The 57,671-nt window shown below is 43.2% G+C and carries 48 protein-coding genes and 1 pseudogene (1 of these 49 running past the window's edge); 30 read left to right on the forward strand and 19 right to left on the reverse strand.

Features of this window, described 5'->3' with window-relative positions; all coding sequences use genetic code 11:
• Positions 1-242: 242 nt before the first annotated feature.
• The 3 genes from AB6E30_RS11725 to AB6E30_RS11735 all read left to right on the forward strand — a co-directional run bounded on the left by AB6E30_RS11725 (position 243) and on the right by AB6E30_RS11735 (position 4,055).
• A complete protein-coding gene (locus AB6E30_RS11725; RefSeq protein ID WP_017064572.1) occupies positions 243-1,427 on the forward strand; it encodes an amino acid aminotransferase in 1,185 nt (394 codons plus the stop codon).
• 11 nt (positions 1,428-1,438) lie between these two features.
• Positions 1,439-2,125, forward strand: coding sequence for an ATP-dependent zinc protease (locus tag AB6E30_RS11730; protein WP_017069095.1), 687 nt, complete (start codon positions 1,439-1,441; stop codon positions 2,123-2,125).
• A gap of 322 nt (positions 2,126-2,447) precedes the next feature.
• Entirely contained in the window at positions 2,448-4,055 is a 1,608-nt protein-coding gene (locus AB6E30_RS11735) for an ABC-F family ATPase (RefSeq protein WP_081325167.1), read from the forward strand.
• A gap of 137 nt (positions 4,056-4,192) precedes the next feature.
• Here AB6E30_RS11735 and AB6E30_RS11740 read toward each other — a convergent pair whose 3' ends face one another.
• Positions 4,193-4,717, reverse strand: a complete 525-nt coding sequence (locus AB6E30_RS11740) for a hypothetical protein (RefSeq protein ID WP_017069094.1) — start codon at positions 4,715-4,717, stop codon at positions 4,193-4,195.
• Positions 4,718-4,815: 98 nt separating this feature from the next.
• Positions 4,816-5,193: a YgiW/YdeI family stress tolerance OB fold protein gene (locus AB6E30_RS11745; protein WP_048608277.1), complete on the reverse strand. Its 378-nt coding sequence runs from the start codon at positions 5,191-5,193 to the stop codon at positions 4,816-4,818.
• 294 nt (positions 5,194-5,487) lie between these two features.
• Between AB6E30_RS11745 and AB6E30_RS11750 the strand changes: the two genes are divergently transcribed.
• Genes AB6E30_RS11750 through modC form a run of 4 tightly spaced genes read left to right on the forward strand, consistent with a single transcriptional unit; the run spans position 5,488 to position 9,570 of the window.
• Positions 5,488-6,954: a cobyric acid synthase gene (locus AB6E30_RS11750; protein ID WP_102394375.1), complete on the forward strand. Its 1,467-nt coding sequence runs from the start codon at positions 5,488-5,490 to the stop codon at positions 6,952-6,954.
• A gap of 55 nt (positions 6,955-7,009) precedes the next feature.
• On the forward strand, positions 7,010-7,768 hold the full coding sequence (gene modA, locus AB6E30_RS11755; RefSeq protein WP_102394376.1) for a molybdate ABC transporter substrate-binding protein: 759 nt from the start codon (positions 7,010-7,012) through the stop codon (positions 7,766-7,768).
• Positions 7,769-8,467: a molybdate ABC transporter permease subunit gene (gene modB / locus AB6E30_RS11760; RefSeq protein ID WP_017060110.1), complete on the forward strand. Its 699-nt coding sequence runs from the start codon at positions 7,769-7,771 to the stop codon at positions 8,465-8,467. It begins immediately after the preceding gene.
• Positions 8,464-9,570, forward strand: coding sequence for a molybdenum ABC transporter ATP-binding protein ModC (modC, locus tag AB6E30_RS11765; protein ID WP_017060109.1), 1,107 nt, complete (start codon positions 8,464-8,466; stop codon positions 9,568-9,570). Before modB ends, modC begins: the two co-directional genes overlap by 4 nt.
• Positions 9,571-9,881: 311 nt before the next feature.
• On the opposite strand, the gene AB6E30_RS11770 is transcribed toward modC, so the two are convergent.
• Positions 9,882-10,319: a DUF3069 domain-containing protein gene (locus AB6E30_RS11770; RefSeq protein WP_017069091.1), complete on the reverse strand. Its 438-nt coding sequence runs from the start codon at positions 10,317-10,319 to the stop codon at positions 9,882-9,884.
• Between the two features lie 131 nt (positions 10,320-10,450).
• Here AB6E30_RS11770 and AB6E30_RS11775 point away from each other — a divergent pair, with 131 nt between their 5' ends.
• Positions 10,451-11,422, forward strand: coding sequence for a diguanylate cyclase (locus AB6E30_RS11775; RefSeq protein ID WP_170791831.1), 972 nt, complete (start codon positions 10,451-10,453; stop codon positions 11,420-11,422).
• Positions 11,423-11,500: 78 nt separating this feature from the next.
• Positions 11,501-12,511 (forward strand): Solitary outer membrane autotransporter beta-barrel domain, encoded by a 1,011-nt coding sequence (locus AB6E30_RS11780; RefSeq protein ID WP_029235232.1) that lies wholly within the window; start codon positions 11,501-11,503, stop codon positions 12,509-12,511.
• A 144-nt stretch (positions 12,512-12,655) separates the two neighbouring features.
• Here the strand turns inward: AB6E30_RS11780 and AB6E30_RS11785 are convergent, their stop codons facing one another.
• Positions 12,656-13,897: a GGDEF domain-containing protein gene (locus AB6E30_RS11785; protein ID WP_032545705.1), complete on the reverse strand. Its 1,242-nt coding sequence runs from the start codon at positions 13,895-13,897 to the stop codon at positions 12,656-12,658.
• Positions 13,898-14,373: 476 nt separating this feature from the next.
• On the opposite strand from AB6E30_RS11785, the gene AB6E30_RS11790 reads away from it, so the two are divergent.
• The 9 genes from AB6E30_RS11790 to AB6E30_RS11830 all read left to right on the forward strand — a co-directional run bounded on the left by AB6E30_RS11790 (position 14,374) and on the right by AB6E30_RS11830 (position 23,002).
• The gene (locus tag AB6E30_RS11790; protein WP_017060104.1) at positions 14,374-14,742 is read left to right on the forward strand and encodes a late competence development ComFB family protein; all 369 of its coding nucleotides are present in this window, start codon (positions 14,374-14,376) and stop codon (positions 14,740-14,742) included.
• A 40-nt stretch (positions 14,743-14,782) separates the two neighbouring features.
• On the forward strand, positions 14,783-15,064 hold the full coding sequence (locus AB6E30_RS11795; protein WP_004731023.1) for an HlyU family transcriptional regulator: 282 nt from the start codon (positions 14,783-14,785) through the stop codon (positions 15,062-15,064).
• A 300-nt stretch (positions 15,065-15,364) separates the two neighbouring features.
• A complete protein-coding gene (pntA, locus tag AB6E30_RS11800) occupies positions 15,365-16,912 on the forward strand; it encodes a Re/Si-specific NAD(P)(+) transhydrogenase subunit alpha (protein WP_137001486.1) in 1,548 nt (515 codons plus the stop codon).
• A 10-nt stretch (positions 16,913-16,922) separates the two neighbouring features.
• Positions 16,923-18,320, forward strand: a complete 1,398-nt coding sequence (pntB, locus tag AB6E30_RS11805; protein WP_017069087.1) for a Re/Si-specific NAD(P)(+) transhydrogenase subunit beta — start codon at positions 16,923-16,925, stop codon at positions 18,318-18,320.
• 289 nt (positions 18,321-18,609) lie between these two features.
• Positions 18,610-20,082, forward strand: a complete 1,473-nt coding sequence (gene vxrA, locus AB6E30_RS11810) for a sensor histidine kinase VxrA (protein WP_102428373.1) — start codon at positions 18,610-18,612, stop codon at positions 20,080-20,082.
• Entirely contained in the window at positions 20,057-20,716 is a 660-nt protein-coding gene (gene vxrB, locus AB6E30_RS11815; RefSeq protein WP_017060099.1) for a response regulator transcription factor VxrB, read from the forward strand. The genes vxrA and vxrB overlap by 26 nt, the downstream gene beginning before the upstream one ends.
• Positions 20,716-21,603, forward strand: a complete 888-nt coding sequence (locus tag AB6E30_RS11820) for a DUF2861 family protein (RefSeq protein WP_372103696.1) — start codon at positions 20,716-20,718, stop codon at positions 21,601-21,603. Before vxrB ends, AB6E30_RS11820 begins: the two co-directional genes overlap by 1 nt.
• A gap of 50 nt (positions 21,604-21,653) precedes the next feature.
• Positions 21,654-22,808, forward strand: a complete 1,155-nt coding sequence (locus tag AB6E30_RS11825) for a conjugal transfer protein TraF (protein WP_372103699.1) — start codon at positions 21,654-21,656, stop codon at positions 22,806-22,808.
• Between the two features lie 41 nt (positions 22,809-22,849).
• Complete coding sequence (locus tag AB6E30_RS11830) at positions 22,850-23,002, forward strand: YoaH family protein (protein WP_004731009.1); 153 nt, start codon at positions 22,850-22,852, stop codon at positions 23,000-23,002.
• 546 nt (positions 23,003-23,548) lie between these two features.
• Here AB6E30_RS11830 and AB6E30_RS11835 read toward each other — a convergent pair.
• The 3 genes and pseudogenes from AB6E30_RS11835 to AB6E30_RS11845 form a co-directional block, all read right to left on the reverse strand.
• A pseudogene (locus AB6E30_RS11835) lies at positions 23,549-24,040 on the reverse strand (GGDEF domain-containing protein); the annotation flags it as partial.
• A gap of 1,017 nt (positions 24,041-25,057) precedes the next feature.
• On the reverse strand, positions 25,058-25,369 hold the full coding sequence (yciH, locus tag AB6E30_RS11840) for a stress response translation initiation inhibitor YciH (RefSeq protein WP_008221404.1): 312 nt from the start codon (positions 25,367-25,369) through the stop codon (positions 25,058-25,060).
• Positions 25,370-25,372: 3 nt separating this feature from the next.
• Positions 25,373-25,741 carry a DUF3319 domain-containing protein gene (locus tag AB6E30_RS11845; RefSeq protein ID WP_017060095.1) on the reverse strand — a complete coding sequence of 123 codons (369 nt, stop codon included), beginning with the start codon at positions 25,739-25,741 and terminating at the stop codon, positions 25,373-25,375.
• An 89-nt stretch (positions 25,742-25,830) separates the two neighbouring features.
• Between AB6E30_RS11845 and AB6E30_RS11850 the strand changes: the two genes are divergently transcribed.
• Entirely contained in the window at positions 25,831-26,799 is a 969-nt protein-coding gene (locus tag AB6E30_RS11850; RefSeq protein ID WP_102320805.1) for a tyrosine-type recombinase/integrase, read from the forward strand.
• 157 nt (positions 26,800-26,956) lie between these two features.
• Here AB6E30_RS11850 and AB6E30_RS11855 read toward each other — a convergent pair whose 3' ends face one another.
• Positions 26,957-27,952: a D-alanine--D-alanine ligase gene (locus AB6E30_RS11855; protein ID WP_065584955.1), complete on the reverse strand. Its 996-nt coding sequence runs from the start codon at positions 27,950-27,952 to the stop codon at positions 26,957-26,959.
• 179 nt (positions 27,953-28,131) lie between these two features.
• Positions 28,132-28,695: an SPOR domain-containing protein gene (locus AB6E30_RS11860; protein WP_017060092.1), complete on the reverse strand. Its 564-nt coding sequence runs from the start codon at positions 28,693-28,695 to the stop codon at positions 28,132-28,134.
• 216 nt (positions 28,696-28,911) lie between these two features.
• Here AB6E30_RS11860 and AB6E30_RS11865 point away from each other — a divergent pair, with 216 nt between their 5' ends.
• Entirely contained in the window at positions 28,912-31,593 is a 2,682-nt protein-coding gene (locus AB6E30_RS11865; protein ID WP_372103702.1) for a GNAT family N-acetyltransferase, read from the forward strand.
• Here AB6E30_RS11865 and AB6E30_RS11870 read toward each other — a convergent pair.
• Positions 31,585-32,472 carry a LysR family transcriptional regulator gene (locus tag AB6E30_RS11870; RefSeq protein ID WP_065584957.1) on the reverse strand — a complete coding sequence of 296 codons (888 nt, stop codon included), beginning with the start codon at positions 32,470-32,472 and terminating at the stop codon, positions 31,585-31,587. The two genes, AB6E30_RS11865 and AB6E30_RS11870, sit on opposite strands and share 9 nt — an antisense overlap.
• 224 nt (positions 32,473-32,696) lie before the next feature.
• Between AB6E30_RS11870 and AB6E30_RS11875 the strand changes: the two genes are divergently transcribed.
• A complete protein-coding gene (locus AB6E30_RS11875; RefSeq protein WP_372103705.1) occupies positions 32,697-34,844 on the forward strand; it encodes a TonB-dependent hemoglobin/transferrin/lactoferrin family receptor in 2,148 nt (715 codons plus the stop codon).
• Positions 34,845-35,202: 358 nt separating this feature from the next.
• On the opposite strand, the gene galE is transcribed toward AB6E30_RS11875, so the two are convergent.
• The 4 genes from galE to AB6E30_RS11895 form a co-directional block, all read right to left on the reverse strand.
• The gene (gene galE, locus AB6E30_RS11880) at positions 35,203-36,216 is read right to left on the reverse strand and encodes a UDP-glucose 4-epimerase GalE (RefSeq protein ID WP_017060088.1); all 1,014 of its coding nucleotides are present in this window, start codon (positions 36,214-36,216) and stop codon (positions 35,203-35,205) included.
• A gap of 82 nt (positions 36,217-36,298) precedes the next feature.
• The gene (locus tag AB6E30_RS11885) at positions 36,299-38,275 is read right to left on the reverse strand and encodes a diguanylate cyclase domain-containing protein (RefSeq protein ID WP_102394475.1); all 1,977 of its coding nucleotides are present in this window, start codon (positions 38,273-38,275) and stop codon (positions 36,299-36,301) included.
• Entirely contained in the window at positions 38,275-38,811 is a 537-nt protein-coding gene (locus tag AB6E30_RS11890; RefSeq protein ID WP_102394476.1) for a YfiR family protein, read from the reverse strand. Before AB6E30_RS11890 ends, AB6E30_RS11885 begins: the two co-directional genes overlap by 1 nt.
• Complete coding sequence (locus AB6E30_RS11895; protein WP_102394477.1) at positions 38,801-39,016, reverse strand: hypothetical protein; 216 nt, start codon at positions 39,014-39,016, stop codon at positions 38,801-38,803. The genes AB6E30_RS11890 and AB6E30_RS11895 overlap by 11 nt, the downstream gene beginning before the upstream one ends.
• 170 nt (positions 39,017-39,186) lie before the next feature.
• Between AB6E30_RS11895 and AB6E30_RS11900 the strand changes: the two genes are divergently transcribed.
• The 3 genes from AB6E30_RS11900 (at position 39,187) to AB6E30_RS11910 (ending at position 41,760) form a co-directional block, all read left to right on the forward strand.
• Positions 39,187-39,930, forward strand: coding sequence for a 5-oxoprolinase subunit PxpA (locus AB6E30_RS11900; protein WP_102320812.1), 744 nt, complete (start codon positions 39,187-39,189; stop codon positions 39,928-39,930).
• Positions 39,931-40,064: 134 nt separating this feature from the next.
• On the forward strand, positions 40,065-40,817 hold the full coding sequence (locus AB6E30_RS11905) for an allophanate hydrolase subunit 1 (RefSeq protein ID WP_372103707.1): 753 nt from the start codon (positions 40,065-40,067) through the stop codon (positions 40,815-40,817).
• A complete protein-coding gene (locus AB6E30_RS11910; protein ID WP_372103709.1) occupies positions 40,810-41,760 on the forward strand; it encodes a biotin-dependent carboxyltransferase family protein in 951 nt (316 codons plus the stop codon). Before AB6E30_RS11905 ends, AB6E30_RS11910 begins: the two co-directional genes overlap by 8 nt.
• 180 nt (positions 41,761-41,940) lie before the next feature.
• Here AB6E30_RS11910 and AB6E30_RS11915 read toward each other — a convergent pair whose 3' ends face one another.
• From AB6E30_RS11915 to AB6E30_RS11925, 3 genes are all read right to left on the reverse strand, one after another.
• Positions 41,941-43,395 carry an FAD-dependent oxidoreductase gene (locus AB6E30_RS11915; RefSeq protein WP_372103712.1) on the reverse strand — a complete coding sequence of 485 codons (1,455 nt, stop codon included), beginning with the start codon at positions 43,393-43,395 and terminating at the stop codon, positions 41,941-41,943.
• A gap of 532 nt (positions 43,396-43,927) precedes the next feature.
• Positions 43,928-46,366, reverse strand: coding sequence for an ABC transporter permease (locus AB6E30_RS11920; protein ID WP_372103714.1), 2,439 nt, complete (start codon positions 46,364-46,366; stop codon positions 43,928-43,930).
• Between the two features lies 1 nt (position 46,367).
• A complete protein-coding gene (locus AB6E30_RS11925) occupies positions 46,368-47,042 on the reverse strand; it encodes an ABC transporter ATP-binding protein (protein ID WP_372103717.1) in 675 nt (224 codons plus the stop codon).
• On the opposite strand from AB6E30_RS11925, the gene AB6E30_RS11930 reads away from it, so the two are divergent.
• The 5 genes from AB6E30_RS11930 to mrdA all read left to right on the forward strand — a co-directional run bounded on the left by AB6E30_RS11930 (position 47,041) and on the right by mrdA (position 55,077).
• Positions 47,041-47,658 (forward strand): arylesterase, encoded by a 618-nt coding sequence (locus AB6E30_RS11930; protein WP_017060079.1) that lies wholly within the window; start codon positions 47,041-47,043, stop codon positions 47,656-47,658. The genes AB6E30_RS11925 and AB6E30_RS11930 overlap by 2 nt on opposite strands.
• A gap of 81 nt (positions 47,659-47,739) precedes the next feature.
• On the forward strand, positions 47,740-48,939 hold the full coding sequence (gene fabV / locus AB6E30_RS11935) for an enoyl-ACP reductase FabV (protein WP_050653833.1): 1,200 nt from the start codon (positions 47,740-47,742) through the stop codon (positions 48,937-48,939).
• Positions 48,940-49,118: 179 nt separating this feature from the next.
• Positions 49,119-51,026 (forward strand): EAL domain-containing protein, encoded by a 1,908-nt coding sequence (locus tag AB6E30_RS11940; RefSeq protein WP_372103719.1) that lies wholly within the window; start codon positions 49,119-49,121, stop codon positions 51,024-51,026.
• A 120-nt stretch (positions 51,027-51,146) separates the two neighbouring features.
• Complete coding sequence (locus AB6E30_RS11945; RefSeq protein WP_017060076.1) at positions 51,147-52,802, forward strand: ABC-ATPase domain-containing protein; 1,656 nt, start codon at positions 51,147-51,149, stop codon at positions 52,800-52,802.
• Positions 52,803-53,178: 376 nt separating this feature from the next.
• Entirely contained in the window at positions 53,179-55,077 is a 1,899-nt protein-coding gene (gene mrdA, locus AB6E30_RS11950; RefSeq protein ID WP_102478747.1) for a penicillin-binding protein 2, read from the forward strand.
• Between the two features lie 145 nt (positions 55,078-55,222).
• On the opposite strand, the gene AB6E30_RS11955 is transcribed toward mrdA, so the two are convergent.
• Together AB6E30_RS11955 and AB6E30_RS11960 are read right to left on the reverse strand one after the other, a co-directional pair.
• Complete coding sequence (locus AB6E30_RS11955) at positions 55,223-55,843, reverse strand: DNA-J related domain-containing protein (RefSeq protein ID WP_029235437.1); 621 nt, start codon at positions 55,841-55,843, stop codon at positions 55,223-55,225.
• Between the two features lie 575 nt (positions 55,844-56,418).
• Positions 56,419-57,258, reverse strand: a complete 840-nt coding sequence (locus AB6E30_RS11960) for an isopenicillin N synthase family oxygenase (protein ID WP_136974601.1) — start codon at positions 57,256-57,258, stop codon at positions 56,419-56,421.
• Between the two features lie 201 nt (positions 57,259-57,459).
• Here AB6E30_RS11960 and AB6E30_RS11965 point away from each other — a divergent pair, with 201 nt between their 5' ends.
• Positions 57,460-57,671 carry the start of a DUF2238 domain-containing protein gene (locus AB6E30_RS11965; RefSeq protein WP_065584967.1) on the forward strand. 397 nt of this gene lie beyond the right edge of the window, so 212 of the gene's 609 nt are visible here — the first part of the coding sequence; the start codon lies at positions 57,460-57,462; its stop codon lies off the right edge, out of view.

Genomic DNA, 57,671 nt, shown 5'->3' on the forward strand with positions numbered 1-57,671 from the left:
GCTTGTACGGTGGTGTGAGAGGACGGAGGCCGTGAGGCCTCCTCCTACTCGATTTATGACGTAGTTAAATTTGTAAATTGATGGAATATTGAACTATCTGGAGTAGGGATTGCTAGGATGTACTGGATTCAACTAGAGTTATCTCCTAAAAATCAAAACTTTGATGAATTTCTGTTTCTTAAATTGTAAATAAAATGATAACTTGGAGGTCATTACTTGAATTTCAAAGGGTTGTGACTTTCATGTTTTCACATCTACCAAAACCAACTTTAGATCCAATTCTATCTCTTTCTGTTGCTTACCGCGGCGATACTCGTACTGATAAAGTCGATTTAGGCATTGGCGTTTACAAAAACGACCAAGGCGAAACTCCGATCATGAAAGCCGTTTCTAAGGCTCAAGATATCGTTGTTGAGACTCAGAAAACCAAAGCTTACGTTGGCCTAGCAGGCTGTGAAGAGTTTAACCAGAGCATGGTTGATCTGCTGCTTAAAGGGACTTCTGCAATGGATCGCGTTGCTGCGATTCAAACACCGGGTGCAAGTGGTGCACTTCGCATGTTGGGTGACTTAATGAAAGTTTCTCAACCAGACACCACGGTTTGGATTTCAAACCCAAGCTACGTTAACCACAAACCGGTGATGGAAGCGGCAGGCTTAAAAGTTCGATATTACAATTACTTCAGTCCTGAAACGAAGCAAGTTGATACTGCAAGAATGTTGGATGACCTTTCAAAAGCGGGTCCATCAGATGTGGTACTACTGCACGGTTGCTGTCATAACCCAACGGGTGCGGATATCGACTTTGAGGCGTGGCAGGAAATTACCAAACTATCGCAGAAAAATGGCTTCTTGCCGTTCGTTGATATTGCTTACCAAGGCTTTGGTGATGGCTTAGAAGAAGACGCAAAAGGTCTTCAACACATGGCTAACAACGTCGAAGAGATGTTGATTACGACATCTTGCTCGAAGAACTTCGGTTTATACCGTGAAAGAACGGGTGCCGCTATCGTGATTGGCAAAAACAGCGAACACGTTGGCAATGCTAAAGGTAAGCTTCTAACGCTTGCTCGTTCAACTTACACAATGCCGCCAGATCATGGTGCAGCTTTGGTTAAAACAATTCTTCAGAATCAAGAGCTAACCTCGATTTGGAAGCAAGAATTGAGTGAAATGCAGCAACGTTTGTTGAATCTGCGCCAAAGTTTATGTGATGAATTGCGAAATACTTATAACACGTCACAATTTGACTTCATTGAAAGCCATAAAGGCATGTTTAGTGTACTAGGCTTTAAAGAAACTCAAATGAATCAATTACGTGAAGAATATGGAGTCTATGGTGTTGGTGATGGACGCATCAATATCGCAGGCCTTTCCGAATCTCATATTCCTTATGTAGCAAAAGCGATAGCAAACGTTTCAAAATAGAAGGTGACTGAATGTATAATTGGAAAGCGATTGTAGTTTTAATGCTAAGTGGTGGCCTGTTTGCTTGTTCGGCTACAACTCAAGCTCCTGTTGAGCCAGAGCAAAAGCCTCAAATCGAACAACCTGTTGTGGATGACTCTTCAAAAACTGACGCAACAGAAGGCGAGAAAGTAACGGAACCTACTGAGAAGCCTGAAGAAGTAAAACCAACTGAGCCGGAAGTAAAACCTGCACCTGTTGAAAAACCAGTAGAGAAGGTTAGAAAAACAAGTGACGGCAAACTGATTCTTGGTGAAGAAGAGTGGGTGTTTGTTCCTGGTTTAAAAGAAGCGTTTAAAGCACGTGTCGATACCGGTGCAACAACCTCTTCAATCAGTGCAGTTGATATTGTTGATTTTGAACGTGACGGCAAAGACTGGGTTAAGTTCAAGATTGAACACGACGGAATTACAACTGAAGAGATCAGCTTACCAGTAGAACGCTGGGTTAAGATCAAGCAATCAAGCGCAGAAGGCACACAACGACGCGCTGTGGTTGTAGCTTCGATTCAAATTGGCGATCTAAAAGACAAAACTGAATTTACGCTAGCCGACCGAACGCATCTTTCTTTCCCACTTCTGTTGGGTAGAAGCTTCTTTAGAGATGTTGCGGTTGTCGACGTGAGCAAAAAATACGTTCAGAAGAAAATTACTAAATAACAAGTTCTGCTCGTCATCAAAGCTTTTCGTTTGAAGAGCTATAGTTTCAAAGGTGACGAGCTTAAAAGACTTTTAGTGTTGATAAATGAAATCCCTACCAGTTCTGCTGGTGGGGATTTTTTATTTACACCCCATAACGTATGAAAAGCATCTAAATTGTCTATGTTTACTATTCGTTTACTGTTTAGCCTCGACAACGTGATCGAGATCTCTATATAATCCGCGCTTCGATTTTTGTTTAATCCATACTTTCGTACTTCTTATTTAGGTTCTTGAAATAGCCTAATAATTATCTGTCAGTACACGCTTAGGAATTAGTTCTTTGATATCTACCGCGAACATCACAATGCAATTTGGCGCAGAGCCGCTGTTTGAAAACATCTCTGCTAAATTTGGTAACGGCAACCGTTATGGTTTGATCGGCGCTAATGGTTGCGGCAAATCAACGTTCATGAAAATCCTAAGTGGCGCATTAACGCCAAGCTCGGGCAACGTTTCTATCACTCCAGGAGAAAAGCTGGGTGTGCTAAGCCAAGATCAGTTCGCTTTCGAACAGTACAGCGTTATCGACGTTGTGATCATGGGCGACAGAAAGCTGTGGGAAGTAAAACAAGAACGTGACCGCATTTACTCTTTGCCAGAAATGAGCGAAGACGATGGCATGAAAGTCGCTGAGCTTGAAAGCGAATTCGCGGAAATGGATGGCTACACAGCAGAAAGCCGTGCTGGCGACATCCTAATTCAAGCGGGTATTGAAGAAGAGTTCCATTTCGGCTTGATGCAGCAAGTAGCTCCAGGTTGGAAACTGCGTGTGCTATTGGCACAAGCTCTGTTTGCAAACCCAGATATCCTGCTTCTTGATGAACCAACCAACAACTTGGACATTCACACGATCAACTGGCTTGCTGAAGAGCTAAACCAGCGTAAATGTACAATGATCATCATTTCGCACGATAGACACTTCCTGAACTCTGTGTGTACACACATGGCAGACATCGACTACGGTGAGCTACGTGTTTACCCTGGTAACTACGAGTACTTCCTAGAAGCATCAGGCTTGATTCGTGAGCAACTTCTAGCAAGTAATGCTAAGAAAGCGGCTGAAATCAGTGAGCTTCAAGATTTCGTAAACCGTTTTGGTGCTAACGCATCTAAAGCAAAACAAGCAAGCTCTCGCGCTAAGAAAATGGACAAAATCACGCTTGATGAAGTGAAATCATCGAGCCGTATGAGCCCATCTATTGATTTTGGTGAAGGTAAGAAACTGCACCGTCAAGCGCTTGAACTTCAAGACCTTGGTCACGGCTTCGATGGCGAAACATTGTTTGCTGGTGGTAACTTGTTGCTTGAAGCGGGTACTCGTCTTGCGGTTATCGGTGAGAACGGTGTGGGTAAAACCACGCTGCTACGCTGTCTAGTTCAAGAGCTAGAGCAAAACGAAGGTATCGTTAAATGGTCTGAAAACGCCTCGGTAGGTTACTGCCCACAAGATAGCACTAAGGATTTTGATAACGACCTGAGCATCTTCGATTGGATCTCACAATGGCGTACAGCGAAGCACGATGACCTTATGGTACGTGGCATTCTAGGTCGTCTATTGTTCACTGCTGACGATGCGAACAAAAAAGCGCGTAACTGTTCTGGTGGTGAGAAGAACCGTCTGTTATTCGGCAAGCTAATGATGCAAGACATCAACGTGCTTGTAATGGACGAACCAACGAACCACATGGACATGGAAGCAATCCAAGCCCTGAACGATGCGTTGAAGGTTTACACGGGCACGCTTATCTTCGTAAGTCATGACCGTGAGTTTGTTTCTTCATTAGCAACACACATCATTGATGTAAAAGATCAACAGCTAGTGAGCTTCCAAGGTACTTATGAAGAGTACTTAGATCACCAGAAAAAGATGCTGATGGTTAGCTTATAAAGCAAGTCGCTGGCTCAGGTCGTGAACGACTAAAAGCCAGCGAAACTAACAAACAAAAAAGCCCCGAACATTAATATGTTCGGGGCTTTTCTATGTAATACGTTTAGCTATTTATTACTCAGTAATTGAAATCTAGATTAGAATCCGAATCGAGCCGACATTAAGATTTGGTGGCCATATGTGCCGTTATTGCGCATATCAAGACCAACAGACAGTTGATCAGTTGAATGGAAACGAGCACCGATACCCAAAATTGAACGAGTGTCATCGTTGTCGATCAGTTGACCAAGGCGTGCGTTAACTTCAACGTTTGCCATTAACCAAGCTCTCAAGCCAAGGTTAATTTCTGTTTTGATGTGGTTATCGTCATTCCGTTCAATGTTGTGCAGTAACATTTGGCCAGTAACGTCAGCAAATTGACTGATTGGGCCGTTGAATCCCATACCTACCGCTGCATCCCAATCACTTTCAAATTCTGAATCGATACGAGCAACAAAATGAGAGTTCTGAGTGAACATTGTTGTGACTTCACCACCGAAAGTACTTGGGCTAGTACCCATGCGCAGCTCGAATGTGTTGTAGTTAAAGTTGTTTGCAGACGCAGAGAATGAACACAGTGCAGCGAGTCCTAAAAGGACAGTCTTATTCGTGCAACTTAGCATGGTGACTCCATATAAATTGTATTTTGCGGCAGTATAATACAAAAACGCCTGCAATATGCAGGCCAATTATTTGAAGTCGGTATTTTTATATTAATCGCTTATAGAACCTGGATGTGGTCCACTTCGATTTCAGGTGTCTTACCACCTTCATATTCACCGAAGATACGAACTTTTGTATCAGCGGTCAGTGGTTGTGCTAGGCGGATATCATCATCAAGTTCGATTTGAATTTCACTCTGGCCATCAGAGAAGACAAACGTGTCATTCTTAAGTTGACGAACGATCTTGCCATCCACAATTGCTTCTTGCTCTGCGAACATGCTTGTGTCGGCAAGTAGTGTCGCAACAGAAACGGTTTCAATTGGGCCAGTATAAGCAATAGCGCTTTCGTGCTTGTTGCTGTTGTGGTCACTAGCCATTGCGAAAGTAGGAGCAAGGATAATAGTAGATGCGATAGCTAATACAGTTTTTTTCATGGTGAATCCCTTAATGTTGTTTTTAGTAGAAACGTTTTTCTGAATTTGAAACGTTTCTTTTCGTTAGTACGTTTTTTGTTGAAGCGCCTGTTATCGTTCACAAGCTTCGTTTCGATGGAGCTATTAAACAACACTGGGGTTGAATCCAGAGTGAGTAACACATTCATTTTCCATTCATTTTATTGAGCATCTACTCGGCAATGACGTTAAGATGGTCGCAGAGAAATATTGCCCACTGCTATAAATTGAAAATTAAGAAATTAAGAAATTAAGAAATTAAGGATTTAAGTACAAATGCGAGCACCATTAAGTGCCCTTATGGTTCAAGGGACAACGTCAGATGCCGGAAAAAGTGTTTTGGTGGCAGGTTTATGCCGTGTTTTGGCAAGGAAAGGAATCAAAGTGGCACCTTTTAAGCCACAAAACATGGCGTTGAACAGTGCTGTGACAAAAGATGGTGGCGAAATTGGTCGCGCTCAAGCGGTTCAGGCGCAAGCTTGTAATATAGAGCCAACCGTTCACATGAACCCTGTATTGTTAAAGCCTAATTCAGATACCGGCGCGCAAGTGATTCTGCAAGGCCGAGCGCTGAGTAACATGGAAGCGACGGGCTATCATGATTACAAGAAAGTCGCGATGGATACGGTTATCGATTCGTTTGACCGACTTTCTGAAGAATATGAAAGCGTGATGATTGAAGGTGCGGGGAGCCCAGCCGAAATCAATCTTCGTGAAAATGATATCGCTAACATGGGATTTGCTGAGAAAGCGGACATCCCTGTGATCATCGTTGCTGATATAGACCGTGGTGGTGTTTTTGCGCATCTCTACGGGACATTAGCTTTGTTGTCTGAATCTGAACAAGCTCGCGTAAAAGGCTTTGTGATAAACCGTTTTAGAGGCGATATCGCACTGCTTCAATCTGGCCTAGATTGGCTAGAGGAAAAAACCGGTAAGCCAGTCATTGGTGTGTTGCCATATCTGCATGGTTTTAACTTAGAAGCGGAAGATGCCATTACCTCTGCTCAAGAGTCTGACGGAGAAGCTAAGCTTAAGGTGGTGGTGCCCGTGCTAACCCGAATCAGCAACCATACAGACTTTGACGCGTTAAGATTGAATCCTTCAATTGATTTACGTTATGTCGGTAAAGGTGAACGTGTAAACAACGCTGATTTAATTATCTTGCCGGGTACAAAATCGGTAAGGGCAGATTTGGACTACCTAAAGCAACAAGGTTGGGATAAAGATATTCAACGCCATCTGCGCTTAGGCGGCAAAGTGATGGGTATCTGTGGCGGCTACCAAATGTTAGGTAACATCATCCACGATCCTGATGGTGTTGAAGGCGCGCCCGGCAGCAGCGAAGGGTTAGGGTATCTGGATACTGAAACAACCCTTACACAGCAGAAAACCTTAACCAACGTACGCGGCACCATGACGCTGGATGGCAAAACAGCACAAGTAAAAGGGTATGAAATCCACGTAGGTAGGACTGATGTCAAAGAAACAGCCTTACCGGTTCAGTTAGAATCTGGCAGCCTAGATGGCGCTGTGAATCAAGATAACTCGATTTTTGGTACTTACTTGCATGGCGTATTCGACAACAGTGATGCGTTGTCGCTTATTTGCGAATGGGCAGGAGCCAACGATGTGATCGCGATTGACCACGAACAGCTTAAAGAGCTGGGTATTAATCGAATCGCTGATGCCATCGAAGAGTACTTAAATCTTGATCTGCTTTGGCCAGAGTTAACAGCTTAAGCCGCCATTTAGAGTTAGCTAAAGAACTTAAACAAATAATAGATAAGTGATAACAATGAAAAAGCGAGTCTTCTTTTTAACCATGGCTTTAACTTCGGCATTGAGTTCTAGCCACCTTTTGGCTGCCGAAAAGCTACGAGTTTACGCTGCATCGTCGATGACGAATGCGGTTAATCTGTTGGTTGAAGAGTTTGAGAAAGGCCATTCTGTCGATGTGATTCCTGTGTATGCGAGTACGTCGTCTTTGGTGCGACAAATTGAAAGAGGAGCACCAGCAGACATTTTTATCTCGGCAAATGAGAAATGGATGACACATTTAGTCGACCGTAAATTAGTTTCTAGTGACAATGTCACAAACCTATGTGAAAACGAACTGGTGCTGATTTCCCCTAAAGAGACATCGGTAACGTTAGACCTATCAAAAGGTGAACAATGGGCTGAACTGCTTACTAATGAGAGACTTGCAGTGGGTAACACCATATCGGTTCCTGCTGGTATCTATGCGAAAGAAGCGTTAGAAACGTTAGGTGTATGGGACGATGTGAAAACTCGATTGGCACCAAGTAACAATGTTCGTATGGCCTTAGCCTTAGTCGAGCGCAGTGAAGCTAAGCTTGGCATTGTCTACAAAACGGATGCGTTGCTTTCTAAAGAAGTAAACCTAGTGTCGACCTTCCCATCAGATCTGCACACGCCAATACGTTACCCTGTAGCGAAGTTGAGCGATAAAATCGTTGCAGAAGAGTTCTATACTTTCCTAAAGAGCGAAAAAGCGAAAGACACCTTGAACAGTTTTGGATTTGAAGTGCGTTAAATGATGTATTTATCGGAATACGAATACCAAGCCTTAATGCTGAGCTTAAAAGTCGCTGGGTTTGCCATCTTGTGGCTTATCCCAATCGGCATTGGTTTAGCATGGTTACTTGCTAAGAAACAATTTGTAGGCAAAAGCATTGTAGAGAGCATTGTCCATTTACCTTTGGTACTTCCACCTGTGGTTATTGGCTATTTACTGCTAGTGATGATGGGCAGGCAAGGTATCATAGGTTCGTGGCTCAATGACGTGTTTGGTATTGTATTCAGCTTTAGCTGGAAGGGCGCGGCACTCGCTTGTGTGGTTGTGGCGTTGCCGCTGATGGTTCGCTCTATTAGATTGAGCCTAGAAACCGTAGACAGTAAGCTTGAAGAGGCGGCTGCTACATTAGGCGCTTCACCTCTTCGTGTGTTTTTCACGATCACTTTACCCTTGATGATCCCAGGGGTCATTACCGGCACCATGCTTTCATTCGCAAGAAGCCTAGGGGAGTTTGGCGCGACCATCAGCTTCGTTTCAAATATTCCCGGTGAAACTCAAACCATTCCTTTGGCTATGTATACCTTTATTGAAACCCCTGGCGCTGAAATGGAAGCCGCGCGTTTGTGTGTCATTTCTATTGTGATAGCGCTGGGTTCATTGATGCTATCTGAGTGGCTCAACAAAAAGTCAGCACAACGCTTGGGAGGCAATGCATGAGTGCTTTGATCCTCCAATATCAACAACAACTTGGTGAAACGTTCTTTGATATCGACTTGGAATTACCAAGTAGCGGCATTACGGCAATTTTTGGTCGTTCTGGCGCGGGTAAAACCTCACTTATCAATGCAATCAGTGGCCTTAAACAGCCCGATAAAGGTCTGATCAGCGTATCTGGAACCACACTGTTCGATAGTGAAAATGGCATTAATTTGCCGACTCACAAACGCAACGTCGGTTATGTGTTCCAAGAGTCGCGATTGTTTCCACATATGAAGGTGGCAGCGAACCTTAAATACGGTATGAAAAGCGTCGATCAAGCGCACTTTGAGCAAATAGTCTCGCTGTTGTCTTTGGGTTCATTGCTTGACCGATACCCAGCTCGTTTGTCTGGCGGTGAGAAGCAACGTGTGGCGATTGGCCGCGCTTTGTTATCAAAGCCGAGCATTTTGTTGATGGATGAGCCTTTAGCGTCTCTCGACTTGCCTCGTAAGCGCGAAGTGATGCCATTTCTGGAAAACTTATCCGAAACCGTCCAAATACCGATCATCTATGTCACTCATAGCCTCAATGAAATTTTACGCTTGGCAAATCACCTTGTGATTATTGACCAAGGCAAAGTGATTTCGTCGGGTGTGACGGAAGAGGTTTGGGCATCGAGAGCCATGCAACCTTGGCAATCTTTCTCAGAGCAAAGCTCGTTGTTTGAAGCGACATTAGCGGAACACAATGACGATTATGCGCTGTCTCGCCTGATGCTAGGAAAGTCGACGTCGTTATGGGTTCAGAAAGTATCGAGTGAGCTTGGTACGACAGTGAGGCTGCAAGTTAGGGCAAATGATGTCTCTATCACGCTAGAACGGCCGAAAGGGACTTCTATACGTAACATCCTTCCTGTCACCATTAAAAGCGTAGAGACGCACCAACAAGGCACAAATAAGCAGAGTGTCGAGGTCGAGCTAGAGTTAGAGTCTGGGTGCTACCTATGGGCAACCATTACATTGTGGGCGCTGGATGAGTTAAATCTAGAAATCGGGCAGCGTGTTTACGCTCAAATTAAAGGTGTGAGTGTCGCTCAAAGAGATATCGCGGTAACGCATTAAACCTGACAAGGTCAGTTTTTCGATATTGCCGCGATACTGCCTGTTATAGGTTCTGAAAATTCGGTCTTGATTCCATGAATGGATACATGCGTCATTTTTATACGGTATAACTGCCAGTTTTGCGTCACACTATATGAGTGTTAAAGCATATGATTTGTCGAATCATATGAACATTAGCAACAAGAACATACAGACGTAACGATCGACGAACAGAAAATAGCGGATATAAAAAAGCCGCGTGTTTAAAGAAACATGCGGCTTAATTCTAAGTAGTACTGTTAGCGCTTAGCCTAGTTTAGGCGACTAGCGACTTACTTAGTAAAAACTTCTTTGAAATCACGCTTCAAGATTGCATCACGACGCGCTTTCTTGATTTGTTTAACCATGTCTTTTACACAGTTGTGTAGAACTTGGTCTAGCAGTTGAGCACGGTACTCTTCTTTTTCTTCGTCAGTCATGTCTTCTGGAAGTTTAAGAGTAGGGAACTCTTCCATCACGTTAACACCAGCGAAAGCTTGGCTAACTGAGATTAGAGCGTGGAACTGCTCGAAGTTGTCTAAAACATTTTGTGCGCTTGCTGGAAGACTATCCCAAGCTTCGCGTACTGCTTCTTCAGACACTTCGTGAATAGAAGTAACCATAAAGTGCATCTCTTTTGGTACGCCATCAAATTCGATAACTTGACGAAGTTCTGGTGAGATGGTGGTTAAATCGATTTCTTGTTGTTCGTTGTTTGTAGCGTCTGACATAGTATTTCTCTTTAAAAAGAAACAATGCTAAAAAGATCTGTAAAAAAGTCAATATAATATAGAGATTAGGGCATGATTTAAGCCCAAATTTGAGCTACTTTGAATATTCAACACTAGATAAAGGTGATGTGATGATAGAAAAGGGATCTTCAATGCGCATATTGCTGGTTGATGACGTTCAACTAGACAGGATGCAACTTGCTATCCGACTCAAGCAACTGGGTCATATTGTAGAAGCTGTCGGTAGCGGAAAAGAAGCCCTGAGTGTTTATTCTGATTTTGATCCTGAACTCGTGTTACTTGATATCAGCATGCCTGATATGGATGGTTTTGAAGTGGCGAATGAGGTTCGAAGCCGATTCCCAGAATGGGTTCCCATCATCTTTCTTAGTGGTCACGAAGAACCTGAGATGATCGCAAAAGCGATTGACGCTGGTGGCGATGATTACCTGATCAAGCCAGTAAACAAGGTTGTTTTGAATTCTAAGCTGATTGCGATGCAACGTATCGCGCACATGAGACGAGAGCTAAAACAAAGCACAGCCAAACTCGAAGAACTGAACATCCTTCTGCAGCAACAAGCCAACGAAGATGGCCTGACCAAATTGTATAACCGTCGATATATGGATACTAAGCTTGAAGAGAGCATAGCGTGGCACGGAAGACGTAATATATCCATGACAGTCATACTTCTAGATGTAGACTTCTTTAAGCCTTACAACGATAATTATGGTCATATTCAAGGGGATAAGTGCTTACAAGGGCTTGCTAATACCTTGAAACAGCTGTTTGTTCGTGCGGGAGAATTTGTAGGTCGTTATGGCGGTGAAGAGTTTGTTCTGATTCTTAGCGATACAGACAGTGAAGGCGCTAAGGTACACGCGACTCGAGTTAAAGAGGCATTGCATGAGATGAACTACGCTCATGAACACTCAACGGTATCGGATAGAGTGACAGCGTCACAAGGTGTGTTGTCATTTGTGCCAGAAGGTGGCGAATCTATTGCGTCTATTTACGAAAAGGTCGATCAAGCGCTTTATCAAGCGAAGCAAAGTGGTAGAAATACCTTTGTACAACGTAACATTTTGGAGCTTGCGCGTTAGTTGGCGAGCTCTTTTAGATATTTGAATTTATACTTCTAATAGCGTTTGAGCTAGGAAGTGCTTTAAGTGATAAAAGAAATGCCACATTCGAAGTCATTTTCTATGACTAACACATCTTGGACGCTTGCGGTTCCTCTATTTTTTACCGCTTTGGCGACCACTGTTAATGCCAATACGCTATCTGATCTTTTTCGAAAGGATCTAGAGCAGAGCTTTGCCACCAGTGTATTGCTCAACGACACCGATGTTTTCACTTTTGGTATCAATAACTTTGACCCCAATAAAGTGTTTAGTTTGGACAATGAAGACATCGGTTCGAATGATTCGGTAAGTCGTCGCCAAAACATCACCTCCCTGAGTTTGCCTTACACATTTGAATTACCAAGTTACATCGAAGACAACCATCAAGAGGTGACGCTACGCTTGTCTGCATTGCGAATCGAGAACGATGTCGAGTACGCGGCAGCAAACAGAAACGATTTTCAAAAAGAGTCGGTAGTGTCTGGCTACGTCGAATTCGCGAATGTGTCCCAGCTAGACGAATATTGGAGCTTCAGCTCTGCAATCGGTAACCACATCTCTTACTACCGCAATGATTATGAATATCGCGCTTCGTTGCTAAAGCCTATTCAAGACCAACTGGATGGCGTATATCTCAATACTGATGCTTGGGCTTACATCATCGAGCCTAAAATCAAGCTGATGTACGAAGATAAGAATGACTGGGGAAAGTATAAATTGAGCACCAGTTGGCATTACTTTAATGGCATCGGCTGGGGCGAGGCGAATAATGGCAATGTCGGTCATCCTGAAGGGTGGTATATCGCCAATGAAGCCAAGGTTTTCTATGATCTCGTGCGTTGGGATAAGAACATCACTTCGATGTACTCGAGTATAAGACGAATTGATATTGGTGGTGACACCGTGGCATCTATGGGCACCACATCTTACTACGAGGGCAGTGTTGGTTGGTTGCTTAACCCAAACCTGTTTAATGAGTGGGTCGATAACGTGGGAATAGGTTTTACGATTAACTACGGAAGTAGCTTAAAAGGTGGCAGCTTGGTTATATTCTTCAACCAAGATTAAGCTCTTTTTTCCAGTTAAGCCCATACGGCCTCAAATCAATGAGGCTCGTTGAACTTGGAAGTGATAGTTATTGAAGCAGATCGCTATTAATGGCTTAAGCTATTTAGATCTCTAGCACTCAATATCTTTCGCTATCAACTATTGTTAACGGTCAATACACAGTTTGTTTCGACCGGTTTCTTTCGCTTTATACAGCGCTTGGTCAGCAAGCTTCAACACCTCTTCAGGATGTCTGGTGGTTGTGCTATCGGAAAGTCCAATACTCACCGTCACATTCACCACTTCCGATGGTTTACCGTTCTTGCCACGCTTTTTCATACCCACTTCATGATCGTCGGGGCGCTCATGGCTATTCCGAATCGTCATGTCGTAGTTTTGAACTTCGGAAATCAGAGCTTGAAGGTGCTCTTTAACTTGTTCCGAATGTTTGCCTTTGAAGATAATCGTGAACTCTTCTCCACCATAGCGATAAGCTTTAGCGCCGCCTGTGGTTTCCCTCAGAATGCGTGCCACCAGTTTTAACACATCGTCGCCAATGTCATGTCCGTAGGTATCGTTGAATTGTTTAAAGTGATCAATATCGACCATCGCCATCGAATACTTACGCCCCAAGTGCTTCATATCGACTTCTAAGGCGTGTCGACCGGGAATGTTAGTCAGTTGGTCATTAAAGGCCATATCATGACTAGCGGACATGACATAGACGATGATCAACGTGCCTGACAACGAGAACATGGTGCTCGAGATGTACTGAACGTCGAAGAAGATGAACGTGCAAGAAGAAAGCAGGATAGCGCTATAAACCACAACATCGATAGAGCGGTTATACACCAACACGAGAATGGCAGTAAGGCCAAGCAAGCAAAGGCTATACAGCACTAAAACAAAAGGCAGTTTGGAGAAGTCTCTGACAATAAATAGAAGACCATCACTCCATGATTCAAAACCGCCGGCATGGAAGTGAGAGACGATCAATTGTGCCCACACCATAAACAGAACAAGAACGATGGCGTAGAGCAGCATCGACTTTGAGTTTACGCCGTTATCAGGGAAGGCATAAACAAGTAAGCAAGTGACAGGTACTAATGCCGCAAGTAACGAGAGCTCTAATAGCGTTGTGCCAGTATTGAGAGGCGTTTGTAAGCGAACTTGGATGATCAGATAAGCGACAAGCATGGTCACCGATACCATCGCCATTCGACCTTGTCTGAACGTATGGCATAGCAGAACCGCAACGCTCAATAAAATGTAAGGGAGGTTGCTAGCAAACCCTAAATTTGAGTCCGTCACGAGAATGACGTTGTCCATACCAACGAGCAAAATTGTTAACAGGACTAAAGGGAAGCAAAATCGAAACATGCTCGACGTTACAAAAGATGATGCCATTTATGTGGTGAGCCTAACTATATTGATGATCTTATTATTTAATACTATGCGTAGGATACGGTTAAACAAGCGATTGCCAAGCTTTTTGCCTAAATTAGAGCAAAAACATAGTCATAGGTCGCTATTGGTGCAATCATTTTTATATGTATTTTGAGTTGCTATTAACCTTAGAACGAACTACACAGTATATATGAGAAATTAATTAGTCGTTATAGATACTTAACAAAATCTGCTCTGCTGCTCTTACGTTGGCGCTGTCACTTAAAGGGCTTGATGATCAGTTATCATTGAGTGACCTTTTCATTAAGCGACGAAGATCTGTAATGAAGTCAGAGTAAGATTAAATAATGCCTAAGTTTCAACTATGGACAGTAAAACCTATAACTGAGTTATAGAAAGCTATTAGGAATTGCATGGTTTCAAGTGACTTTAGAAACGACTGCGACTAGAAAAACCGCTACAAATGGAGGTGTGGTATGCAAATTAGTGTTGATGTACATAACTATATGGAAACTCTGGTCGGTCATGTATTGGCTACCGAGGAATATGTGTCTAGTTATACCAACGAACAGTTGGCCGATCTCGCGTGCTTGGCTTTGGGCCAGCTAAAACCTATCTATATTCGTTTTGATATCGATTTTCTGTCAGCATTGCCAGAAGACAAATTGGTGCTCTATAAACGCAATAGTGAGATCGCGGTCAAAAATGCAGAAAGTATGATTATTGACGATCGAAGACGTGAACGTGACGACAATGTGCCTGTTATATTTAGTCAACACAATTTTGACGATGACGTAGAATTGCAATGGTATGAAAAGCCGTTGTTGAACCGTAAACAGTCATGATAGTTTAGGGTGAATACGGTCATTTAAGGAGTAAAAAAACGTGGGATTCTTTTCTAGATTATTTGGTGGCAAAGAAAAAACCGAACAAAAAGTAGAGATTGAGCCAGTCGAATATAAGGGTTTCAATATCTATCAAGATGCCATTGCAGAATCTGGTCAATACCGTGTTGCTGGGCGAATCGAGAAAGAATTCGATGGTGAAATCAAAACTCACCGTTTTATTCGTTCAGATGTTGTTTCAAACAAACAAGATGCCGATGAATTGATGCTCAAAAAATCGCAGATGTTCATCGACCAAATGGGCGACAATATATTTAGCTAACCAATTAGGGTTAGAATTGATGTTGGTCATAATTTAGAGAGCTTTCAGTGTATATGCTGAAAGCTCTTTTTAGTTTTATGGATAAAGAACAGCTAGTGAGTTGTTATTAAAAGGATTATTTGCAAGTGGTTTGACCTCTTGGTTCGAGACGGTCGTCATTTATCCGAATGAAGCGCTCAAATTCGGTCCAAATCGTTATAAGTAATAACTTTTCCTGTTCTTTGAACAAAACGCTTGAAGTATTAGTTGTCGTTAGATACAAACGAATAAGTCATTCGTGCCAATAGTCAAGGAATAGCTATGCAAATTGGTGTACCAAGAGAAACGCTCGCAGGTGAAACGCGAGTCGCTGCTTCGCCGAAATCGGTAGAACAGCTTCTAAAATTAGGATTTGAAGTTTGTGTTGAATCACAAGCAGGTGCGTTAGCAAGTTTTGAAGATGCAGCTTATGAACAAGCTGGAGCAAAAGTTGTCACCGCAGATGAAGCTTGGAAATCCGATATTATCTTTAAAGTTAACGCTCCGATCGTTGACGAGTCTAAAAATGAAATCGATCTTCTTAAAGATGGCGCAACATTGGTCAGCTTTATTTGGCCTGCTCAAAATCCAGAGTTAATGGAACAATTGTCCAGTCGTAACATCAACGTGATGGCGATGGATTCTGTACCACGAATTTCAAGAGCTCAGGCGTTAGATGCATTGAGTTCTATGGCAAACATCGCGGGTTATCGTGCTGTTGTTGAAGCGGCGCATGAGTTTGGTCGATTCTTCACGGGTCAGATTACGGCTGCGGGTAAAGTTCCGCCAGCAAAAGTACTGGTTGCAGGTGCTGGTGTTGCTGGCCTAGCGGCAATCGGCGCTGCGGGTAGCTTAGGTGCAATCGTTCGTTCATTCGATGTTCGTCCTGAAGTTAAAGAACAAGTTGAGTCGATGGGTGCTGAATTCTTGGAAGTGGATTTCAAGGAAGATACCAGTGCTGGTGACGGCTACGCAAAAGAGATGTCTGAAGCATTCAATAAGAAAGCGGAAGAGCTTTATGCAGCTCAAGCAAAAGACGTTGATATCATCATTACAACGGCGCTGATTCCAGGTCGCCCGGCTCCGAAGCTGATTACCAAAGAGATGGTAGACAGCATGAGTGCAGGTAGTGTGATTGTAGACATTGCGGCGGCCAATGGCGGTAACTGTGAATACACGGTTGCGGATCAAGTCATTACAACGGCTAATGGCGTGAAGGTGGTTGGTTACACTGATATGGTTGGTCGACTGCCGACTCAATCATCTCAACTGTATGCAACGAACCTAGTTAACCTTTTGAAACTGCTTTGCAAAGAGAAAGATGGCAACATCAATATCGACTTTGAAGATGTTGTTCTGCGTGGTGTTACTGTGGTTAAAGAGGGCGAGGTCACTTGGCCAGCTCCACCAATTCAAGTTTCAGCTCAACCACAACAAGTTAAGCCAAAAGCGGCCAAACCAGAGCCTAAAGTTGAAGAACCTGTTTCTCCAATTAAGAAAGTGGCGGGTATGGCGGTAGCTGTTGGTGCATTCGCTTGGGTAGCTTCGGTTGCTCCAACTGCGTTCTTATCTCACTTTACCGTTTTTGTTCTCGCTTGTGTGGTGGGTTATTACGTAGTTTGGAATGTAAGCCATTCTCTGCATACGCCTTTGATGTCCGTGACTAACGCGATTTCAGGCATCATTGTAGTAGGTGCACTGTTACAGATCGGACAAGGAAGTGGCGTCGTCACGTTCTTATCATTTATTGCCGTATTAATTGCAAGTATCAATATCTTTGGTGGCTTTACCGTGACCAAACGTATGCTTGAAATGTTCCGTAAAGACTAAGGAGTAACAGATGTCTGAAGGATTAGTACAAGCAGCTTATATTGTTGCTGCTGTATTTTTTATTATGAGCTTGGCTGGGTTATCGAAACAGGAATCTGCGCGTGCAGGTAACTATTACGGTATCACGGGTATGGCAATTGCGTTGATCGCGACGATCTTTGGTCCTCACTCTGCAGGTATTGTATGGATCATCATTGCTATGGTGATCGGTGGTGGTATTGGTATCCACTACGCAAGAAAAGTAGAAATGACTGAAATGCCAGAGCTGGTTGCAATTCTGCACAGCTTCGTAGGTATGGCGGCAGTACTTGTAGGTTATAACAGCTACATCGATCCACCTGCTACTGTTTCTATCAACCCTGCAGATATTCATGCAGAGCACGTGATCCACCTAGTGGAAGTGTTCGTTGGCGTGTTTATCGGTGCGGTGACGTTCACGGGTTCTATTGTTGCGTTTGGTAAGCTTCGTGGCGTTATCTCTTCGTCTGCATTGAACATCCCTCATAAGCACAAGTGGAATCTAGCGGCTATCGTAGTTTCTACACTGCTGATGATCATGTTCGTTAAAGCAGACGGCAGCATGTTCGCACTAATGGTGATGACACTTATCGCATTCGCATTCGGTTACCACCTAGTGGCATCGATTGGCGGTGCAGATATGCCAGTAGTTGTCTCTATGCTTAACTCGTACTCTGGTTGGGCAGCAGCAGCGGCAGGTTTCATGCTTGCAAACGATCTGCTTATCGTAACTGGTGCATTGGTTGGTTCGTCGGGTGCGATTCTGTCTTACATTATGTGTAAGGCGATGAACCGCTCTTTCATCAGCGTTATTGCTGGTGGATTCGGCCAAGAAGTGGTTGTGTCTGATGGCGATGAAGAGCAAGGTGAACACCGCGAAACATCAGCTGAAGATGTGGCTGATATGCTGAAAAACTCTAAGTCAGTAATCATCACTCCTGGATACGGCATGGCAGTAGCTCAAGCACAATACCCAGTGCATGAAATCACTGAGAAGCTACGAGCGCAGGGCATTAATGTTCGATTTGGTATCCACCCAGTTGCTGGTAGGTTACCGGGTCACATGAACGTACTGCTTGCTGAAGCGAAAGTGCCTTACGATATCGTTCTAGAAATGGACGAAATCAACGATGACTTCGATGAGACAGATACTGTATTGGTAATTGGTGCGAATGACACCGTAAACCCTGCAGCACTTGAAGATCCAAACAGCCCAATTGCTGGTATGCCAGTACTTGAAGTTTGGAACGCTCAGAATGTTATCGTATTCAAGCGTTCGATGAACACAGGTTACGCCGGTGTGCAAAACCCACTGTTCTTCAAAGAGAACACGCAGATGCTGTTTGGCGACGCTAAAAAGAGTTGTCTAAGTATCTTAGAACATCTATAGAGATCACCTCTAAACAATATGTAACAACTCGATAAGGAGCTCATTTGAGCTCCTTTTTTTATCTTACGAAAGCGACTCTATGTGTGATCTCAGTTGATAGGAAGTTGACGAAGCCTGATGCAAAACTTGTCGCAATTGAGGTTTGGCTTGCCAATCAGCCTACTAGTACGTATGTACAATGTGGCCGTAATATATTGGCCTTTATCTCTGTAGCTCGCCATTCTCAATGTTTTTCATGCGGTTAAAAATTTATCTTTGATAGCGAATGGTATATATTTGGTTGATCTATATGAATTTGCGTTGGTTTGTGATCATCAAAAGAACATTTACTCTTCTTATCGCTACGTTGTCTGTGTCTGCAAACGCATTTGCTGACTCTTTACCTGAGCGTATCGATAATTTCACCAAACTCTTTGATCATGAAACGGCAATCGAATCTTACGATATTCGAGTGCTACAGGCTGATTATCCAACACGTTTGATCATGCCGTCTTCTATGCTGCCACAAACAGCAGAGTACCCGTTAAAAGACATTCAGCGCTTGTACCAGTTATCAAAAACCTGTAGTGGTAAACTGCCGTTAAGCCCTTTGATTACTGAGCCTTTAGTTTTTACTCGTGCAATGTGTAAAGGCACCAAGCTTTCTGACCGTTGGTTTAGCCGTAGTGGTTTGATTCACCCTGGCGGCGGTTCTTATGCGGCACGATACGTTGAGAAGTACCCAGAAAAATTCGACTCTCTGAAGCGCTTTATGCATATTCAAGAGCGACCAAACACCGAACACGATGAACTACTGTCTCGCTTGCAACAAATGGATAGCGAAGCAATCACCGCGCTGTTAGCGGGTGCGAGTATGTTTGTTGAGCTTGATGAGATGTGGGTAAAACGCGGCTACAGATATTACCTGTATAAAAAATCAGTCTGGAACGAAAATGCCACGCTTGCTGGGTTATCGTTTAGCTTGTCTTCAGAAGGTAAAAGCTGTTTTGTCCAGCGTGGTAATGTGTGTTGGGAAATAGAAGATCATTCAGAGCTTCTGCAAGTCGCCATGTTTATCTTGGTTATTGCCAACATCATGCTTGTCTTAGGTTGGGCGATTTACCGCTGGAACAGCAAGAAACAAGAGATGAAGAGTCGCATGCTGGTTCTTCAAATCCTAACGCACGAATTAAGAACGCCGATTGCGAGTTTGTCATTGACGGTGGAAGGGTTCAGGCGTGAGTTCGAACACTTACCAGAATCGGTATATGATGAGTTCCGTAGGCTGTGTGAAGATACACGCCGTTTAAGACAGTTGGCGGAAGCAAGTAAAGATTACCTGCAATCAGATAATCAACCGCTCGCAACAGAGTGGGTGCCAAGTGTTGAAGAGTGGCTCCAATACAAAGTTGAAGAAGACTTTGCGCCGGGGATTGAACTCCGTGTAAACAAAGATATAGCTGCAAAAGTGAACGTATATTGGTTGGGAACGTGCATCGATAACCTAATCAGAAATGCCGTGAAATACGGTGTGGCTCCAGTAATTCTAGAACTGAATACTTCTGACAAGAAGCTGACATTCAAAGTTATAGATAATGGAGACTTGTCTCGCAAAGATTGGGGGCAACTAAGAAAGCCATTCGTAAGTAAGAGTGGACTCGGTTTAGGTCTGACGATAGTGGAATCTATGGTTGGAAAAATGGGCGGTCACATGACGCTTATCGGCCCCCCAACAACATTTATTTTGGAGATACCTTGTGAAACAGACATTGCTTCTCGTTGAAGATGATAAAAATTTAGCTGACGGTTTATTAGTTAGCCTTGAGCAAGCTGGATATGAATGTTTGCATGCAGAACTGATCTCTGAAGTTGAAGGCTACTGGGAACAAGCGGATCTAGTGATTCTAGACCGTCAACTTCCTGATGGCGACTCAGTAGATTCACTTCCAGGTTGGAAGAAAAAGAAAGATATCCCAGTTATTTTGCTGACGGCTCTCGTGACAGTAAAAGACAAAGTAGCGGGCCTAGATTCAGGTGCAAACGACTACTTAACAAAGCCATTCGCAGAGGCTGAGCTATTTGCTCGAATTCGTGCTCAACTTCGCCTGCCAGATTCTGAAGAACAAGATGCATCAAAAGTTATCGCTCAGAATCTTGTTATCGATAAAGCGACACGTGAAGTGTTTTTCAATGAACAGGAAGTAACGTTAACGCGCACTGAATTTGACCTTCTACTGTTCTTGGCAAGTAACCTTGGACGTGTGTTTACACGTGATGAACTGCTTGACCATGTATGGGGTTACAACCATTTCCCAACAACACGTACGGTAGACACGCACGTTCTGCAACTAAGACAGAAACTGCCGGGTCTAGAAATTGAAACGCTGCGTGGCGTTGGTTACAAGATGAAAGCGTAATGAGAATAGCCTTACTTCCACTATTAATGTTTTCTTGCGTAGCGAATACCGCGCAAGCAACGGATTGGTTTAAGAGCAGCGATGCTCTGACTCAAGTTCATAAACATCTGCTAGATAATGATTTACCTCAGATGTTTGACTCATTAGTGGAAGTTTGGCAAATCAACTCGTCTCAATCACGAGAAGATCACCTCAATGAACTGTTCGATCAAGCATTGAACAAAGATTGTGGTAAAACTCTCACCAGAAAAACACTCCCAGATTGGATTAGTTCAGTCGTCGTTAAAAGACACATCATTCAAAGCCCTGGCCGAGATACCTTTCGTGTATCGATTAATGTTGAATCCGAAAACAACATTCAAGACATTACCTTCGAGAAGTGGGTCGATAAGATCGTTTCTTCGGACAGTGAGTTAACCAAAGACAGTGAAGTGGTTAACAACGAATCGGTGAGTCTATACCGCAAGCGTTACAATTTAGCCTCTCAACTTGAATCGGGTTTGTATCGTTTAAGTGTGAAAGGCGATGGTGGAAATTCTTGGAGTACTTGGATTATCCTTGGTGAAGTTGCAATGCGTCAACAAGTTCGCTGGGCATCAAAAGACACGTGGCGAATCGATAAAAAAGAACTACTCAATCCTTATTGTCCGCTCCCTAAGCTCGAAATCGGTTTGTACGATTACGTTGATGAACACTATGAACAGGTCTGGGGCAAGAGCTACGAATCTGATTATCCAATGAACCTTACTGGTGAAGAACTTCCTAATGATCGCTATGTTTTAGCGGTTTCAATGGTGCATTCACGCTGGCAAGGCGACATAGCGATAGAACAAGCACAAACTATCAGTAAAACTTATGATATTTCTAGCGAAGAAGAGTTAAAGTAATTTAAAATTGTGCCGTTAACTATGTAAGGGATCTAACAAAGATAAACGGCATGAAAAAAACTACAAAACTACTCGCAGCGTCAATTGCATTCGCCAGTCTTCCTCTTTCAGCAGCAAACTACGCCATTGAAGCGCGTGGTGATGCGATGGGTGGTGTTGGTGTTGTTTCAGCAAACTTCCTAACTGCTCCATTCTATAACCCAGCACTTGTTGCGATTTATCGTCGTAATGATGACATGGGAATGATCACGCCAAGTTTTGGCGGTAATTATAATGACCCTAATAACTTAGTTGATGATATCGATAATTTAGTTGACAGCATTGAGTCAGGTACTGTGACTGGTTCTGATCTAGATGCTCTTAATGGTGATAGCCTGAATGTTGATTTAGGTGGTGTTGTAGCATTCGCTCTACCAAATCAGTATATTGCAGCAAACGTATTTGCAAAAGCATACACTGAATCATTTGTAACCCCTGATACATCTAGTGACGCTGCTAATAGTGACTTGGTTAATGCTGAGTTAACTGCTGTTAAAGCTGTTTCTATTGGCATTATGGAAGCTGGTATATCATTAGCAAAATATCAAACGTTCATGGGACAACATTTGTCGTTTGGTATTTCTCCAAAACTCCAAAGAATCTATACGTATAACTACATTGCCTCGGCACAAAACTACGATCTAAGTGATGTTCGAGAAAACGACACCGCGGAAACTACATTTAATATTGATGCAGGTGCGCTTTGGTTTTACGGCCCATTTAGAGTGGGTTTTTCTGCAACGAATATTATAGACCGTGAGATTGAAACTAAATCCGTTAGCCAACAGCTAACAAGCAGCACAGGGGCTACAAGAACAGTAACATCGAGTCATTCTTATAACCTGGGGCCTGTCTACACTGTTGGTGTGGGGATCGTTTCTGATTACTTTACGTTGAGTGTTGATTATGATTTGAATGAAGCAGAGAAGTTTACTTCGTTCGAAGACAACGAACAGATGATTCGTGTTGGTACTGAAGTCGACCTGTTACGTCAGCTTAAGCTAAGGGGAGGGTATTACAAGAACCTGGCTTACTCTGATTCAGAAGGAACAGTGACAGCTGGTGTTGGTATCTCGCCATTGAACTTGTTTCAGCTAGATCTAAGTGCTAACTACACGAATGAAAATGCAATGGGTGCATCCATCAATTTCCTTGCTAGTTACTAACAGTCCTTATATAGTTCTGCTCCTAAATAAAGGAGCAGAGCATGCTAAACGACTTACCAACCCTTTCTCACGAAGAACAACAGAAAGCTGTTGAACGAATTCAAGAAATGATGACCCAAGGCATCAGCACAGCGCAAGCTATCAAAATCGTTGCTGAGCAAATTCGTGAAGAAATGAGTAATAAAGAAGAGTAGGGCATCAGCCCTTCTTTTTTAACCCTTAGTGCACTATAACTAAATATATTACCCTCTAGTATATTATCTCGTACATACCAACTCTTTAGCTACCCTGAATTCCCGACCTATCCAAAACCATTAAATTCTTTTTATTCAGTAAGTTATGTCGGAGTGATCCACTTTTCAGGCATTTCTTGGCTTTGTGTTGTAATTAAATTACAGTAAGTTCTGAAAGTGGAACAATCGCCATTTTAGGTGTCAGTATTTGTGTCACCTTACCTAAGTGGCTAAATATATGGTGTTTTTACGGCTAGTGACGTTGTGACTTGTATTTTGAACGGATGAGAATCCATGAATGTTCAGAAGCAGACAAATGATGATTTCATCGAAGAACAGAGTGAGACAATCCACAGCGGTAATGTTCAAAACCGATATCGCGAATGGCTTACCACCGCTTAGAGCAAGCTTCGTTGCCACATATGTGCTTTACAGAATAAGTATTTAAAAAGCTTACGAGGCGTAAGGTGTTGTGTAGAAGTCGATTAAGGAATGCGGCGCGTATCAATTTGAGAATGCTAAATCGATGTGTTTTCTATTGGGGAATGATAAGTCTAAGCGATAGAACTTGTTAGAAATAGGGTCGCTTTGAGCGCTGTAGTTGTCGTCGTGGTTACGTATGTAGAATCGAAACCTTGGCTCCTCTTGACCTTCATATTCTATATTGATGGTGACCGAATCGAACGTTGAGAGATCGAGCCCTTTATTTTGCGTCGATCTCTCAACGTACTCAATTTCACAGAAGGGTAAGCTATAGGTTTGTTCAAAGTCACGCTGTAACTTAATTCCATCTTCTGACTTATGTAATGAGCCTACGGTGCCACCATCGTGGTCTCTGTCCGTATTTACGCGCGTAGGCTATCTGTCAGGTGTGATGATGTAGTTCTTATCCATGAGCGTATTAAAAGAGAACAACGACACTAGCGTGATTGCTAGGCAAAAATACGCGCCCAGCGACAGATATATGCCTAAATAGCGTTGTTTTTGTTCGGTATTTATACGAAAGGTAACGTTTTTAAGGGGATAATAATTTAACTGTGTAAATATACAGTTATTATTTGGGTTCTTTATTTTGTGTTCCATAGGACCAAGCTTTACCTGTACAGCTAGCTACAGTGTCACTTTACTTATTGATTACATGTGTCGATAAACATTATAAGCTTTCTAATCTCAGGCGGTAACACCATTGCGACTTCAAAGCAGGCATATCAGTTAGAGAAAACAAGTAAAGAAAAACTAAGCGCAATGGGTTTAAAGTAACTCTTAGGTTTATTACCAAAGCTACCTAAGTCCAATTGAACGTAATTTCAGGGCAAACCGTGATTATGGATCTCCCAAGTATCGGTGTTGTGTACCAGCAATAAGTGTAATGAATCTATGCAAACTGAACACAAAGTACTAACTCTAGAGAGAATCGTTAAGAAGGTTTGAAAAATGTGTGTGCGAATCTACGTAAGACAGACGAACTTTATTAGCTGATGGATTTGAACGAAAGCTCAGCATGTGCAGTTGATAAAAAACATTGGTCGCGTGTGTGAAATCTGAAAAAGAAACAACAGCAATGCTCACAAGAATCACACACAACGCGGCGGTTCGTTAGTGCAAAGATAAGTTAAATCAGATGGACAAAGTTTCTCGTCAATTAGATTTGCTGAATGAAGGTTGGATTGTGTAGATGTTGGCCGCACATATAATTATTTGATTTCAAATGCGCTAAGAAAACCCTGAACGGCGCAAGAAGCGTGAGAGTCAGTTGGAACAAGGATTTTAAGGACAAAAGATGAGAATACTACCTTTAGAATTAACTACGCGCATTATTAACTGCGTATTATGTACGTTATGTTAAATTGATTTTGATGTTTATAAGGCAGGTATCTTTGTGTGATGCCCTGCCTTTGTATTGTGCCGATATTCTCTAATTTATACTGTGTATTTAACCAAACTGGCTATTTACCATAAAATACCTAATAACCAGTGATAATAATCTTCGATTTTAACCCTGGTATTAGTTAGAGATTAACCGCCAGCAAATTTAACTTTGTAGCCTTTCTTTTCAAGGTGCGCTTTGATCTTGTCGCGCGCGTCACCTTGAATTTCGATGTTGCCATCTTTTACTGAGCCACCGCAGCCGCAAACTTTCTTGAGTTCTGCTGCCATTAGTTTTAATGGTGCGTCATCTAGGTCTAAGCCAGTTACGACAGAAACGCCTTTGCCTTTACGGCCTTTGGTTTCTTTTTGGATTCGAACGATACCATCGCCTTTAGGACGTTGGACTTTCTCTTCTTCAGGCTTAATGCGACCTGTTTCTGTTGAATATACTAGGCTCATAATTTACTTCTTTTGTTGCTCTGCTTTTTGTTTTGCGAGTAAGTAAGCTTCTATATGGCGTTGGATTGCAACCTTGCCGCCTTTGATTAAGCGACCGTTAAACATGCAATACCACGCATTAGGCTCACCGGTGTCATTCTTGATTTGGTAGCCGTTGAAGTTTTCAGTCGAGCCACCAGTTCCTCTCGACTTATTTAATGACATGAATTCTTTTGGATCAATAATAGATGCGGTATCAATCCACCAATCAATACTCTTTTTCACGGCAGCTAGGTTGCCCTGAATAACGTTGTTTTTTAACTTAGCACGCCAAACTGTGTTGTTAGCATCTATCGATTGAAGATGGACGCTTCGGTAAATTGAATTAGCCATATCTATTAATCATCTTTCTGTTAATCATAAGTATACTAATAATGATATCAAGCATAATATGGTAAAAACACCTGTCGAGGTATGGTAATTTGAGAAAAAAAGTCCCTATTTTAACTGACTCTGTGATAATTAATTCATTTGTTGAAAAATTAAACAGCAACGCGACAATAGAAATTATAGATGAGTTGACAGGATTTCAATACTCTCGCAATTCACTGTTGGGCATTTACAGTGATTGGAATCGCTATCATGCGTTCTGTACCAAACATCGTATTAACACACTTCCCGCATCTATAACCGCTGTTCGTCGTTTTCTTGAAACGGAGTCTAACGATAGAAAATACGCATCGCTAAAACGTTACACTGCAACGCTTAGCATGTTACATACTGTGTTGAGCTTTGCTAACCCGATCAAGCACAGGCAAGTTCGCTTTACCCTACTCCACTTACAATCTCAAATGGCCGGTGACGCTAAACAAACCAATGCTATGACATCTGTGCATCTCACTGATTTGAATACGTTACTCTCCCATGAGAAAGCAAACCTGAAAGAGATCAGAGACATTGCTATTTATAACGTGATGTTCGAGTGTGCTTTAAAGCGCTCAGAGCTTAAGTTGTTATCGATGAGTGATGTTGAGTACGTTGAAGATCATTACCAAGTAACAGTCAAAGATTCGGCTTATCAGTTGTCACAAATAGCCAGTGTTGCACTTCAACGTTGGCTTTCGTTTACTGGTATACAAGATGACTTGCCAGTATTTCGTGCGATAGACAAGCATGAGAATATTGGTTTGCAGCCTTTAGATGATTCGTCCATCTATAGGATATTGAGAAGAGCTAGCGACTTACTTCAACTGCCAGAAAATCACCATTTCTCTGGAAATTCGATTCGTGTTGGTGCTGCACAAGAGTTGTCGAAACAAGGTCTTAAGGTTAGAGAGATTCAGGACTTTGGTCGCTGGCTTAGCCCTGCCATGCCAGCCCAATATGTGGGTTTCACGGGAACGGCTGAGAGTGAGAAGATGAAGTTTAAGGCGCTAATACCTTGGCAATAAACGGTTCGTAATTACTTGGATATTGTTACTTGGATATAAGTTGTGGCTAAATGATAGATTCGTAAAAAACGGCTAGCTTTAAAAACAAAAAGTGCCTTGGCGAAAGCTTAAGGCACTTGTTGGTTCAGCTCTAAGTGAACGAAAACGAGTTAGAAACCTAAGAAAGGCTTGTTCTCACGCAGTTTTCTAAGAACTGGCTGAATTTGTGGCCGTCATGCTCAACCATTTTAGGGAACATGGAGATTGGCGTCATACCTGGGAAGGTGTTGACTTCGTTCAGGTAGATTTCGTTGTCTTGCGTTAAAAAGAAGTCGATACGAGACAAGTGACGAAGCTTCATCTGGGTGAAGACTTTTCGTGCGCTGTCTGCAATCAATTCACGCTGTTCGTCAGTTAAATTACTTGCTTCAACTTCAGTGATCGAGTGGCTGTCTGCACTGTACTTCTCTTCGTAAGAGTAAAATGCGCCATTCGGTGCAATCACCTCACCCGGCTTGCTGATGTGTAGCTCGCCATCGATTTCATAAGCAGCAATTTCTAGCTCTCTAGGCACCACTGATTTCTCAACCAATACTTGGTTCGAGAAAGTGAACGCCTTGTTGATAGCCTCGCTTAAATCTTCTACTTGGTTAACTTGGTAACAACCTACAGAAGAACCTTGACGAGCCGCTTTCACAAACACTTTACCCCACTTTTCAAATGCTTGAGTTGCTTGTGAGTGAGCTTGATCATTGTTGTCTGATAAGAACAGGTACGGCGTGTTTGGAATACCAAGTGCGTCGTACCAAAGCTTTGACGTGATTTTGTTAAAGCTGTTGTTGCTTGCTTCTGGACCACAACCTAGGTATGGAATTTTAGCCATTTCAAACAGTGATTGAATGTCACCTGTTTCACCTGGGAAACCGTGTATGCAAGGCACAATGAAATCGACTTTAGATGCTAAATTGTCACCGCGTAAGGTTTGGTCGTTAATATCAAGATAAACCAATTCACCTGAATCAAGACACCAGCCTTCGTTCTTAATTTCAACTCTTACAACGTTAAAATCTGCAACGCTATTAAGTTGTTCAAAAAGGTAATTGGCTGAAACTAAAGATACTTCATGCTCTGAAGATCCACCGCCGCAAAGTAGAAGGATGTTTGTGGTGTTCATGGGTAAATTCGGTCCTTGAAACTAGGAGTACTGACTTCAATGATAAACAAAAGTCGAGATAGGTACAGTGTTTTGATTGTTAAAATTGCGTTCGAAAGATCGAGCGATTAACTATTAAACAAAACAGCGAGTCTTAAAACAAAAGAAGGAGCATTTGCCCCTTCTTTATGAATCAAAGCTTAGTTCAACTTGTTAAGCGTTGGGTATTCAGAGTTCTTGATGTCATCAATGCTCTTAACGAACGGCTTCAAGTTTTGGAAAGTGTTCGGCAGTGTTGAGATTGCCTTTTTAGCTTCTAAGCGTGTTGCGTAGTCACCATAAAGTACCGTGAACCACTTAGTGCCGTTAACCATTTTGTAGTTTTCCCAAACTGGTTGAGAAGTCGTAGGTAGCATTTTCACGAAAGAATCGACTTTACTTTGGCTGCCAACAGCAACAACTTGAACTGTGTAACCAAAACGTTGGTTCATGTCTTGTTGTTTCTTGGTTGGGCCTGTCACTACTGCAACTGGCTTAGCTTTAGTCGTTTGAGCGACTTTCTGTTCAACAGGTTCGGTTCTGATAACGTTGACAACATTTTCTTCAACAACGCTTGTTTGCTCAGATTGAGATACAACTGGAGCTTCAACTTTGGCCGTCTTGTACTCTTCTTGATAACTATCTGAAGTGACATTGGTAACGTAGTCGTCAGATACACACGCAGCCAAGAGCAGTGGCAAAGTCACAATTGCAAATTTTTTCATGGAAAGCTCTATATCCTTAATAATAATTACTATAAATCATGCCGATACGTCGGTTTAGAATCAAGTTAACTTTGGGATTATACACCATTAGTGGGTGACCTATTTCACAAACTTTATGCAGTGTTTGCTTATTCATCTGAATTCGGTGAATTTGCCATCAACCTGTGAGTGCAAAGTAAGTTACGATGAACTTACGTGCATTGCTAGGATATGTCTATGAATCATCTTGATCCCCTACTTAAACCCCGTTCAATCGCTGTTGTTGGTGCTTCTCAACGAGAAACACGCGCAGGATATATTGTTATGAACAATTTGTTGCATGGGGATTTTAAAGGTGCGGTGATGCCGGTTACGCCGAAATATGATTCAGTGGCCGGTGTGCTTTCTTACAAGAACATTTTGTCGTTACCGATTGTTCCTGACCTCGCAATCTTGTGTACCAATGCGACCCGTAATGTCGCTATTTTTGAAGAACTGGCTGAGAAAGGTATAGCCTCTGTCATTGTGCTTTCTTCAGACATGCAGCAAGAAAGCGATAATGGTGAGACGTATGATGAACGATGCCTAGCGATTGCCAAAAAACACAACATTCGAGTGTTAGGTTCCAATAGTTTGGGAGTAATTGTCCCTTGGTTAAATTTAAACGCCTCATTCTCTCCTGTGACAGCATTACCCGGTAAGATCGCCTTTGTTTCTCAGTCTGCAGCTGTGTGTACCACGATTCTCGATTGGGCTAATGACAAAGAGATCGGTTTTTCGGCGTTTATCTCTATAGGTAATGGCAGTGACATCGAATTCTCGGAGTTATTGGATTATCTGAGTACCGATTCTCACACCGAAGCGATATTACTTTATGTAGACAGCATTACTGATGCGAGGCGCTTTATTTCTGCAGCGCGTGCGGCATCGCGCAACAGACGAATTCTAGTGCTAAAAGGCGGACGAACAGCGAAAGGCCGAGCGGCGGCAATGGCACACACCTGTGGTGCCGATACTTTAGATATTATCTACGATTCCGCGATTCGCCGTAGTGGCATGTTGCGAGTTAAGAACTTACATGAATTGTTTGCTGCGGTAGAGACACTGACTCATTCAGTACCATTGCGTGGTGAGCGTTTGGCTATTGTTACCAACGGTGGCGGCCCTGCGATTATGGCCGTGGATACGCTATTTGACCGCGGTGGCAAGCTCGCAGAGTTTTCAGAAGAGACACTTGATAAGTTGAACAAGGTTTTGCCATCGAGTTGGTCTCATAGCAATCCTATCGATATTGTCGGCGACGCTGGTGATCAACGTTATATCGACACTATAAACATCTTACTCGATGGCGATGAAGCAGACGCGATTCTTATCATGCACAGCCCTTCAGCGGTCGCACATTCCGCTAAAACGGCAGAACGAATTATTGAAGCGATTAAGAAGCACCCTCGCCACAAGCGCTTTAACATCCTGACGAATTGGTCTGGTGAGCTAACAGCAAGGCCCGCACGAAAGCTGTTTACCGAAGCGGGTTTCCCAACTTATCGGACCCCTGAAAGCTCTGTGGTCGCATTCATGCACTTAGTCGAGTACAGACGTAACCAACGTCAGTTAATGGAAACGCCGACCACTGCAGAAAAAGTACACATTGAAGATCTAGCAGATGCGAAAGGTTGGATAGAAAGAAAACTACTGGATAAAGATACAGTTAGCCTTGATACTCACCAAAACAGTCAGTTTTTCAAGAGCTTCAACCTCGATGTGTTACCAACTTGGATCGCTTCTGACCCAAGTGAAGCGGTACACATCGCTGAAACGATCGGTTATCCCGTCGCAGTAAAATTACGTTCGCCGGATATTGCACATAAGTCAGACGTACAAGGCGTGATGCTCAATTTGCGAAACAGCAGTGAAGTTGCCAATGCGGCTCAGGCAATTCTCGATCGCTCTCAATTATCCTTCCCTACAGCAAACATCCACGGCTTGTTAATTCAAGGTATGGCTAAGCTCGCGGGCGGCCAAGAGTTGCGTATTAAGGTTACAACAGACGAAACCTTCGGCCCAATCATATTACTTGGACAAGGTGGTTCGGAGTGGGATGAGTCGATTGATGCCGCAGCTGCTTTTCCACCGCTCAACATGACACTGGCGCGTTACTTGATTATTCGAGCGATAAAAAGCGGCAAGATTCGTCTACAAAAACTCCCTAACCCCATCGATATAGAAGGTTTGTCTGAGTTATTGGTACGTATATCGCAAATGGTAGTGGATTGCCCTGAAATACATGATTTGGATATCCATCCAGTACTGGCCAATGGTGACAAGTTCACGATATTAGATGCCGATATCATCTTGAAAGCGTACGAAGGCGATCCACAGGAACGTCTTGCGATTCGCCCTTATCCGGTCGAGCTTGAAGAACGTATCCAGCTAAAAGATGGAACCGAAGTGTTGTTACGCCCTATTCTTCCCGAAGATGAACCGCTTCATGCTGACTTCATTAACCGTGTGTCTAAGGAAGATCTCTATAAGCGTTTCTTTAGTGATGTCGGTGAATTCAATCATGAGGCGTTGGCGAATTTCACTCAGATTGATTTCGATAGAGAAATCGCCTTTGTGGTCGTTCGCGAGGAACAAAGCGTTCCAGCGATCATCGGCGTGTCCCGTGCGCTGATTAACCCTGAGAACACAGACGCCGAATTCGCAATATTGATTCGTTCTGACCTTAAAGGTGTTGGTCTAGGTCGCATTCTTATGACCAAGGTTATCGATTACTGCCGTGCGAAGCAGACCAAGCAGATGTCGGGTATGACGATGCCAACCAATAGAGGGATGCTGACACTAGCTCAAAAGCTCGGTTTTAAGATAGATATCAGTTTTGAAGATGGTACTGCAGATATGGTGTTACCGTTACTTTAACGCCCATGTCTTTTTAAGATGTTGGATACACCAAGACTTGGCGTCGCCCATTTTGTTGCGTCGCCAAGCCATAACAATATCGATCGGTTGTGGTTCTGTACCGGAGATCTGCTGTAGTACGCCAGATTCAATCAAAGGTTTAGCGACACTATTCGGTAAGGTGCCAATCCCTAGTCCTGATGTCAAAGCCTCTACTTTCGCAGGAAAGCTTGTCACGGTTAAACGTGGCTGTTTCTCTAGAATATTGATGCTTAGTGCTGGCTGATCGCGTGCGGTGTCTGCAATGGCAATAACCCTGTAACTTTCTCTCGCCTTCTGATCGAATTCACCAGAACGATTGTGAACATAGTGGCTTGATGCCGCGACCCACACCATCTCCATTTTACCAATTACGTCACTTTTCATATCGTTTGGAATTGTATCGAGCTTAGGGCATATCAATAAGTCAGCACGACCATCTGTGAGAGATTCCCAACAACCCGCTAAGATTTCCTCTTGCAAACGAACGCGTGTTTTACTGATTTTTCCTAGTTCATCTACCAGTGGGAAAAAGTTAGCAATCGGGATAATGCCATCAAAGGCGATGGTCAAATCGAGCTCCCAACCATTGGCTAGAATGCTTGCCTCGTTAACAAGACGTTCTGTAGCTCCAAGAATGATTCTACCTTGCTCAAGTATCAACTGACCCGCTTCCGTGAAATTTGCACGGTGGCCTGAGCGGTCAAAAATCATGATGTCTAGATCTTGTTCAAGCTTCTGTATTTGATAGCTGAGTGATGAAGGCGCTCTGTCCATTTCATTGGCCGCGGCGGCGAAACTTCCACGTCGGTCGATGGCGTCTAGGATGTGTAACGCTTCAAGTGTTATTGGACTATGCATAGCTTTCCTACTTTATAAATGAGACTTGAATCACAAAAACAGAAGCATTCAGACTGTGAATGGAACTGTAAAAGTCTTTTTAATACAGATATTTAAGAGTATTAATTATGAGTTAGTTGATAAAATTGAAAATTATTTAAATGCAAATAATAGTAATTATCATTTAGATCCAATATTATATTTCGCAAATCAAGATAATACTATGGAACTAAGGTAACTATCAGATGTATAAGCAACCCCTACTCTCTGCTTCAATCGTTTTAGCGCTTTCATCAACGTCAGCCTTTGCTGAAGATTATGCCCTATTTGATGAGGTTGTTGTATCCTCGACGCGCACGAATCAAACACTTATCAATACAGCGGCTTCTGTTGCAGTCATCTCCGATGAGCAAATCGAAGAGAACATGGCAAAAAATGTTAACGAAATCTTCGAATACACTCCAGGTGTAACGATGAACTCGAGCTCTCGACAAGGTGCACAAACCATCAACATTCGTGGCATGGAAGGTAAGCGCGTAAAGATTTTAGTGGATGGCTCATCGCAACCAGGTTCATTTGATGGTGGCCCTTACGCATTTATTAACTCTAGCGGTATTTCAATCGATCCCGATATGCTGAAAAGTGTCGAAATTATCAAAGGTGCGGCTTCAAGTTTACACGGAAGCGACGCTATTGGTGGTGTTGTCGCCTTTGAAACTAAAGACCCTTCTGATTTCTTAAAAGATGGAGAAGACTTTGGCGGTCAAGCGAAACTGTCTTACTCTTCAGAAGATAACTCTTTCAGTGAGCACGTTGCATTAGCTAATCGATTCGATGGCCTAGAAACATTGGTAGCCTACACTCGTCGAGATGGTGAAGAGTTGCAAAACTTCCGTAACCCTAACGACTTAGAGAACTACGCTGTAGAAGGTCAAGATACTTCAGCAGATAATCTTTTGGTTAAGTTGCAATATCAGTTAAACGAAAGTCATCGTATCGAGTTTTTAGCTGAGCTAATCAAAGATACTTCAGACTCTGACATCTACCACTCAAGCTACGATAGCTATACAGGTGCTGATGACACAACGCAAAATCGATTCGCTATTAAGCACATTTGGTTCGCTGATGGCACAATTGCCGATACTGTAACGAGTAAAGTATCGTACATCTCTAAAGAAGAGAATGGTGTAACTAAGCGCTTTAAACCTGCAGGCCCAGGTATGCCACCTTGGGTACCAGCTAACAACGACAACTTACAAACAAAAGACTACGAGTACACTGAAGATAAGCTTGAAATCGAGACTCAGCTAGATAAAGAAATTAACAACCATTACCTAGTGTATGGTGCAACTTATACACATAGTGACATCAGCAACACCAATATGGAGTATAACTCTGATCCTGCTACTGATAACCAACTTTATGTATATACTCCAGATGCTAAGGAGCAAAAATTTGGCTTGTTTATTCAAGACGAAATTAGCTTAGTGAATGACAAACTTATTGTTACCCCTGGTGTACGCTTTGACTATTTCTCAACTGATCCTGGTAACAACACCACTGAGACGTTGAGTGATTTCTCAGATTCTGCGGTAACTGGTCGTTTAGGTTCAACATACAAACTTACAGATACAGGCACTATTTTTGGCCAAATTAGCCAAGGCTTTAGAGCCCCTTCTTTTGATGAACTTTACTATACATATGATAACCCTGGACATGGGTACGTAAATGATCCAAATCCAGATCTTAAATCAGAAACCAGTATTTCATACGAGCTAGGCTATCGTCACAACACTCAAGCTTCATCATCTGAAATCGCGGCCTACTACAGTGACTACGATGACTTTATCGAGACAGTGGTTACGAAAAAGGTTGGTGGAACAACGCACTATTCTAACGTTAACTTGGATTCGGCAACGATAAAGGGGATTGAATTCTCGAACACGTTACTTTGGGATGTCTTGGTTGGTGCGCCTAAGGGTATTTCAACTCACTTCGTAGCTTCATACACAGAGGGTGAGGACGGAAACGGAAATGCACTAAATAGTGTTAACCCTTGGAATGCGGTGTTAGGTCTTAACTATGATGCGCCAAACCAAAATTGGGGTACTAGCGTTAAGTTAAACTACACAGCTGACAAATCTGGTTCAGACATCAACTTCGATGACGAAAGTGGCGGTAACGCAGGCCAGGCTGAGCTTCCAAGCGCAACAGTTGTTGATTTAACAGCTTACTACAAACCAATGAAGGATCTGACGATTCGTGGTGGTGTGTTCAACTTAACTAACGAAGAGTACTACCGTTGGAATGATATTCGCGGTGATGATGAACTTTACAAAGAGAACACTCAAGCGGAAAGAAACTACGGTATTTCAGCTAAATACGAATTCTAACTCGTTAGAAAACTTAACGACAGAATCTGATACAGCAGAAACTAAAAAGCCAGCTTAATTGCTGGCTTTTAATTTATTTCACTAAAAAATTGTATAAAAAAGGTAATAAGTGAAATTACTTCTCTGCCATCTCTTTTTTAACCATTACTGCAGCAGCAACGATGAAAGTGATGATTAGGCCTAGTTCCATGATTAACTCCAAAGAAAATTAACATTAAACATATAATTCGCGAGCATAATAACACAGCGGATACAGAATGATACTTTTTAACCACTAATTTACTTTTTATTCGATTAAGATCAAAAAAGATGCCCGAAAGCATCTTTTAATTTTTGAATCATTCACGAAACCACTAGGTTAACCAGGGAATCCATTCGGGTTTGTTGACTGCCAGCGCCATGTATCTTCGGTCATTTCAGCCAATGTGCGGCTTGCATTCCAGCCCAGTTCTTTCTGAGCTTTAGCTGGATCTGCCCAACACTCTGCGATGTCACCCGGGCGACGCTCGACAAGCTTGTAAGGGATCTCTTTACCGCTTGCTTGTTCGAATGCTTTAACCATGTCTAACACACTTGAACCGTTACCCGTACCAAGGTTGTAGATATGAAGACCGTCTTTGCACCCTACTTTCTCAAGCGCTGCGATGTGGCCATCAGACAGATCCATTACGTGGATGTAATCGCGAACGCCAGTCCCGTCTTTTGTTGGATAATCGCTACCAAATACAGATAGGAATTCACGGCGGCCCACTGCTACTTGAGAGACAAATGGCATTAGGTTATTTGGGATACCTTGCGGGTCTTCACCTAGCTCACCACTTGGATGTGAACCTACAGGGTTAAAGTAACGCAGCAGTGTAATGCTCCAATCAGGATTGGCTTTTTGGAAATCGGTTAAACACTCTTCAACCATTAGTTTACTACGACCATATGGGTTGGTAGCGCTTGTTGGGAAGTCTTCAGTAATTGGCACACTTGCAGGATCACCGTATACCGTTGCTGAAGAGCTAAATACCAAGGTTTTTACACCCGCATCACGCATTGCATCAACAAGAACTAAAGTGCCGTTTACGTTGTTGTCGTAGTATTCAAGAGGCTTTTCCACAGACTCTCCGACGGCTTTCAGACCAGCAAAATGGATAACCGCTTCGATGTTGTGTTGCTTCATAGTTTCAGTCAAAAGCGCTTTATCACGAACGTCACCTTCAATGAAGTTGGGACGAACGCCCGAGACTTTTTCGATGCGCTCTAGAACGCTTGGTTTGCTGTTGTACAAGCTATCAAAAAGTACAGGTGTCATACCTGCGTTGATCATCTGGATACTTGTATGGCTACCAATGTAACCCATGCCACCTGTAACTAAAACATTCATGCTTAGCAGACCTTTTAATTAAAAATATTCAACCTATCACTTATGATACAACAACTTAGGGTGAGCTCACAAACACCGGTGCCTATTTACCCTCACGAGCGAACACAAACTGACCTTTTCCTTTGCGTTTCGCTTGGTACATAGCCTCATCAGCAACCTTTAGAATCACGTCAATATCACGCTCTGAGCCATCAACTAAATTGATACCTAAGCTCGCCCCAACATGAAGTGAACGCTGTTTATAATTCACTTCTTGCCCGATCAGATCCAACAATCGCTCGGCTAACTTCGCTAATAAGACTTTGTTTGTCTGTTTAATAATAAGAACAAATTCATCACCCGACAAACGTGCAACCAAATCCCCCGCTCTTACCTGAGATAATAACCGGTTTGACACTTCTTTAAGGATTTCGTCACCCGCATCGTGACCATAGTTGTCATTCACTTCTTTGAAGCCATCCAAATCCAAGTAAATAACCGCAAAATGCTGATTTGAATAGTGGCTCGACGTGACAACATCATCCATAACCTTATACAGCTGCGCTCTATTCGCTAACCCGGTTAATGCATCGTGATGAGCCAAGTGTTCGAGTCTTTCCATCTCTTTAACGTTGGATAAATCAGACAGCGTTAATACCATATCAAACTCGTCTTTCTCGTTGTCTGAGGCAATTCGATTCACTTTGACAAACATTGGAACTAACGTGCCGGACGCGCTTTTCTCCCACACTTCGCCTTGCCATTGACCATAGTTGTCTAACGAACTGCGAATTGTCGGCATCAATGATGAAAATTGCTGCCACGAAAATACTTCAAATGGTGTTTTGCCCACCAGCAGATCAGAGTGATAACCGAGAAGTTGTGTGATCGCCGGGTTAACCATGGTTATCACATTGGATGAGTTGAGCACGATCAAGCCGTCTTTACTGTTTTCGAAAACACCCGCAGCGATACGCTGGCGACTCATGGCCGTTTCCATCCCCGTGACATCTTGGATTGCATAAAGAATACGACCGTGCTTTGGCAACGAACGGCTACTCACACGAAGCCAGCGTTTTGAGTGAAAGAGATCGGTGGTTTCGAGTAGTTCGTCATTGAGCTCAATCTTAGCGTCGATAACCTCTTGTAAGAGCCCAGTTTGCTTTGTCGCGATCAACTCTTGGATCAACAAATTTTCAAGAAACGCTTCGGTACATTTAAAAATGTCACGAGTAGCAGCGTTCGCATGAACGATGAACCCTTTTTCATCGGCTACCAACAACGAGTGCTGAACAGTTTCAATTACCTCATTTGCAAACGACTTTTCTTCTTGTAGTTTATCGAGCGTAAAATTGATTTGGTTGTCACGATGTTGAAGTCTTTCGAGCATGGTATTAAAAGCTCGAACCAGATCCCCTATCTCATCGTGGTTCGTTGCGACTAATTTTGGTTGTTCTGAACGACGTTCAACAAAAGCTTGCATCGCCTCATTAAGGTCAAACATTGGATCGATAATCAAGCGTTGAACCAATTTGACCAATCCCCCGCCTAAGATCACAAGAAACAGCAAGTAGACGGCCGCAACCTTGAAAATATTCGTTAAGATCGTATTAAACGTTTCTTTTGATATTGTCACTCTCAAGTTAGCGATCACAGCGTCATCCAGCGTCACCGGAACAAGCAAAAAGATGAAATTCTCGGAGATTGCAAATTGGTGATCCGCGATGTCATTTAATTCATCGGTATTCGGCCTTGGAACCAGCGTATTACTGACTTGATAACTCGCAAAAAGCTGTTCATTAATGTCATAGAGCTTCACCCTGACGATATCTTTATCCGCAACGAAGGCTGACAAAATCTCCTGAGCCGAAGATTTATCCTCAAATAGAATCGCGGCTTGTAGGTTATAAGCAACACCTTGTGCTAACACTTTAACTCGCTGAATAAGACTCTCTTTCTCTCGCTCAAAAGTGACAGTGTAATTAATTGATTGAATCGTCACAAAAGTAACTGCGATGAAGATGACAATCGGTAATATCAGCTTGTTTTTAATAGATAAATTATTAATGAAAGACAACATTATTGGCCCTCCACTATAGCGATTCGTAACAGGTTTGAGCCAATGACGTATTCACCGCGTCTTGCATTCACTAAGTTGATCTTAGGCTTTAGCTTATTATCGATGTGCGTTAGCTCAATGACTCCTCCCATGTCCGTAAAGTTTGGGATATCGCTAATCGTCACAGTATGTGGTGAGTGGGCTTTACGGCTAAATTCATCATTATCGAGATCAGATAGATAAGTGATATCACACTTAGGAGTCACCAATTGATGTACTTGAATAGCGAGAGAACGAATAGATTTCCCTTGTGTAATCGACGTCAGTGCTTTGCTTACCTTCTCATCGCCAATCACACAGAAGTTAACCGTATTCATGGTGCTCTCGTCGTTCCAACGAATAAAGTTGGCAATTCTAAAAAGGTACACCGCTTTCACTTCATAAGGCTTGAAACTAGCCGCCGATGTATTCAAAGGCACAATAAACATAGCTATAGTGGCAAGGCTGAGTTTCGTAAAACCGAGCTTAATACGGTACTTGAGCCACTTAGAATTCATGAGAGATCCTCACATATACGGACTCTTGGTTGACACAAATCTCGGTAAGTTTTTGTGTCACTTTCGAAGCCGTTTCCATTTCGACATCTAACATAGACAACTCTTCAAGGCTCATCGACATGAGCTGGTCTAGAGAGTTTTCTTGAGCAGAGACAAAAACAGGTATCGTTAATGCTAGTCCTAAGCAAACCTGGCGGGATATCATGTGCTCACCTAATATACAGATAGATATTAATCCTTTAATCAATAGTTCAACTATATATGAAATGCCATACTGGTAAATCTACGGTGTCGAAAGTTTGAGTTAGGTCACTGTTTATTTATGGTATTTATAAGACCGTCATTACTTACCTCAACGTAAAGGATTAGCACCACGTGACAACGAAGATTTTGCTTAATTGCGACATGGGAGAAAGTTTCGGCAATTGGAAGATGGGCGATGACGAGTCGGTCATGGAATGGGTCGATATGGCAAACATCGCTTGTGGCTTCCACGCGTCTGATCCGCACGTTATGTCCAAGACGATAAAACTGGCGCAGCACTATCACACCCAAATTGGTGCTCATCCCGGTTATCAAGATCTCGTTGGTTTTGGTCGCCGTTCTATTCCGCACACCATGGACGAAATCAGTGAGCTGGTTTGTTATCAAGTCGGTGCATTACAAGCCCTTTGCCGCTATCACCATACCACTGTTGGCTATGTGAAACCTCATGGCGCTCTTTATAACGATATGATGGCAAACATTGATGTGTTCAATGCGGTAGCCCAATCCGTCGCTGAGTTTAACATCCCGTTGATGATTCTCTCTTCATCAGACAATCAACAGTATTTGGATATTGCTGACGACCATGACTTGCCTCTCTTGTTTGAAGCGTTTGCCGACCGTGCTTATTTAAATAACGGACAATTAGCGCCACGTACTCAAAAAGGCTCGGTTTACGTCAATCAAGACGATATCTATAACCAAGTTATGCAAATCATTAACTATGGCTCGGTTACGACTTTAGAGGGCGAAAGACTGCCTATTGAAGCTGATACTATCTGTGTTCATGGTGATAACCCTCAATCCATCGCATTAATTAGAAAAATCAGACAAGACCTCAACGCTTTTAATTAGTATGAAGCGTGTGATTGGTATGACGCATGGTCTAATCGCTCGTGAGATCTAATTGATTTGTATTGGCTTGGACACGGAAGTGAGACACGCCAAGTAAGCTAAAAAAGGCAAGATAACAAACGTATGGAAACGAAATGACGACGAATCAGATTGAATTCAATATAGCGCCAGTCGCGGAATGCAGCGTTTTAGTGACTTTGACACTATCGCCTTCAAATAATCAATCTAGCGCCGAATATGCGCATTACATGGCTCACTTTTCCGATGCCATTCGCCAAAATTTAGCACCGGTGTTGATGAATGTGACGCCGGCTTACCAAACTATATTGGTCGATTACCTACCTTATCGAATATCAGAACAGCAGCTCATTGAACAACTCAATAATTTGTTGAATCACGCTCTATCGACCTTTTCTAGTATTAGTAAAACTCGCGATACGATTGAGCTTCCTGCCTATTACTCACCAGAAACGGCGCTCGATTTAGACCGATATCAAGACAAAGGTCTGTCTCTGGACGAGATTATTCAATATCACACCTCACAGACATACAGCGTCAGTGCTATTGGGTTTACGCCTGGCTTTGCCTTTATGTCGGATGTGGTTAATGAGCTTGCCTTACCCCGGCACTCCACACCCCGCTTAAATGTGCCCAAAGGCAGTATCGCCATCGCGGATACTAAAACAGCTGTGTACCCTTCGGATTCACCGGGCGGCTGGAATATTATTGGCAATTGCCCGCTTCCGTTGTTCGATCATAGCCAATTGAAGAACGCTGACATCATGCAAAGACCGCTGTCTCTGCTTAATGTTGGTGACACAGTCCGTTTCATCGCGATTTCAAAACATGAGTTTGTAGAGCTTAGTGAAGGAGTTGTTAATGGCTAAGACAAAAGCTAAACCAACACTGACAGTGATTAAGCCCGGCCCGTTAAGTTTGATTCAAGACTTCGGGCGATTTGGTGTTGCTCATCTTGGATTAACGCAAGGTGGACCGGTTGATGATTACTCTTATAGCTGGGCCAATCATCTATTGGGCAACCCAGTCAACCAAGCGGCGTTGGAAATTACGCTTGGGCAATGTGCGTTACGAATCGATTTTGATTGTGAGATGGCACTATGCGGGGGTGATTTACAAGCGAAGCTCGATGGTAAACCACAGCCTAACTGGCGTACTTTTCAAGCTTTTAAAGGGCAAGTCCTCTCATTTGGTTTGCCTAAAAATGGTCTAAGGGCGTATTTAGCCATTAAAGGCGGTTTCGATGTTCCATCAACTCTTGATAGCTGCTCTACAGTCACTCGTGAAAAGATTGGTGGATTAACGCAAGATGGAGATCCATGCCAGCAAGGGCAACAAATCGCTTTTACCCAACATCAACTCTCGCGCCCGTTTAAAGCGTTGAGTGTTACCTTCCGATACACGCCTGATTACAATCTACCCGTGAACCTACGAGTGATTGAAGGCTATCAAAGCGAGCTATTCTCCAAGTCAGCAAGAGAAACTTTGTATAACGTGGAATATCACGTTGACCAAAACTCAAATCGGATGGGTTATCGACTCAGTGGCGAACCCGTCGACTCGCCTGACATTTCGCTATTGTCAGAAGGCATTGCCTTAGGTGCGATTCAAATTCCACAAGATGGACAGCCTATCGTGCTGCTTAATGATAGACAGACCATAGGTGGTTATCCGAAGATAGGATGTGTCGCCAGAATCGATTTACCACGCTTGGCGCAAGCAAAACCTGGACATGCGATATCGTTCAGCAAGGGCGATCGCTTGGGCTTACAAGATGTTTGGTGCCAATGGGCTCAGTTTTTCGGCTATTAGTTTTTGCGATGTGTTATGTGCTAAATGCTATGTAGCTGAGAATAATCAACTAGGAAGATGTCATTTAGATGAGGTTCGGTATCTAAGCAGATGTTGAAATGAAGATTCGGCTTACCTATTACAGTAAGCCGAATTGAAGAAATTAAACGCAGTCGATGATGATAGACTAATTATAGGCTATTAAGCGTGATCTTGACCTGACACCTTGGCAAGCGCTTCTGGGTATCCACGTTCTTGTGTCAAATCTATCGCTCTGTTTTCAATATCATTTAGATTAAGTGACATTGTCACTGAGTGTGTGTCTTCAATAGATGCCGCCTCTGATACATCAAACCATTGCTCAGCGACCTTTTGTGCCGCTTCTAATGTTGAAGAAGCTTTTACTACTTCAAGTCGAGCATAGCGATCTCCACAGAATGAAACGTCTGAAGCTCTTAAGCTTGGATCGGTTCCCGGAATCTGTTGTGCACCAAACAAAGGTTTACCACCGACCAATGCAGAACTGAAACTTGGGATGAACTGAGACATATGCGTTATTGCCGCGCGAGTTCTTAATTCAAGCTGCTCTTCACTCCAACCCGATACGATTTTCTTAAGCAGCTTCGAAGGCAACTGTGGCTGTGACGAGTCTGTTGACGATGAAACAAGCCCACCCTCGAACAGAGTAATCCCTTCTGTCATACCGTGAAGTTGGAACACACCATCAGCATATGGCGTCAATTGCGCCATGCCTTGCGGTGTGCCTCTCGGGCCATGGAAGATAACCTCTGGCCATTCTTCCTTACATTCTTGCGAATATGGCCACTCGGTAACGTACGCAGCTTTAAATTCAACAAGTCTTTGCTGCTTAGAGCCAACAAAGTCGTCCACAATACCCGTTTCAAACCCACTCGCATTAATCAAGTAATCGGTCGTTAGTTGGCAGCTTTGGTTTTCGGCATCGGTATAAGTCAAAGACCAGCCTTGGCCTGTCGACTCAACAGATTGTAATCGGCTGTTGGTGAACACAGTACAGTTAGCTTGTTGCCCTAAAGACAATTGAGCGGTCGCAGATAAGCGGAATACACTCCAACCGTACTCTTGAACCATCGCAACAGGATACTTAAGAGTCTCTAAATCCGTATGCTTGGCGAAAGGAATACACCAATCATCAAGCAATGTTGGTTTCAGAGGCTGCGTTTTTGCAGAAAGTGCTAATAAATCTTCTTTGCTGTACAGCTTATAATACTCTTCCGGATCACCGAGCACTTGGTTGCTTTTATCTTGTTTAACAAGATCGGCATAAGCGCTTTTGATTATCTTGAGACGAGGAAGCAGATCCAACGGCTCTCCACCATCACTGTGCGGAACGGCGATGATTGTCGGACGAATATTGATCGTATGAGGGAATAAGCGGACGGTATCAATTGACTGTGTGAGCAATTGAAGACACTGCTCTACAGAAATATCTCGATACAAATTGCCGCCAGCGTGCAGGTGGCAAATTGGTGGACCATTAACCAAACTCGGCCCTTTTTCTAAGATAGTGACCTTAAAACCCAACTCACTAAAGTGAATCGCGCTCGTTGTTCCGGCAATACCACCACCAACAATGGCAATAGAAGGTTGATTTGTATCCGTTTTGTTGTGGTTCATCGTGTTCTGTAGAATAAGATTAACTGCCTCTATTCTACTTTTGTTCTGCGATGAATTAAAACACATTTTTATCAAGGTCTTAGATAGGCGGGATTTAATATCTATGTAAAAAACATAAATAATCTCTTGACTCAATAACTCCAGATAGGGTTTTAAAGGTTATTCTAACAGTCAAATTTGTCCTAAGTGACGCCACATAAAGGCTGCCTCAGTACTCTTAAAACATAGCGGTTAACTTATCCCTAAAGTTATCCACCGTTTTTGTGGATAACTGTTGATAACGTTCTTGCTAAGTTGCGCAAACCCTTTGTTTACAGGGACTAACCGCTGTTCATTAAATCGGCATTATTGGGTAATTAGTCTTAAAAAATGCTAAAAACAGTGGAATCTAAGGTGCGATATTTTTTACTTATGCTGCCGGTTGGTTAAATAAAAAACGGTCTAAAGCGACGTATTATAAATAGTGCATGACTAAGTATAAGTAATCTCACTTTTAGACCGTTTTAAGCGCTTGGCTAGATCTCGCTAACGACTAGCCAAAATCCTTGTTTACTGGTGCCAACAAACGTTTGATTAAGCTATTCACTACCGCGGCTAATGTGATGAACGTTAGCACCGGTAGCGCTATCCACAACATCGGGTGAAGTGAAGGTTGTAACTCAAAACCAAAGTTCATCACTCCTGCCACGCTGAGCTCAGAACCAAGGGCTGCAATTGAGCCTGCGACTAACGCCATTAAACCGTACTCACACCAAATAGTATTGAGAATTCGCTTCTTACTCGCGCCTAATGTTCGATACAAGCGTATCTCTTGTTGTCTTTGAGATAAGCTCAATCGCAATAGAGTGAAGATAAGCAACAGCCCCGCCACCACACCTAACGCCGCAAGTACGGTAATCGACCAAACAATCTGCTTAAGCAACTCTTGGATCTTGCTACCCATCTTACGAATATCCATCAAACTCACGGTTGGATGATTTCGAGAGAGTTCGTTGAGCATCTGATTGTGTTGTTCTTCTAATCTGAAGCTCACTAGCCAAGTAGAAGGGATTGAACTCAAGACATCTGGAGTAAAAATGAAGTAGAAGTTCGGCTTCATTTCTCGCCACTCGACTTTGCGGATGCTATTCACCTTGGCAGAAACATTCTGGCTGTTGATTGTGAATGACAGCTCATCGCCAATCTTTAGATCCAGTTGCTCCGCGACATCCGATTCTACAGATACGCCATGCTCTTGTGTCCAGCTGCCTTCTAATACTTCATTGTACTTAGGTAAGCTACCTCCCCAAGTGAAGTTGATCTCACGGCTTAGTGCGTCTGTTTCTCCAGAGGTATCACTGTATTCCGATGCTTCGACACCGTTTATCGTCGTCAGTCGTCCTCGGATAATTGGAAACGCTTGAGTACGCTCTACTTCGTTTGCATCAATCGTCTCGAGATAACTGTCTTTTTCATAGCTTGCAATGTTAAGTGCAAACGCATTTGGTGCGTTCTCGGGTAAGGTTTGCTGCCAATCTGACAGTAAATCACTTCTTACCAACCAGATGATAGACAGCAACATCAGTGAAAGCGCTAAAGAGCCAAATTGAATCCCCGTTGCTAAAGGTGTGCGATTAATTCTGCTCAATGCTAAACGCATAGACGTAGATGTCGGTAACTTGCCAACCAAACGCAGAACAAGCGTACTAACGACCGCAAGTACTAAGAACAGGCAAGCGATACCCGCTAGAACTATCCATACCAATAGATTGTCGCCATACATCAGCATCATTGGAATAATCGGTACCAGTAACAACAAATATTTCTTGTAGCTTTCATTGGACTGGTGACTTGATTGGATAACGCTGATTGCCGAGGTATTGACCAAGCCAATTAACGGGATACCAAGAGCAGGAACACCAATTAAGATGCTTGATAAAATCGCCAAGATTGCAGGTTCAATACCATAGCTAGGAAGTGGCGTTGGTAATAAGTCACCCAGAGGTATACGAAGCAAAAACTCTAAGCCGATACCGATAGTTATTCCCAGTACTGCACCGATAACCACTAATAAAGATACCTGTACAGACAACCATTTAACGATCCACTGCTTGCTTGCACCCAAACTCTTAAGCATCGCGATGGTTTTACGGCGACTCGCAACATAATGTTGGCAAGTGAGTACCAAAGTGGTCGCAGCCATGATCACAACAATAGCAACGGTTAACGAAAGATATTGAGTCGTGCTTTCGAACATGTCGTTGGTACGACTGGCTGAGTCTTGTGTACGCCAGCGGTCACTTGGTGTCAGTTCGATACTGTCTTGTGCGGCTTTGAGTTTCGATTCATCACCATTTAAAAACAATCTAAAGCTAACGCGACTGCCCGGTTGAATCGCTCCCGTGGCATCGATATCACTTGTATGAATCAGCACAGCTGGCATTTGTTGGAATGGGTTAAAGCTTAAGCCTGGTTCTTGAGTGATTCGTCCAGTTATCGCTAAATCGGCATCACCAATAGTGACATTGTCACCAATTTCAACCTCTAACTGTGCAAATATACGCTCGTCTAGCCAAAGTTCACCCGGCTCAACATGGTTACTTGATGCTTTATCAGCGCCCTCTAAGATCATTTCACCGCGTAATGGGTAATTACTTTCAACTGCTTTTACCGTCACTAACTGCATTGAGTTATCACTGAATGCCATGGTTGAAAAACGAGTCAACTGAGATCTTTCTAATTGTTCAACTTGAGTGAGGTCTAACAAGGATTGCGGAATTGGGTTTGCTGAGATAAACACGCTATCAGCAGTAAGCGCATCTTTGCCCTGTTTAACAATTACCTGCTCCATACGTTCGGCCAACGCCGACAATGCAAATACACAAGCAATAATAAGCGTTAAAGCGATTGAAACTGGCCACAACTGGCCGTGTCGAATCTCTTCGATACTCCATGAAAACAGGCGTTTATTCAGTCCGTTTGATGAATTCAATTTAGACTTCCTCTATCTGACCGACATGCATCTTGAGTGTTCTTTGGCAACGTTGTGCAAGCTTAGGATCGTGTGTCACCAACACTAACGTTGTGCCGTGGGATGAGTTCAATTCAAACAACAACTCGACAATTTTGGCAGCAGTTTGTTGGTCTAGGTTGCCTGTGGGTTCATCGGCAAAAAGAATTTTTGGCTTAATCATAAATGCGCGCGCCAACGCGACCCTTTGTTGTTCACCACCAGATAGCTGCGACGGTAAGTGATCAAGCCTGTCTTTCAAGCCTACTGATTCAAGCAGAGCAGTCGCGCGTTCGATGTCTTCGTCTTCTCCCTTTAACAAACAAGGTAACGTGACATTTTGTAGCGCTGAAAGACTTGGAATTAACAAGAAGCTTTGAAATACAAACCCTACCGATTCACTGCGGAGCTTCGCTCTTGCCTCGTCATCAAGCTGTGAAAGTGGCTGTCCTAATAAACTGATTTCGCCTTTCGTTGGTACATCAAGACCAGCAAGCAGCGTCATTAAGGTCGATTTACCCGCGCCAGACGTGCCGACAATCGCGACAGTTTCGCCTTCACGAATATCGATATCGACGTGCTCTAGGATTGTTAAATGTTCTTGATTAGTAGACACTGTCTTCGAAACAGCTTCTGCTTTAATGATGGATGTATGCATGACTCGACTAATTTCCTTTTTATTCTTTATTTTATTTTCAACCGCTTCTTTGGCTCAAGATACCCGCTTAGATTCTAAGTTACTGGTCCTTGGTGATAGCCTGAGTGCTGGTTACAACATGGACATCAAACAGAGTTGGCCAAGCCTGTTACCAGACGCGTTAGCAAAGCATGACAAAACGGTAACCGTGGTTAACGGGAGTATTTCTGGTGATACAACGGGCAATGGTTTAGCCCGCCTACCACAATTGCTTGAAGAACATGCTCCAGACACCGTTCTTATCGAACTTGGTGCGAATGATGGACTTCGTGGTTTCCCACCTAAGCTGATGTCTGCAAATCTTGAGCAGATCATTGAGCAGATAAAAGCTGCGGGCGCCAAACCTATAATGATGCAGATTAAAATCCCACCAAATTACGGAAAGCGTTACAACCAGCAGTTTGAATACGTTTTTGCAGCGCTTGCTGATCAACAAAACGTGCCACTTTTGCCGTTTTTCCTAGAGCATATCATCCTCAAACCTGAGTGGATGATGAACGATGGACTGCATCCAAAACCAGAAGCTCAACCTTGGATTGCTGAATTCGTCGCCGAAGAATTATATCAGTATCTTTAAGTTTTAATGGTCTAGCTCAATAAATTTTACACAGCTTTACGTTAGCCTGAGTGCATATCACCGTTAACTGTAAGGTTATTTATGCTGATCGAACCTGTTATCAAGGGTGTGGTAGCCAAAAGCGCTCACCCTCTTGGCTGTCAAGAAGCCGTAAAGCAACAAATCAAGTTTGTTAAGAGTGCGCCGCAAATCAAAGATGGCCCTAAACGAGTACTGATTATCGGCGCTTCCTCAGGCTTTGGCCTTGCCGCTCGTATTGCCCTTACCTTTGGCGGCGCAAAAGCTGACACTATCGGCGTCTCATTCGAGCGCGGTCCAAACGAAAAATCCCTAGGTAGTGCTGGTTGGTACAACAACATCTACTTCAAAAAAGAAGCCGAACGAGAGCAACGCACTGCTATCAACATCGTTGGCGACGCATTTTCGCAAGAAACACGCTCACAAGTTGTCGAAGCCATTGAAACCTACTTCGAAGGTGAAGTGGATCTGATTATCTATAGCTTAGCTGCAGGCGTTCGTCCTAAACCAGATTCCGATGAGTTTTGGCGCTCTGCTATCAAACCTATTGGTGAAAGCGTAACTGGCGCAACCATTTCTCTGGAACACGACAACTGGGTCACCAACACGCTTGAAGCCGCGACGGAAGAAGAAGCCGAAAGCACACTCAAAGTGATGGGAGGCGAAGATTGGGAACAATGGATAGACGAACTGATCAACGCTGAGTCTATTGCTCCGGGTTGTAAGACGATCGCCTTCTCCTATGTTGGCCCTGAAGTGACGCACCCTATCTACTTAGACGGTACTTTAGGTCGCGCTAAGATCGACCTTCACCAAACCAGCCACGCTCTTAATCTAGAATTAGCTAACTTTGATGGCAACGCTTACGCGACTGTCTGTAAAGCACTAGTCACTAAAGCGAGCGTTTTCATCCCGGGACTCAGCCCTTACTTACTTGCTTTGTATAAAGTGATGAAAGAGAAAGAGACCCACGAAGGTTGTATCCAACAAATGCAGCGTCTATTTAGCAGTAAACTCTATGGTCAATCAAAAGTACCACTTGATGGTGAGCGATTGATCCGTATGGATGATTGGGAATTAGACCCAGAAACCCAAGCGCACGTAACTGAACTGCTAGAAAAGATGGACGAAAATAACTTCCAAACCTTAGGGGATTACCAAGGGTTTAAAGAAGAATTTCTACAATTAAATGGGTTTGCTCAACCATCGGTAGATTATAGCCAGAAACTTAATACAGAAGATTTTATAAAGTTAAAGCCTTAATCTAAAATTATCTCATTACTGAGACCCGGATTCACATTTGAAAACCTCTGCATAATTGCGGAGGTTTTTTCGTGCAACATTTCTTATACTTAGTTAACGTAAGATTCACAGTTTTCTTTGGTTCATCATAATTAACACAGGATGTGTTGATGCATTTAGCATAATTGACTCGGAGTCATATGAAGAAAATAAAAACTCTCGATTTAGATATCCCAGACGATATGGAGCACGGTTGGCAGAATATTGTCGACCTCTTAGCTCAAATTACTCAAGTGCCCGCAGCACTAATCATGCGTGTTCACGCCAATTACATTGAAGTATTCTCGACCAGCCGAAATGAAAATAACCCTTACAACAAAGGTGATTCTGAAACCCTAGGCAATGGGCTTTACTGTGAGACGGTGATGGATTCCCAGCAGCAACTTGTGGTACCCAATGCGCTTGCCGATGTTGATTGGGAAAACAACCCCGACACGAAGCTTGGCTTAATCTCTTATTGTGGTATTCCATTACTTTGGCCTAACGGTGAACTGTTTGGCACCATTTGTATCTTGGACTCGAAAGAGAATCACTACACCCCTACTTATATCAAACTGTTAGAGAGCTTTCGGACTTCGATTGAATCTCAGCTTAAAACCCTATTCCAACACGCCAAGCTTACCCAAATGAATCGCGACCTAAAAAACCGCGTTTACAATCGCACTAAAGATCTCGCGAGCCTTAATTACTCGTTGAATCAAGAAATTGATAAACGAAAAGCGGCTGAACAGAAGATTAACTTCCAAAAGAATCACGACCTCGGCACCGGCTTTTTAAACCGAAACGCATTTGAATCTCGCTTAAACCACAAGCTACTGTCACAGAGAAGGCTGACAGACAGCTCATTTGCAGTCGTTCATATTGGTTTTACCAACGGTAGACGCATACAAGCACGCTACGGCTATAACGCGTTAGACCAAGTGCTTGTTGAATACCGAAAACGCATCGACTGTATTTCTGATATCGATGTATTAACTGCACGCCCTACTTCGGTTGACCTCGTATTGGCGTTTAGCGTTAAAGATTTACACCATCGCCTTGAAGAACTTTGCCAGACGCTCGTTAAAGTTGGTCATTCAGAATTCGACATCGAAAGTGACAAAGTGCATTTGCACGCGTTTATTGGGATTGCAATTACGAACGACGAAGATGACGCGGAAAGCATTCTGCAGAAATCTTCTGAAGCGATGTTAGCCTGCAAAGATTCAGGACAAAAGTTCGCTTACTACTCTCAATCCCATACCGAAGAACAAACTCACATTAATAAGATCGAAGGCTATTTGCTTCAAGCCGTTCGTAATGATGACCTTATGCTCTACTTTCAACCCAAAGTTAGCCCGTTGACGCATCGCTGGGTCGGTGCTGAAGCTTTGCTTCGTTGGCGACATCCTGTTTTGGGTGATATCTCTAACGAAACCCTGATCCACATGGCTGAACAAAACGGTTTGATTTTCGAAGTGGGCAGCTTTGTTTTACGCAATGCGATTGAAAAAGCCAAAGAGTGGTCCGAATACGTTGAAGATTTCAAGATGGCTGTGAATGTGTCTGCAATTCAACTCAAGAACGTACACTTTGCGGAACAAGTGGTTCACCTACTCGAAACCTATCATTTAGAGCCTCGTTTCTTAGAACTTGAAGTTACGGAGAGTGGACTGATAGCAGATGAAGTGGTTGCCAAGAATACCTTGGGATCTTTGCACGATATTGGCGTTACATTGTCACTAGATGACTTCGGTACGGGCTACGCCTCCTTCAGTTATCTGAAGAAGTTCCCATTCGACACCATTAAGATTGATAAGAGCTTTATCGACCAAATGCTCAACTCACACGAAGACTCGGAAATTGTTCGTTCTATTGTCCAAATTGCCAAAAAGCTCGACTTAAAAGTGACGATTGAAGGCATAGAAACGGAGGTTCAGGAGCAATTTATTATTAACGAAGGCTGCGATGTGGGCCAAGGTTACCTTTACGGAAGACCAATGCCGAGCCAAGAATTCGAACACAGCTTAATCAATCAAAACTATTTGGGGACAACTCGTTACGCTTAAAGCGAAAAAGAGCAGTTAGTTTTGGATTTAGGCCTACTTTCTCTTTACTCTAAAGGTGGTGATTTTTATAATCGCCGCCTTTCTGTTTTTATCTTTCCCCTTATATAGGCATTCCTCGTTATGGATCAGTTGACTGCAAAGCTTAAAAAGCTCGAAAAACAAAACTACCGTGCATATCAACAAATTAAAGGTCAATACGACTTTGCTGATTTTGAATTACACATCGACCACATCCAAGGTGACCCATACGCGTCAGCTTCTCGTTTTCGTGCAACGCGCGCGTGGTCTTTGACCGGGTTAGATTGGCTGAAAGAAAAATCTTACGAATACCAAGTAGCCGCTCGTGACTTTATCGCACGTAGCTTCTCTGAGTTCGCGAAACAAGAGTCGACCGTTTCTATCGCGCTGACGGGTCAAACCGTATTAGACAACACAGCTGTTGTATTCACAGACCACGGCATCGAAATTCGTTTCCGTATTAATTTACCAGCTGATGGTCGTAGCATTCTTGCTAAGAAAGCGAACAACATCATCACTTTCTACTTACCGAAGTTTATTCGTCGCGCGACGCTTGAGCGTGAGTTAAACATCGATGCAATGATCAAACATTGTGAAACGATTGAAGACCAAGAAGCGCTGCGTGCTCAATTGGATGAAAACAACCTAGCCGCTTTCGTTGCAAACGGCAGTGTGTTACCTCGTATCGCGGGTAACTGCGACCTTCCAATGAAAGACGCGGTACCTTTCGCGGCTCCAGAATCATTGAGTGTTACGTTAAATACTCCAAACCAAGGTGACGTGACCGGCCTAGGCATTCCAAAAGGCATTACGCTGATCGTTGGTGGTGGTTTCCATGGTAAATCGACACTGTTGAACGCCGTTGAACGTTCTATCTACAACCATATTCCTGGTGACGGTCGCGAAGGCATTGTAACTGCGATTGATACGATGAAGATCCGCGCTGAAGATGGTCGATGTGTGCACAGCTTGAACCTGTCAAACTACATCAACCATTTACCAATGCAGAAAGACACATCTGACTTCAGCACACAAGATGCGTCAGGTTCTACGTCTCAAGCGGCTTGGTTACAAGAATCGATTGAAGCCGGCGTTCAAACTCTACTTATCGATGAAGATACGTCAGCGACTAACTTCATGATTCGTGACGAGCGTATGCAAGCGCTAGTGTCAAAAGGTGATGAGCCAATCACACCACTTGTCGACCGCATTGGTCAGCTTCGTGAAGAGATGGATATCTCTACCATTGTTGTAATGGGTGGCTCTGGTGATTACCTAGATGTCGCGAACACTGTGATTCAAATGCACGACTACCAAGCGGTAGATGTGACTGAAAAAGCAAAAGACGTGATTGCTCAGCACCCTACTCAGCGTACTAACGAATGTGAAACTGCTTTAGAAACGTTTGTACCGCGTTCATTGAACCGTGCTTCACTGATGAACATTCTGACTGACGGTAAATTCCGTGTTAATGCTAAAGGCAAAGAGTCACTGCGTTTTGGTAAAGAGTTTGCAGACCTTTCTGCGCTTGAGCAATTAGAATCACCGTCTGAAGTGAATGCGATCGGTTGGGCTTGGTTCCAATTCGCACAAACTCCAGGTTGGTCAAACAACCCTGCTAAAGAGTTTAACGCTATTTTAGAAAACGAATGGCACGCTAACATGCCTAACTACGGTGACCTAGCGAAACCAAGAACGTTAGATGTGATGGCTGCTCTGAACCGTATGCGTAAATCTCAGTTCAAGCCTTCGAACTGATTTCGTTAAATATCGGATTTATTGTGCTTCTAGGTTTTTGAAGTTTTAATCTTCTAATTTACTAAAGCTTCTAATCCACTAAATAAGCAAATTAACCTTCTACGGCTCTCATTCTGAGGGCCGTAAATTTATCTAACCTCTTTTGACCTAACCTCTAGTGTCGTCAAAACTCTTGAACTTTATAAATTCATAAAACCAATCTTTACATCAATTACTTATCATCTTTTGTAATGAGAAAATTAAAGGCACTGTTTACCGCCATCTAATGCTGTCGATCCCTCAAAACATGACACAGCTTTTACAAAACCCTAGTGATATTCAGATAAAGTCCCGATTCGACAAGTGTAACCAAATGTAACAGACCCTTGAGGCTTCAATGAATCATAAACGCGTTAAGATGCGTGACCATAAAATCGAAGTGAACCTATTCAAAAACCGCGTAATCGTCGCGTTTTGTGGGATCTTGATGTTCACTCTTGTCTTAGTCGGCAATCTATACCGACTTCAAGTTGAAAATTTTAAAAGCTATCAAACTCGTGCCGATGGCAACAGAATCAAAGTATTACCTATCGCCCCTACTCGTGGACTTATTTACGACCGTAACGGCGTGTTGCTTGCAGAGAACAAGCTTGTCTTTGATCTAACCATGATTCCTGAGCAAACCGATGATGTCGATGCAATGCTCACCAAGCTAGACAAATATGTCCCCCGTGATGCAGAGCAGATCGCTCGTTTCAAAAAACGCTATCACAACACCCGCCGTTTTAAATCTGTGACTATTCTAGAGAACTTAACGGAGGAAGAGATCGCCAAGTTCTCCGTGCACCAGTACCAGTTCCCCGGCTTATCTATCGATACCAGCTTAAAGCGTTTTTACCCGAATGGTGAGGTGCTTACCCATGTTCTTGGTTACGTGGCGCACATCAATGATAGCGATCTCAGAAAGCTTGAAGAACAAGGGATAGAAGCGAATTATCAAGCTACAACAATCATAGGAAAACTGGGTGTTGAACGTTATTACGAAGATATTCTGCACGGCACCAAAGGTTATCAAGAAGTCGAAGTAAACAGCCGTGGGCGAATAGTCCGAACCATTGAGTACGTGCCGCCAGTAGCTGGTAAAGATATCGTGTTAAATATTGACCTTGAGCTGCAAAAATACGTCTTTGAGCAACTTGATCACCGAACTGGAAGCGCGGTTATTCTCGATCCGAAAGACAACAGCGTGTTGGCGATGGCATCAAGCCCGAGTTACGACCCTAACCTATTTGTCGACGGCATTTCGAGTAAGAACTACCAACGTTTATTGAATGATCCGGCTCACCCGTTGGTTAACCGCACCACTCTAGGCGTTTATCCTCCTGCCTCAACCGTTAAACCATTTATGGCTGTGGCAGGACTGCAAGAACATGTCATCTCTGAAGATACCATCCGTAACGACCATGGCGTTTGGAGAATTCCTGGCTCTAAACGAAACTCTAAATCGTGGCGTGACTGGAAACGTTGGGGTCACGGACCTGTCGATGTCACTCAAGCCATTGAAGAGTCGGTAGATTCATTCTTCTATCAAACCGCTTTCGATTTGGGTATTGACCGAATTTCAAGTTGGATGAACCGATTTGGATTTGGTGAACCGACAGGCATTGATATCTATGAAGAAAGTACCGCCAACATGCCGACTCGAGAATGGAAGATGATGCGTTATCGCACCCCTTGGTATCAGGGTGACACAGTTCCGATTGGTATTGGCCAAGGTTATTGGACATCGACACCTATGCAACTTGCTAAAGCAACGTCAGTATTGGTTAATCATGGTAAGGTGATGCCACCTCATATCTTAAGAGCCACCTTAGATCATGGTGAAGATTTCAGTACACAACAACTTGTCGAACCGGAGCCAATGCCCTCAATCACCGAAGTGCCGGATAGAATTTGGGATGTACCAATCAACGCGATGCGACTCGTGAACCACGGAAGTAGAGGCAGCGGCAGACGTGCATTTAAGGGAACTGACTATACGAGCGGCGGAAAATCAGGAACTGCACAAGTCTTTGATCTTGCGAAAGATCAGGTCTACAACTCGAAGAAACTCGCTAGGCATTTACTTGACCACGCGCTTTACACGGCTTTCGCACCGTATGAACACCCTGAATATGTCGCAACTGTGGTCATTGAACACGGTAACGGCGGTTCAAAAGTCGGTGCGCCTTATATCCGTAAAGTACTCGACTATGCCTTTGAACATAAAAGTGGCGAGAGCAAAGATCACTCCTAACACCAATAACTTAAGTCGCTACAGCACATAACGTAGTTACCCAAAACATAACGTAATAACGACAAAGCCCCACTTGTGTCACTCACAATGTGGGGCTTTCTGTTTTAGGGTTCTAAGCAATTAGACAGCTAAAAATGCCTGTCGATTATGAGCTTCTTAATACATGCCATGCTTCACAGAGCGTCTGAAATTTTGCGGTGTTGCCTTCGTCTCTGTCCGGATGCCATCTCAATGCCAGTTGTCGCCAACGTTTTCTAATTTCATGGTGTGTCGCGTCTAAAGGTAACTCAAACAGGTTCAATGCTCGACTTCGATCCATATCGAGTTCATCACCACCCACATACTTTCTATACCGAGTCCAAAATTCGTTCAACAGCCTTTTGACTTCACCTTCATCCGCTTCATAGTTAACCCAATTAATGTAGTATTCTCGAAGTGGGTCTTGATGATCGATGCTGTGACTGCTTCCGTGATAACGACCATTCATCAATTCGATGTCCATCGCTTGGACTTGGAGCCAACCATCTGGGTGTAAGGTTTCTTGAAGCTGATAAAGCGCATTCATGATAAGGAAGTTCTTTTTAAACAACTCTTTCTCAGGCACAGCATCCAACACTGGCACAAACCCAAGATCGTTCAGATGAGCTGCCAATGTGTGTACTTTCCATCCGCTTGGCTTTTGCTTAAGCACTTCCATTATCGGCCAAAGCAATGGGTTTTCCATATGGCAATGAAAGTTTGCTCTCACATCTTGATAATTCGACATAGTTGACTCAGTTAGCTTCTCTGAATTAATGGATTTCTAGAACTGTGGATACTATAAGTAACCTGTTTCGCATCCGTTGCGTATCTTCTTTAATTGAAAGCGATTTTCTAAGATTTGTCGAGCTTAAGGACAAACAACTTTCTAACGTTTGGCTTAAAGGCACCTTTTATCGTCAAAACTGAGTACCATTTCGTTGAATACAACCATTAGGGCGTGTTGACCTTTCGCGGTTAAATTTTGTTCGAGATAAAAGCGTTTTAATCGCGGCGAGGGAGAAGTAGCCTAGTCATTCTAAGCAAATCTCCCTCAACAAAGAGTAAAACGCTTTTAGCCGAACCCTTCGGGCAGCGTTTGCTGGTCATTTCTACTACGTTATCGGCTTCTCATGTAGGCTAGCTACACATCGATGCCTCTGCCTTGTATAAATACCCAGCAACTCGCTGCAAAAATCAGCTCGAAAGATCAACACGCCCTAGTAATAAAGCCGCAATTCTTTGGTACGGATACAAAAAAGGTCAGCGACTTAGCTGACCTTTCACATCTATCCCAATTTTAGGGACGAAGCATTGAACTGACTAGATAACGCCAAGCTCTCTTAGACGTTCCATTAGGTATTCGTTTGCTGTGTACTTTTCAGATAGCACTACTTCTGGTTTCGGGTGAAGGAATAGAGGCAAAGAGATACGAGACTTCTCTTGGCGTTCACCTGATGGGTTGATTACACGGTGAGTTGTCGATGGGAAGTAACCACCAGATGCTTCTTGAAGCATGTCACCGATGTTGATGATCATGTTACCGAAGTCACATGGAACATCTAGCCACTCGTCATTTTGAGCTTTAACTTGAAGGCCCGGCTCGCTTGCAGCAGGAAGAACCGTCAGTAAGTTGATGTCTTCGTGTGCCGCAGCGCGGATTGCACCTGGCTCTTCATCACCTTGCATTGGTGGGTAGTGAAGAACACGAAGCAGAGTCTGTTCACTGCCGTTGATCATTTCTGATAACGCTATAGAGAATTTATCTTGTACTTCTTTAGGAGCATGAGCTTCAACCCAACCTAGCAGCTCTTGAGCAAAAGCATTCGCACGTTGGTAGTAATCTAGAATCTGTTCTTTCAGCTGTTCAGGGATTTGGCCCCAAGGGTATACGTGAAAGTACTCTTTGATGTCTTTTACAGTGTGGCCTTTAGCAACTTCAGACACTGAAGGTGGAAAATATCCATCTTGTGTTTCAACATTAAAGTGGAAGTTCTCTTTCTCTTCAGAGATGAAGAATTGGTACCAGTTTTCGTAAATTGACTCAACAAGCTCTTTCGGGATTGGGTGGTTCTTAAGAACACCAAAACCAGTTTCACGTAGAGAGCGAACAAATTGTTCTGCTGCGTCGTCAGCAAGGTAATCGACAGTTTCCAGTTTCATGACTTTCTTTCTTGTTATGTAGTAATAGAGCGATTTTAAGGATCGCTTTGTTGTAAATCAAACTTTTGTGAAACTCTAGCAACCGTTTGTCTAGATACTGGGCGATAACACCACTTTTCAACAAATCTGGTGATTAAGACCCAATTGAACACTGTTCATTATTGTGTGACACTATTAAAAACTTCGACGAGAGATCTTGATATGACAATCACGCCACTTGCTCAAAATCGACCATTGCTGTCATTGACGACGCTGTATCTGACTGTGTTTCTATTTTCAGCGTTCGCTCCCTCTTCAAGAGCGGTGTGGATTGCCGAAATTGTCCCAGCGCTCGCGATATTGGTGGGTATTTGGTGGTTATCAACAAAGCTCACCTTCACTAAGACAGCTTACGTTTTGATGTTTATCTGGCT

Source organism: Vibrio sp. 10N.247.311.12 (assembly GCF_041467515.1).
GTDB lineage: Bacteria > Pseudomonadota > Gammaproteobacteria > Enterobacterales > Vibrionaceae > Vibrio > Vibrio crassostreae_C.

Coding starts and splice junctions, on each gene's coding strand:
- AB6E30_RS11725 (WP_017064572.1), top strand. CDS start 243: ATGTTTTCACATCTACCAAAACCAACTTTAGATCCAATTCTATCTCTT.
- AB6E30_RS11730 (WP_017069095.1), top strand. CDS start 1,439: ATGTATAATTGGAAAGCGATTGTAGTTTTAATGCTAAGTGGTGGCCTG.
- AB6E30_RS11740 (WP_017069094.1), bottom strand. CDS start 4,717: ATGCTAAGTTGCACGAATAAGACTGTCCTTTTAGGACTCGCTGCACTG.
- AB6E30_RS11745 (WP_048608277.1), bottom strand. CDS start 5,193: ATGAAAAAAACTGTATTAGCTATCGCATCTACTATTATCCTTGCTCCT.
- AB6E30_RS11750 (WP_102394375.1), top strand. CDS start 5,488: ATGCGAGCACCATTAAGTGCCCTTATGGTTCAAGGGACAACGTCAGAT.
- modA (WP_102394376.1), top strand. CDS start 7,010: ATGAAAAAGCGAGTCTTCTTTTTAACCATGGCTTTAACTTCGGCATTG.
- modB (WP_017060110.1), top strand. CDS start 7,769: ATGATGTATTTATCGGAATACGAATACCAAGCCTTAATGCTGAGCTTA.
- modC (WP_017060109.1), top strand. CDS start 8,464: ATGAGTGCTTTGATCCTCCAATATCAACAACAACTTGGTGAAACGTTC.
- AB6E30_RS11770 (WP_017069091.1), bottom strand. CDS start 10,319: ATGTCAGACGCTACAAACAACGAACAACAAGAAATCGATTTAACCACC.
- AB6E30_RS11775 (WP_170791831.1), top strand. CDS start 10,451: ATGATAGAAAAGGGATCTTCAATGCGCATATTGCTGGTTGATGACGTT.
- AB6E30_RS11780 (WP_029235232.1), top strand. CDS start 11,501: ATGCCACATTCGAAGTCATTTTCTATGACTAACACATCTTGGACGCTT.
- AB6E30_RS11785 (WP_032545705.1), bottom strand. CDS start 13,897: ATGGCATCATCTTTTGTAACGTCGAGCATGTTTCGATTTTGCTTCCCT.
- AB6E30_RS11790 (WP_017060104.1), top strand. CDS start 14,374: ATGCAAATTAGTGTTGATGTACATAACTATATGGAAACTCTGGTCGGT.
- pntA (WP_137001486.1), top strand. CDS start 15,365: ATGCAAATTGGTGTACCAAGAGAAACGCTCGCAGGTGAAACGCGAGTC.
- pntB (WP_017069087.1), top strand. CDS start 16,923: ATGTCTGAAGGATTAGTACAAGCAGCTTATATTGTTGCTGCTGTATTT.
- vxrA (WP_102428373.1), top strand. CDS start 18,610: ATGAATTTGCGTTGGTTTGTGATCATCAAAAGAACATTTACTCTTCTT.
- AB6E30_RS11820 (WP_372103696.1), top strand. CDS start 20,716: ATGAGAATAGCCTTACTTCCACTATTAATGTTTTCTTGCGTAGCGAAT.
- AB6E30_RS11825 (WP_372103699.1), top strand. CDS start 21,654: ATGAAAAAAACTACAAAACTACTCGCAGCGTCAATTGCATTCGCCAGT.
- AB6E30_RS11830 (WP_004731009.1), top strand. CDS start 22,850: ATGCTAAACGACTTACCAACCCTTTCTCACGAAGAACAACAGAAAGCT.
- yciH (WP_008221404.1), bottom strand. CDS start 25,369: ATGAGCCTAGTATATTCAACAGAAACAGGTCGCATTAAGCCTGAAGAA.
- AB6E30_RS11845 (WP_017060095.1), bottom strand. CDS start 25,741: ATGGCTAATTCAATTTACCGAAGCGTCCATCTTCAATCGATAGATGCT.
- AB6E30_RS11855 (WP_065584955.1), bottom strand. CDS start 27,952: ATGAACACCACAAACATCCTTCTACTTTGCGGCGGTGGATCTTCAGAG.
- AB6E30_RS11860 (WP_017060092.1), bottom strand. CDS start 28,695: ATGAAAAAATTTGCAATTGTGACTTTGCCACTGCTCTTGGCTGCGTGT.
- AB6E30_RS11865 (WP_372103702.1), top strand. CDS start 28,912: ATGAATCATCTTGATCCCCTACTTAAACCCCGTTCAATCGCTGTTGTT.
- AB6E30_RS11870 (WP_065584957.1), bottom strand. CDS start 32,472: ATGCATAGTCCAATAACACTTGAAGCGTTACACATCCTAGACGCCATC.
- AB6E30_RS11875 (WP_372103705.1), top strand. CDS start 32,697: ATGTATAAGCAACCCCTACTCTCTGCTTCAATCGTTTTAGCGCTTTCA.
- galE (WP_017060088.1), bottom strand. CDS start 36,216: ATGAATGTTTTAGTTACAGGTGGCATGGGTTACATTGGTAGCCATACA.
- AB6E30_RS11885 (WP_102394475.1), bottom strand. CDS start 38,275: ATGTTGTCTTTCATTAATAATTTATCTATTAAAAACAAGCTGATATTA.
- AB6E30_RS11890 (WP_102394476.1), bottom strand. CDS start 38,811: ATGAATTCTAAGTGGCTCAAGTACCGTATTAAGCTCGGTTTTACGAAA.
- AB6E30_RS11895 (WP_102394477.1), bottom strand. CDS start 39,016: ATGATATCCCGCCAGGTTTGCTTAGGACTAGCATTAACGATACCTGTT.
- AB6E30_RS11905 (WP_372103707.1), top strand. CDS start 40,065: ATGACGACGAATCAGATTGAATTCAATATAGCGCCAGTCGCGGAATGC.
- AB6E30_RS11910 (WP_372103709.1), top strand. CDS start 40,810: ATGGCTAAGACAAAAGCTAAACCAACACTGACAGTGATTAAGCCCGGC.
- AB6E30_RS11915 (WP_372103712.1), bottom strand. CDS start 43,395: ATGAACCACAACAAAACGGATACAAATCAACCTTCTATTGCCATTGTT.
- AB6E30_RS11930 (WP_017060079.1), top strand. CDS start 47,041: ATGACTCGACTAATTTCCTTTTTATTCTTTATTTTATTTTCAACCGCT.
- AB6E30_RS11925 (WP_372103717.1), bottom strand. CDS start 47,042: ATGCATACATCCATCATTAAAGCAGAAGCTGTTTCGAAGACAGTGTCT.
- fabV (WP_050653833.1), top strand. CDS start 47,740: ATGCTGATCGAACCTGTTATCAAGGGTGTGGTAGCCAAAAGCGCTCAC.
- AB6E30_RS11940 (WP_372103719.1), top strand. CDS start 49,119: ATGAAGAAAATAAAAACTCTCGATTTAGATATCCCAGACGATATGGAG.
- AB6E30_RS11945 (WP_017060076.1), top strand. CDS start 51,147: ATGGATCAGTTGACTGCAAAGCTTAAAAAGCTCGAAAAACAAAACTAC.
- mrdA (WP_102478747.1), top strand. CDS start 53,179: ATGAATCATAAACGCGTTAAGATGCGTGACCATAAAATCGAAGTGAAC.
- AB6E30_RS11955 (WP_029235437.1), bottom strand. CDS start 55,843: ATGTCGAATTATCAAGATGTGAGAGCAAACTTTCATTGCCATATGGAA.
- AB6E30_RS11960 (WP_136974601.1), bottom strand. CDS start 57,258: ATGAAACTGGAAACTGTCGATTACCTTGCTGACGACGCAGCAGAACAA.